Origin of the sequence: Pseudomonas sp. EA_65y_Pfl2_P74 (genome assembly GCF_963970575.1) — a bacterium.
Lineage (GTDB): Bacteria > Pseudomonadota > Gammaproteobacteria > Pseudomonadales > Pseudomonadaceae > Aquipseudomonas > Aquipseudomonas baetica_A.
Genome location: NZ_CAXAOQ010000002.1, coordinates 1 through 55320, shown reverse-complemented (window position 1 = coordinate 55320; position 55320 = coordinate 1). Strand labels below are relative to the sequence as shown.

Genomic DNA, 55320 nt, shown 5'->3' with positions numbered 1-55320 from the left:
CGCAGAGATCCTGTTGCTTGCGCCATTTCGGACTTGTCGCAGAGACGTATTACTTGCCGTAGATATCGAAGGCGAAGTACTTGTCCTGGATTGCTTTGTATTTGCCGTTTTCGCGGATGGCCGCGATGGCCGCGTTGATCTTGTCTTTCAGGGCATCGCCCTTACGCACAGCGATGCCTACGCCGTCGCCGAAGTATTTGACGTCGGTGAAAGCCGGGCCTGCGAAGGCGAAACCTTTACCGGCGTCGGTGTTCAGGAAACCGTCTTGCAGCAGGGTGGCATCAGCCAGGGTGCCGTCGAGGCGACCGGCGGCCACGTCGAGGTAGATCTCGTTCTGCGAACCGTACGGCTTGATCTCGGCGCCCAGTGGAGCCAGGACTTCGCGGGCGAAACGCTCGTGGATCGAACCACGTTGCACGCCGATGTTCTTGCCCTTGAGCTCAGCCAGACCTTCGCTGACCTGAGTACCGGCCTTCATGACCAGACGTGCCGGGGTGTTGTAGTACTTGTTGGTGAAGTCGACGGACTTCTTGCGGTCTTCAGTGATCGACATGGACGACAGGATCGCGTCGATCTTGCGCACTTTCAGTGCCGGGATCAGACCGTCGAACTCTTGCTCGACCCATACACACTTGACCTGCATCTGCTCGCACAGCGCATTGCCGATGTCATAGTCGAAACCGACGATGCTGCCGTCCGGCGCTTTGGAAGCGAACGGAGGGTAGGCCGCTTCGATACCGATCTTCACAGGTTTTTCGTCAGCGAAGGCATTGAGCGACAGCACGGACAGTGCCAGGGCGCCAAGCAGCACAAGTTTCTTCATCTTGAGACTCCATCGGTAAAGGGCAAAAACGGCAGAGTGAGCAACAGCCCAATATGCGAAGGGGTGAATCGGAAAATCCGTTGCTGCATCGGTGGGAAATTTCCTATTGAAACCGCAGGAGGTTTCAACGTTAGCCACGATGAGCCAGTGATCGGCATTCTAACGACAGGCCCGAAGTCGATATTTCTTCAATGCGACAACTAATTACAGATGCACCGAGAAACCGACTTGAGCACATTGACAGTCTTGCAATTTCATGCAAGAGCGAAAGACAGTGAACCGATCTATACTGCAAATTGCGGGCCTATTATTCGCAAACCCTTCTAATCCGGCAAGCGCAGCGTTGTGTCTTATTTTTCTCGCCTGGTTTTGAGGCTCTGAAACGGGGCGATGCGTTTCCCCTCGCCCCGGTTTGGCGCTGGCGGTTACACATTTGGTTACGGGGATGAAGACGGGTAACAGGCGGAAATGTCTTACGCGGGAAATCGATAATTATTGGTTGGGTGGTTTCGGTTTCTGGCTGCGGACTACACCAGCGCCTGACAAATTGCCTTCGCGAGCAAGCCAGCACATAAACAACAGACACAAAAAAGCCCCATCCGGCCTACACCGAACAGGGCTTTCCTACACATCAACCCGCTACTTAAGCAACATTCATGGTCTTGTGCGTATCAATCAAATGCTGCACCACACCCGGGTCCGCCAGCGTCGAGATATCCCCCAACCCGTCGTACTCAGCCGTGGCAATCTTGCGCAGAATGCGGCGCATGATCTTGCCCGAACGAGTCTTCGGCAGCCCCGGCGCCCACTGGATCACGTCCGGCGAAGCAATCGGGCCGATCTCTTTACGCACCCAGTTCTTCAACTCCAGACGCAATTGCTCGGTCGGCTCCTCGCCATTTTTCAGGGTGACGTAGACATAAATGCCCTGCCCCTTGATGTCGTGCGGCACACCAACCACCGCCGCTTCAGCGACTTTCGGGTGGGCAACCATCGCGCTTTCGATCTCGGCCGTACCCATGCGGTGGCCGGAGACGTTGAGCACGTCATCCACCCGCCCGGTGATCCAGTAGTAACCATCGGCATCACGACGCGCACCGTCACCGGTGAAGTACATGCCTCGGAACGTCTTGAAGTAGGTGTCGACGAAGCGGTCATGGTCGCCATACAGCGTGCGCGCCTGACCTGGCCACGAATCGAGAATCACCAGATTGCCTTCAGCCTCGCCCTCGATAATGTTACCGAGGTTGTCGACCAACGCCGGCACCACACCGAAGAACGGCCGCGCCGCCGAACCCGGCTTCAGCGCATGGGCGCCCGGCAACGGGCTCATCATGTTGCCGCCCGTCTCGGTCTGCCACCAGGTATCAACGATCGGGCAACGGGACTTGCCCACATTCTTGTAATACCAGTCCCAGGCTTCCGGGTTGATCGGCTCACCCACCGAACCGAGCAAGCGCAGGCTGCTGCCATCAGCGCCTTCAACAGCGGCCTGACCCGAAGCCATCATTGCGCGGATCGCGGTCGGCGCGGTGTAGAGGATGTTGACCTTGTGCTTGTCGACAATCTTCGCCACCCGAGTGATGTCCGGGTAGTTCGGCACACCTTCGAACAGCAACGTGGTCGCGCCGTTGGCCAGCGGGCCGTAGACGATATAACTGTGGCCAGTGACCCAGCCAACGTCGGCCGTGCACCAATAAACTTCCCCCGGGCGGTAGTCGAACACACGCTCGTGGGTCATCGCCGCATACAGCAGATAACCGCCCGTGGTGTGCTGCACGCCCTTCGGCTTGCCGGTGGAGCCTGAGGTGTAAAGGATGAACAGCGCTTCCTCAGCGCCCATCTCTTTGGGCGCGCACACGCTGCCCGCCACTTTCATCAGGTCTTCGTACCAGATGTCGCGATGCTGGTTCCACTTGATGTCGCCACCGGTGCGCTTGCACACGATGACTTTCTGGATGCTGCTGGTTTCCGGGTTGGTCAGCGCGTCGTCGACGTTGGACTTGAGCGGGATCTTCTTGCCGGCACGAATGCCTTCGTCAGCGGTGATCACCACTTTGGATTTGCAGTCGATGATGCGACCGGCCAGGGCTTCCGGCGAGAAGCCACCGAACACCACCGAGTGAATCGCGCCGATCCGGGTGCAGGCCAGCATGGCGACCACGGCTTCGGGAATCATTGGCATATAGATAGTCACCACGTCGCCGCGGTGTACATCCTGACCACGCAGGGCGTTGGCGAGTTTGCACACTTGTTCGTGCAGTTCGCGGTAAGTGATGTTGCGGCTTTCGGAAGGATCGTCACCCTCCCAGATGATTGCCACTTGATCGCCGCGCTCGGCCAGATGACGGTCGAGGCAGTTATAGGAAACGTTCAGGGTGCCATCGGCGAACCACTTGATGTCGACATGGTGATCGTCGAACGAAGTCTGTTTCACCGTGGTGAAAGGCTTGATCCAGTCAAGACGCTGGGCTTGCTCGCGCCAGAAGCCGTCAGGGTTGACGACCGACTGCTGGTACATGGCTTTGTAGGTCGCCTCGTCAGTCAGCGTGTTAGCCAGAACCTCGGGACGAACGGGATACAGAGAAGCCGCACTCATCTTTCCTACCTCGGTGTAATAGTTGTTTTTGTATGACCCAGTTGTATCCGGGCCGGCCCCATAGAACCATTCGACGATGGTAGTAACAAGCCCCTACAAAACATCCAGTTACCCCGACCGCAAGCCTGACGCCCCTCTCCCAAACACTCCCCCCCCTGTGGGAGCTTGCCTGCAAGCGATTCAGACAACTCGCTCTTTCAGGCAAATTGCTTGGCGAGAACTCGATATCGACCGATTGTTACCAAATCTGCCAAAGGTGTTTATCAAAACCCGCTCTGTTTACCCCCACCTCACCTCCCTAGAATTCACCTCGCCGACAAGGCAAAGCGATTAACAACGATACAGCCCCCACGAAGGCCGTTAATCCAGCTCTCAAGTAATAACTGCAAACGATGAAGTTACACACGCAACCCCATAAAGGTTGCGTGACCCCACTCGACCTCAAAAAGGTAAATCCGAATGAAAGCTTTATGGGTTCTGGCCATCAGCTGTCTGTGCGCAACCGCCATGGCAGACGAGGCCCCGACTGACGTCGCCCAGCAACAACCGGCCGTCGAGGAATACACCTACTCGACTCACCTGGACATCGCCAAAGTTGTCTCCATGAGCGAAGTGCCCAATGTCTGCGAAGTGGTTCCGGCCAAAATGGAATACGACGACTCCAAAGGTCAGCGCCACATCCTGCGTTACAGCATCATGGGCAATGGCTGCACCAATTGACGATTGAGACTGCACCGAATCGGATCTCTCAGCGCTTCATTGAGGGTCGATTCCAGCCCGACTTCGGTCGGGCTCAGTTGTGTCTGGAGTCGTCAAAAATGCTTGCAAAACACTAGATGTAGTGAAAAACACGGTTTTTTGTTCGTTTTTTGAGCAATTCCACATTTACGAAATTTCTTCGAAAAAAAATCTATCCCTGGCAAAGCCCTGTAAACCCACGCTCTCACTGAAAAACCACCCTCCCCGACCGCTCCATGCGCGGATTCGCCTCAGCACGGCCCGTTTTTTTTCCCTATAATGCCGCCCTAATCGGGACAGCAATATTCCCTTACAGGGATGAACAGCCCATCTGAAGCCCCGCAGCAGCGTTCAACGCCAGCTGCGCCCGTCAGAGGCTCTCGGAACCCCGAACAAAATTCTGTTTTATTGCCTGCCTTAGCTGCTGCAAAAAACGATTCCTTAAGATCCAACGCGGTCTGTACGACCGTGTGAAAAACCAAACCATCAGGTTTCACACGGGGCGACAGGCCCTCAAGCAGGAGACGACACGTCATGCTGAGCTGGGACGAATTCGACAAAGAAGACAGTGAGGTAGCAGCAGTGAAAGGCGCCAACGCCGGCCACGCTACTGAAGCCAACATGGACCGCCTCGACAACGCCGGCGGCGCCGCCGCGCTCGAAGCCCGCGCCGTCACCGCCGACGACTCGGCCGCCGTGGCCCGCGCCAAGGCTGCACTGAACTCCCTCGACGTCGCCGAAGGCCTCGCCGAACTCGAAGGCGCCTCCGCCCGTGTCGCCGTTGACGAAAAGCGCATGATCAACTGCCGCGCCGACCTCAACCAACTCGTACCCTTCAAGTACGACTGGGCCTGGCAGAAGTACCTGGACGGTTGCGCAAACCACTGGATGCCGCAAGAAGTCAACATGACCGCCGACATCGCCCTCTGGAAAAACCCGGAAGGCCTGACCGACGACGAGCGCCGCATCGTCATGCGCAACCTCGGCTTCTTCTCCACCGCCGACTCCCTGGTTGCCAACAACCTCGTTCTGGCCGTGTACCGCCTGATCACCAACCCGGAATGCCGCCAGTACATCCTGCGCCAGGCCTTCGAAGAAGCGATCCACACCCACGCCTACCAGTACTGCATCGAATCGCTGGCCATGGATGAAGGCGAGATCTTCAACATGTACCACGAGATCCCATCGGTCGCGAAAAAAGCAGCCTGGGGCCTGAAATACACCCGTTCGATCTCCGATCCGAAGTTCGAAACCGGCACCCCGGACACCGACAAAGAACTGCTGCGCAACCTGATCGCCTACTACTGCGTGCTGGAAGGCATCTTCTTCTACTGCGGCTTCACCCAAATCCTCTCCATGGGCCGCCGCAACAAAATGACCGGTGTCGCCGAGCAGTTCCAATACATCCTGCGCGACGAATCCATGCACCTGAACTTCGGCATCGACGTGATCAACCAGATCAAAATCGAAAACCCACACCTGTGGGATGCCGAAATGAAGGAAGAAGCGACCCAGATGATCCTGCAGGGTACGCAGTTGGAGATCGAATACGCACGCGACACCATGCCTCGCGGCGTACTGGGCATGAACGCGGCGATGATGGAGGACTACCTGAAGTTCATCGCTAACCGTCGTTTGTCGCAGATCGGCCTTAAAGAGGAATATCCAGGGACCACTAACCCGTTCCCTTGGATGAGCGAGATTATGGACTTGAAGAAAGAGAAGAATTTCTTTGAGACGAGAGTTATTGAGTATCAGACTGGTGGGGCGTTGAGCTGGGATTGATATCTCAATCTAGCCGCAAATTTCTGACTGGCATTTGAAAATAAAAAGCCCCGACCTAGTCGGGGCTTTTTTTATTCCTCAAGAGCTATTACTCAACTAGATTAGGAGCAAACGCCTGTAACTCATTTTTCTCTGTTTGCCGCTCATCATATTCCCGCACCTTATCAAAAAGAATGCCATACACCACCTTCGAAATCTTAGACGCCAGCAATGGGGGAACTGCGTTTCCAACTTGGTGAAATTGATCGGTTCTGCTGCCTTGAAAAAAATAATTATCTGGAAAAGTCTGGATCCGAGCGGCCTCTCTGACGGACAAACTGCGACACTGAGTTGGATCATAGTGAATGAAATAGTGCCCATCCTTGGAAATATGACTTGTAATAGTAGTGGCATACCTATTCTCAGTCTGCACTCTAAATCGATCGCTAAACTTTCCTGTCTTCCAATTTTTGTGATCGGGCGCCAACCCATCTAGAAAGAATCCCTCATGCCCCTTGGGAGAAGTACCATGAATTTGAGCATAGACTGCTGCGAATAAATATCTGCGTAAATCTGTAGGCATATGCCCACGACATTCATGATTCAACCAATACCCTAAATCTTCATCAAGATACCAATCGTCTAAAATCGGACTTTCGGTAGCCCCATCAGCCAATATATCTTTGCGAACTCTTTTACCTCCAAAGTTCAATGGAGCATCCGCCATATCAAAAGACTTAGAAAGACCCTGAAGTGCGGCCCACAGCTCTACATTGACAGGATCCGTCTGACCTTGAAGATAACGCAATTCTTCTTTCACAACATCAATCCAACCGCTTTGGCTGTCTTCAGTTCTTGAAAGTCCGCTGCGAAGTCTAGGTAGATTTTTTATCACCTGACCCACTGATATTTTGGAGTATTTTTTATCTTCAGAAGCGAGCTTCACTAAATTACTTGATACCGGAAGACTATCAGTAGCAATACCCAAGAGAATTACACGATGCCTTGCTTGGGGAATGCCGTAATCCTCAGCTTTAATGATGAAAGATCTAGGATCAATTTTTTCCACATCCTCACCAGGACCGAAGGAGCCCCCAGTAACTAGAGAATAAATACGATACTGCTTTCCCGCGCCATTTGAATGTAGAGCCTGGCCCGGATCTGAAAGGTCCTTCAGAATATTTGAGAATATCCTTTCATTGTTGACCTTAGATGAGAGGATGCCTTTCACATTCTCCATGACGAACATTGTGGGCTGCCTCTCTCGAATGATCCGCAGGTACTCCTTATAAAGAAAGTGTCGGTGGTCATTCTCAGCCTTATAATCGATTTTTGACTGATTTCTTGCACGTCCTACGATCGAGTAGGCCTGACATGGGGGCCCTCCGATCAGCACCCAAGGACGTTTCTCGTTCAACCTAACCTTTAGAACTTCATCTAAAGTGGAATTACCCTGATCACTTCCCAAAGTGATGCATTGGGCCTCCTGCCCCGCCATTTCCCAAAGGTACTCTGTATTGACGGACGGCTTAAACGTGCCAGCAGCATTGGGGTCATTACAAAAATCATAATACTCAAAAAGCAGGTCCGGTCTCTTTTTTTGGAGCAGCCGAAAAAACGCTCGTAGCCGTAGCGTCTCCCAGGCTTTTGGGTCTTTTTCAGCAGAAATGACGATTTCAAAGCGATCACTGCAAGAAGTAAATCCCTCACCAAGGCCTCCCGGGCCAGCAAAGAGATCTACGACTTGGATAGGCTCGGTTAGAGAACCTTCGGGCTCAGGGGTCATATCAGCTAGGAGATTCAAATTTATCTGGGAGTCGTTCATGGACATAGTCAGCAAAGAAGTCAGGTCACGCATGATGGCAGGCATCCGAGGTAGCAATACACGCCCGGAGGTAAAAGTCAGACGCATTCTGCATCGGCATGGTTTTAGGTACCGGTTGCACCAACGAAATCTACCTGGAAGACCCGATATAGTGCTATCACGTTATCGGGTCTGCATTTTTGTTCATGGTTGTTTTTGGCATAGACACCTCGGCTGTCATTACGCAACCACTCCTAAAACCAATGAAGATTTCTGGCGAACAAAGCTTGAACAGAACGTTGCTAGGGATGCCAAGAACAAGGAGATCTTACTGGCATCCGGATGGCGCGTTTTCGAGCTATGGGAGTGCGGTATACGCAGACCAGAAGCCGAGATGTTGTGGATTTTGGATGCGATCAGAGATTGTAATCAAAAATCCATCTCTTGGCCTGAGCTTTAAGGGAAATAGCTCAGAGGCGGGTCGTTCAGCCATTAGGAAAACTGAGTACCCCTGTGTTTTCCCGATCTCTATTCCAAAGTCCTCTAGGGCATTGCGCAATTGCTTGAGCAGTTTCCTTCATCCAAAAAAAGCTTCTAAACGCTGAAAAATCCCGAAAAAAACAAAAAAAACTTGACGAAACCACCAACATTTTCTAAATATTTAACAAATGTTGTAGGAAAAGCCGATTTATTTGTAGGATTTGAGAGGCCGCCGTGTCAGAAAAGAGAGAAAAATTTGTGAGGCTTGCAGAGCAGCGCGTGAATCGCGCACTCAATGACATTCGCCTGATAGGAAACCTTTCCAACAGAGGTGCTTACAGCTTTACCGAAGAGGACATTAAGAAGATCTTTAGAACCCTGCAAAAGGAGCTAGATCAAGCCAAGGCGCGGTTCTCTGACTCAGAAAACTCCTCCGGCGGCGACTTTAAACTCTAGCCCACTAACCCCATCAAGCAACGCTGATTCCCGACGTTTCTATTGAGAGAATTCATAATGATCGATCAACCGCATTGGAGCTTTTTGGAAAAGCCTCAGGGGGCTAAGGCCCGTGATCCCATGCAAGAAGAGTTTTTCCAAGATCAGTCGATTGACGGAATCGATCACGCATTGATTCGCGAGACAGTGCAGAACTCCCTTGATGCACGTATTGGTGATCATCCCGTAAAAATAGTCTTTTCATTAGGCCAATTAAGAGCAGATAGGGCGAAATACTGGTTCCCCAAACAAGTTCAGGCTCACTTTTCTGCAAAGGAGATTCGCCTCAATAATCTCCCAAATTGGGGAGCAGAGGAATGTGCATACCTCACTATCGAAGACTTCAACACAAAAGGGCTTGAGGGTAAAATTGACTCTGCCGACCCAAAGACAGGAGGCAATTTTTATCATTTTTTCCGCGCAGAAGGTGTTTCTAATAAAAGGCCAGGTGAGCGCGGTAGCTGGGGGGTCGGCAAAATCGTAATTCCCCGCTCCAGTAGAGTTCGGTCTTTTTTTGCAATCACACGTAGAGCCTCCGAGCCTGGCCTGCATCTTATGGGCCAAGCAATCCTTCGTCATCATGAAGTTGAGGGAAAAATCTACACTCCTGATGGTTGGTTTAGCGAAGAAATTAATGGTCTCCAGACACCATTTTCCGACAACGCCATAACAGATCGTCTCAAGGATGATTTCGGCCTGCGCCGAGAAAAAGAACCAGGTTTAGGCTTAGTCATTCCATGGATTTATGAAGACTACCTGACGTTTAATAGATTGGCAGCGGTAATTGCGCGCGAGTATTTTATCCCGATATTGTCGGGGGATCTGATCATTGAGCTGAACGACTCCAGAACAGATCAGTTCGCTAAATTTGATGCAGATAGTCTTAGCGAGCTAAAAAGCGCTGCTCCAGACGATGATGAATTTCAGGACTCAATCTATTTAGCGGGCAGTCTGCTAGGTATGGAGCAATTTGAGGCAATTACGGCTAATGTTAGTCATACCACTGGTTCTTCAGTGCCGGATTACGATTGGTCCAACTACATCACCGATATCCCGCCACAGGACATTGAGTTAGCCCTTGATCAAGGGAACGTGGTGCACTTCAAGGTTCCGATGATAATACAACCTACGAAAGCCACGCCCGAAACCGGTCATTTCGATGTTCTTCTAAAAAAGAAAACGGGACGCCACTACCCAATATTTGTCAGGGATGGACTACTTATTCCTAACCATCCCACTCGTAAAAAGACGCCAGATCACATAGCGCTTATCTGCGCATCGGCAAATATAGTTGCTGAAACACTTGGAAAGTCTGAGTGCCCTGCGCATACAGATTGGAAGGCAAGCCGAGATAAATTCAGGGAACAACATTACCGAGAGGGAAACAGGCTGATTTCTTTCGTGCGTGATAGCGCTCAGAAGCTAGTAGGTAAACTATCTAACGAACAAGGCAAGCCAGACCATAGCTTGTTAGCAGAACTGCTTCCTCTTCCTGCGAATGATGCACCTTCCAAGCCTACAATGAAAAAGGAGGCGGTTAGTCGGGATAAGGAGGTAATTAAACCGATTACCCCCGAAATACCGCCGATTGCCTCACGTTGCTGGAAATTGCAACAAGTAGGAAAAGAGGTTCATCTGCGTGGAAATCCTAGCGGTTTCGAAAATGCAGGAGGATATAGGCTAACCCTACAAGCCGCATACGATATTCATGGCCGCAACCCCTTCAACTCCCATTCTAAATATGACTTTGATTTAATTCGAGCAGCAAGAGAAGGGGTAGATAAGAAAAGCGAGTTCCACCTAGATTTAAATGAACATGTAGAAATTATAGACGGCGATCACGGCCGGCTGACTGTTATGGTTACCAGCCCAGAATTCGAAATTCTCTTCCGACCAGCAGATTTACATCGAGACCTGATAATGAAGGTCAACTCTCTAGCTGTGGATGAGTATTTGGATGATGAGGAGATTGCAGAATGAGCCGTCGTTTTAATTTTACCGGGCGTACTAAAATTAACAAAGAGGACGTCAGAGCGATAATCGAGCGACGTGACGACGGACTATTCTGCAACATGGACCTGATGCTGGGTAACTATAATTTAAGAGTAGACGCCTTGGTCGTGATCGAGGCCGAACGCGGTAGAGCGCTACGTCTACGGCACGAGTGGGGAACCGCAGGTGTTGCCTTGTCAAGCTGGAAGCGGGGTTCAGAGTTTGATATTAGTTCTATGGGTGACTCTGAAGGCCTTCAGTTTCGTGTACTTGTAGTTGAACCAAAAACCTGCCGCCTCCTTGCTTCCGCTGAAGGAATTAAAGCTTATAACGAAGGCGAACTGCAGTTACCTACCCGCTCACTTCTGCCGATTAGGATGGAGGATCTCTCGGGAGGAGTCTGGGAATTGGAAATGGGAGAAATCCCTACTCTCATTCTAGATAGTGGTCTCGGGACTAAACAAGAACTGAAGTCAAGTCCTATACTCTTCGCGTTCCTCCCTGGCGTAATTAGGGCAATCTTGGTGAATCTCGTTCATGAACAATTGGGGACAAGTAATGACGATGACGATGACGGCTCCAACGATGGGGAAAATGATTGCAGTACTTGGCTAAATTTGGGGGCCACTTGGGCAGGAGTTTCATTCCCTAATACAGAAAATTATTTAGATATTGACGAATGGGCACAGAAAGCAACAATTGGTTTTTGCCAAGAAAAGAAGTTGCGAAACCGTCTCGCTAACTTTATGAGTGATGAGGACTAAATATGGAACTATTACAAATGCGCTCTTTCAATGCCGAAGGCATTGAACAAATGCGGACTTTGCTAGCGTTAGCTCGTAGTACTTCCACCTTTTCGGTCCCAGCTCAACTACTAGAAAGCTCTTCCTTCTCCATAGAAGTCGGAGCACCAATTCGTGCAGACATTTTCAGCGCTTCAGCATTCGAATCGAAACTTAAATTGGCAGAGGCTATTGATAATGCGGTTCGCGCAGCATCACTAGACCCAGCAAATTTGGAGCATGATCAAGGGTTCTGGAGTTGGTTGACTTTACGATTTTCTGAAAAATTCATCACTAATAAAGGGAAAATTGGTGAAGACGCGCTCTGGATTTACATGCCTGGCAATTGGCGAAAACTTTACAGGCAAAAAATGGCTCCAATTTGGTTAGCTTATTTAGCTCACCGAGACAACTTAAACCGCCTTAAAGGCGTTCTGGACATTCCAGTAAATAAGACCGGAGAAGTGTATGAGCAAGCGATGTCTAGAAAATCAGTTGTAAACAGCCCTGGTATAATTGAGCTATTCACAAAGCTTTACTACGACGATTCAGTAGCAAATCTTAAGCGAGGCAGCGGTGGTAAAGACGGTGGCTCACCCAGAAGGCTATCGACTGTCTTGGATCAGCTCAGTCTGACCTACGATATCGAAGCCTTAGGATGGAGTGGCATAGCTAACATGCTCCCGAATGACTTCAAAAAATTTATCCCTGACATTTAATTGCGGACTTTACCTTTTCTTTCGAAAACAAAATGGACACTCTCTGACTGGCGATAATTCTCTCTAGCGAGTCAGAGAAACCATTTAAACAATTAACTATTTATTTACCAAGCCTAAGTTTAACACTCAACAAGCACACGGACATGATGAGCCACGCCTTAATAACCCAGACTATTAGCACTCAACTCAGATCACAGACAAAAAGTTAACGTAACAACCTCATAAATATTTCACAACGAAGTGCTTCCGTCACTCTTAACAATTTATTCGGATCATCTCTTAACTCTTCTTGCGCGAATTTCTTCACCTTACCAAGCAGCTCTTTGCCCGGAGTTAGCTCAACTTTAAATTGCTCATACCACTTATCAACTGTTTTATTTACCAACTCAATATCTTGATTTCCATCCTTATTAAGACTTAACTCTCGCCTATCTCTAAGAATGAAATTTGCAAGCTTCCTTTTAGTTTCACCCTCTAGTGCAGCAACAAACTCCTTATACTTTCTCTCGGCAACCTCAAAATCAATCAAATATACTTCTTTTATATGCGCCGGCGAGCAAAAATAGGATTCTATTTCTTGATACTTTGTCATAAAAAACAACAACCCCTTACTCTCACAACTTTCTTTCAAGCTTAAAGCCTCTCGATCAGAATCTACTCGTTGATCCCTATCAATATGGACAATAACCTTCACTAAAGGAATCTGCTTTCTAACAAAGCCCTGAAGTATTTTTGCAAAATCAACTTTTGAACACCCTTCATAAGAGTGCAACACAAACTCGTCCTCGCCAAGCCCATTGGCGATAGCAAACTTATTCAAAAATTGTTTTTTTTCATCAATATCATCTACTTTATCTTCAGTAACAATAATATACTTAAGACTTTTCTTTGCAAACAAATAATCAGCATCGGCAGCGCCTATATCTAATAAAATCTTACTACCCTTCACTCCTGAACTGGCATTTCCGTTTTGAAAATGCACCACATTCGCCTTATCCTCTAAAGCATCCAAAATATATCTAGAGTGAGTTGAAAAAACCACTCTCAACTCAGGATTTTCTGTTGACCTTCGTGCCAATTCATTAGCAAGCAACTTTTGTTTCGTGGGATGCACATGTGAGTCAGGCTCATCTAAGAGTATGATTTTTGAATTAAAATACTCAATATAAGCGAATATTTGAATAATTTGAAGAAGGCCTGTTCCCACGGAATCGAGAGGCAACTCCAAATCCTCACAAACCACTTCAACTTGAATATATTCAGATTTATTTTCATCAAACCGCGCAACCACATCAACGTTATTGTAAATACTATTTACAGATTTTTTAAAGGCACACCATTTTGCATCATCCTTGCTGATCGAGTAAAGTATATTCCTAAGATAGTTATTACTATCACCACGTGTCGCAGACTTCTTTACAGTTATTGTTACCTCATACTTTTCCTGAGTAGGCACCCCCGCTATTCCTGGCACGTATACACAATAAGGGTTATCAATATCACTAAGCTGATCTCCAAAATCGCGCCCTTCTAAACTTGTAGTAAATCCGCCATTTTTCCCTCTAGATATCTTAAGCGAGGAAGTTTTCTCATTTGACAAAATAAATTCAATCCAGCTTCGATCCTCTCTTCGCCTCGAACCAATCAAACGCTTGCCATGATATAAATACTCGATATTACTTGTTGGCGTGTAAAGATACTCTCCAGAGTCCAAAGACAGAGTTTTGGTACCCTTACCTGTCCATATCCCCCCTTTTAATTTCAAAGTCTGGCAGCCCGACACTGCAAACTGGACCCCTTGAATAAAACTACTCTTCCCAGAATTATTCGCCCCAATAAAAACATTTAAAGGCTGTAAAACCACCGTAACATCGTCTATTTTTTTAAACTTCTTTATTTGAATCTTCATAATTTTCCTTGTTGTTTTACGAAAAAATATAAAAAATAAATTCCGCCGCTACCGTTTTTTTTGTTGAACGGTTGTTTATATCAGGCTCAGACGGGCAAATATAATTTATGGACACCCATTTAGGAAATCCACTTCCCTCGAAAAGCGAAATTCACCGTAACTGCATAGATACGACACGGCTTGACCTTCCTGCTCCGTAATACTAACCTCCCAGTGAGCCTAAGAAACTCTACAAACCAGAGCGGTTCTCCGCACCCGACAGTCATGCGGCTTTTTTTCGTCTGCGGTTTCTCTACGCCTGCGAAAAATCCCGTTATGTCGGGAGTGGGCGAATACAAGACCCGAAAGGGGAATATGTCCGGCCCGTCTCTGGTGGGTTTCTTAGCTCCCGACACCCTAACGAATGCCCTAAGAAAGCAGCCAGAGGTAAATGGAAATGCCTGGATATCAAACCTTCATGATGAAGGTGAATCGCTGTACCCGCCGTTCGAATCCCGTGCCTCTTGATCAGGAGGCATGCCATGTCTGAACCACTTCTTCCTACTCGTTTCACCCGAAACAAAACCCACCTGCACGCCCTTCTGGTTGAGAACCAGGCGTGGTTCTGTGTCCATGAGCTCGGCCGGTTGATGGGCAAACATCTTGATGAGCGCCAATTGCGTAAACTCGACGCTGATCAGCAGCAGATGATGCGCGTGGAGACTTATGGCGAGGCTCAGGACTACATGATGGTGAGTGAATCCGGTGCGTATGCACTGCTGATCTATCACTACTGTCCTGAGCATCGGCAGCTTCGTGAGTGGCTGACGCATCAGGTTGTGCCTGCGTTACGTGATGCTCGTCCGGCGCGAGCTGTAGAGCGGCCGACGTTGAGTGTTTTGAGTTGGCCGCAGATGTCGCTGAGTACGTTGCACTGGCAGGACGAGCCGTGGATTCGGTTGCGGGATATGCCTTGTTTGCTGGCGGAGGACTCGTTCAATCAACAGGAGTCCTGGTGGCGTAAGGCTTCGCGACTATTGCGCGGTTGCTGATGGTTTAAAGATCCGCTGTTTGAGGTTCAAGCAGCGGATTTTATGTACTGCAAAATGCTTGGGGCTGCTTCGCAGCCAAGCGGGAGCAAGCTCCCTCGCCACAGAATAAAAGGTTGCCTCCAATGCTGGGTTGAGCATTGAAATCCAGTTGACGCTGACAATCGCCAGTAGAGTGACGACGCCCACCGCCCCACATACTCTGCACTGACCTCCAAATCAAACAGCGAAAACTCCTAACCTCATCCAAGCCCCGTCCTACAGCCTCAATGCATCACCTTCGTTAACGTCGCCCGGCTTCTTTCCGGTGCGACCGAAAAATGAACGAAAGGATGATCAGTGGCTGGCAAAAAGGATATTCCCCGGGTCAGGAACCCACCTTCAGGCGACGGGCATCACGTCACCTACCGGTTCATGAACACGACCGAACTGGCCGAGCGCGAAGCCAGGCAGAACGCTTACGAGGCCATGCTGGCTCGGCAGGATGCGTTTGAGCGCAGCCGGCAGGTCGCTGTCAAAAAAGACGAGGCGGTTCGGGCCGGATGCGTGTTCGCGAAGTCTTGCAAGCTGCCGGACGCGATCATTGATTACTCGAATCCCTCCGGGATGGTACCGACCGACAGCCTGAGGGATTACGGCGAATTCGCTTTACTCGGTACCCGTGAGGCCGATGATGCCGGGCTGCGGAATCTGCAAACCATCAGCGGCAATACCGTTTCATTCGGCCTTGGGCGCCTTGCCCTTCGCAGCCCGACACTCGTCACGCCAGCAATAGGTCTTGGAGCCGCCATTGGCGCTACTGGTGCCGCACTCATGACCGGCATGGTCGCTTTGCTCTGGACGCCCAGCCTGGGTGACAGCGCTCTCTACACCGAGGAACAATTGCGCGCCCTCAAGCAGGCCCGCACCCGTGTTCGCCTGCGCATCGAGCAACAAACCGATGGCAATCTCAAAGGTTATGCCTTCTACACCGGCAAGAATCGCGATTGGGAAATGGTCGATGTCGTAAAACTGGAACCCCGCGACAGCCAGTACGTCGCCAATCTGGGTGAAGGCGTCGAGCTGATCTGGACACCCGCCGTAGACGGTTCCGACATTCTCGGCATTCCTGCTCTGGAAGCCGCCCCGCAGGCACCGCACATCTGGGTTTACCCGCCAACGAAAGCGGCGAACGACATCCTTGTGAATCCTGTTTACCCACCGGAGTACAGGGATTTCATCCTGGTGTTTCCAGAGAGTTCGGGGGTAAGGCCGGTTTATATTGTGGTGAGTGTTTCTGATCACAAATATCATCCGGCACCGCCCGGACTTGCAGCGTTCCAGGATGCGATCAAGGCAGATCGTAAGACTTCCGTTAAAGGAGGCGGCGGGCTTAGAAAGCGATGGAAAACCAGAAAGGGACTGATTTTTGAGTGGGACTCACAACACGGTACTGTCGAGATGTATGACAAACGAGGTCGCCATCTCGGTGAGTATGACCCAGCAACTGGCGCGCAAACCAAACCAGCGGACGGCACGAGGACAGTAGAACCATGATCTATCTAATCGAGGCATTTGATAAAGAAAGCGGTTTCCTGGCTTTTGAAGAGGAACTCCCAAGTGGATCAGATCAGGCGATAAAAACCATCATGGAATGGACGGTGGAACAGCAAGGATGGGAGGGATACGATCTCTCGCACGAACAGCTTGGAGCCCTGGAAAAACTACTGGGGAAAGAAATCTATAACCCTGCTTATAAATTTCAGCTCAGCTGCAATGTGTAAACGATGGTTCTGACACCGGTGAGCAGAACAAACCGGCCTCTCCAAAGAGAAGGATAGAACCATGACTCACGTAATTTATGCGTTTGATCGATCCACCGAAGCTCTGATTTTCGAAGTGCCTATCTCGGCAGAGGCTATCGAGCAGCTGCGAGTCATCATGAAATGGAACGACGCAGAAGACGAACTCTACGGTTACGATCTTGATTTTCAGCAGCTAGCACAACTGGAAACGCTAACCGGAAAATCTTTCTACGATCCTCAATACGATTACCAACTCGCTAGCTACGGAAACTAAAAATTTAGTCGCCTACACCGTCATGCGAGGTTGCTGTCGGGATCAACGATTGAGTTGATCCCACCAATCGCCAGCAGGCTGGCTCCTACAGGTTTTGCATCATCCTGAAAAGAGTCAGTGCAACCCGCGCCGCCTCCCGCTATTAATACCCTCCCCCACTCAAGGATCCGAGCCCCACCATGAAATTCGATCTCGCCTACTGCCTCAGCCTCGACGACAAGTTGTCGATCTATGACGTTCGCGATCTCAATTTCGACGAGACGGTGGCGTTCGATTCCGCCAAAGAACACTTCCAGTGCCCCAACGATGCCTGTCGTTCGGCGTTCGAGGCTTCCAACGCGTTGGGCACGTTCAACGCCAAGAATGTGAATTACGTGCGCACGCCGCATTTCAAGAATCTGCCCACTACGCAGCATGTGGCGGGTTGTCCATATGTGAGCTTGAAGGCGTCGGCGTCTGGTATTGAGACGGCGGACGGCGAGACTGATGACGGGCGGGAGGAGCATTTTCCATCAGAGTTGTTGCTGACGCGGCGTGAGTATGTGCGCAAGCCTGCCGCGCCGGCGGTGGCGGCGGATGTGTTGCGTGATGATCCGGTGCGGGTGGCGGCGGTGGGTGGTAAAGAGTCAGCGAGTCGTGAGTCGGCGCCGGACAAGACCAGTGTGTTTGCGCATCCGGTGGAGTGTTTTGTGTCGAACTTCGCCGACAAAGATTTGCTCAAGCGCATGCCGTTGAAGATCGGCGAACACACGGCGCCGTACAGTTCATTCTTCAAGCCGATCAAGTTCTTGATGGACAACAAGGGGCTGATTTACTGGGGCCGGATCAAGAAGATCGAGGACTTCCACGACGGCGCCAGCTTTCGTATCGATTTCGAGGACAGGGTCTGGTGGAAGAAGCCTGAGGACAGCAAGAAGAAGCCTTACACAGTCAGCGTTTATCTGAACAAAAAGTTGATCGACAACTACCGCAAGCGCAAGGCGTTTCTGGAAGAGATCAAGCAGGCGGTCGACAGTGACAAGGCATTGTTCTGTTTCTTCTATGGCGTGACGCCGGAGTTGAAGCAGGTGCCGGGCAAGAAGAACCCCGAAAAGCCTTTCGAAGTCTTCAATGCCAATATCGAGAACCTGGATCACTTCATCATTCGTGAAGCGCCGGGTCTGGCGTGACGGCTAGCCTTGGGGCAGTTGCAGTTTGACGGCGCCGGGGTGTTGTTTGATCAGTGAGTACGGCAGCACTGGCCACTCGGGCGCATCACAGGCGCGTGCGACGCGCGCAAAGTAGGCGCCCAGGTACACGCCTTTGGCGGTGAAGTGCCAGGATGGATAACCCCAGATACTTTCGTCCGTATAGTCGCAGCTGTTTTCATCCTCCTCTGCCGGCTTCTTCATTTCATCGGGATACAGCGCAGTGAGTTGTTTGACCAGCCACGGCGCAAGCACTTCACGTTGATAGGTTGAGTGCGCACTGCTTTGCGCGGAGCTCAATGGCTGATCGCCCAAGCTGTCGCGATCGGCGTGCAACAATGGCTTGCCCTCGCCCACCCACAACACATCTTCCAGCGACAGCGAATGCCCGCTGCTCACATCAATATTGAGCGGCGAATCACCGAAGTCAGGATGCGCGCCCCCGCAGTAGTAGCTGGTTGAAATATTCAGGCTGACGAGCGCGGGCGAAATCAGCTTCGGTTCGGCCTGCTGCATGAATTCGACGTTGTCCCCACCCTGCAACTGGCAGTAGTGGTAACTGATGACTTCACTCCAGAGGCGCCCGAGCAACTGCTGATTGACCCGTTGCAGGTCATCTTTGGGCAGGCCCGATTCAACACTGAACAGCGAAATTTTCGACTCAGGCTCCGTCCACCATTGCAGGTCATAGCCCATGAAATTTTCTTTCTTCACGGGTTTGAGCTTGAGGCCCTGTAGGCGCAAATACTCGTAGGGCGAGCTTTTGGGTAGCGAGGCAATGAAGGGCAAAGTGGTTGAGGTCGGCGCAGGCAGTCTGGCCTCGGCCAGTTTCACCGGCAGTTTTTTGCCCTGCGGACTTTGCCATTCGCCCTGCCAGCCATTGGCGGTTTCTTCCAGCTTCAAGGTCGGCAGCGGCTTGTCTTCGCCGTAGCGGTTGTCGCCTTCAACGAGGTTCAACGTGCCGTCTTGCAGCCAACCGCTGAGGGCCAGGTCGCGGTGATACTTCTCGTAGAAATAACGGCCGCTCACTTCGTCCGGCTGTTCCGTGTTCAACTCAACGACGATGGGCGTTTTGCCCAGCGTGCCGGTAAATACATGCCGACCGTCGTCGGCATGGGCGGTGGAAATCAGCGTGAACAGCGCAGCGGCGCAGGTTGCCGGACGCAACAGTCCCTTGAGCATTGATCGATCCTTGAGAGAGGCAGAGACAGCGCCGGAAGATGAGTGCCGGCGCGGGTAAGTTCGGGGCGGATTATGGCGAGTGCACTCTAAGTATTCGAGTGTTGTCGCTCGTATTCTTGCAACCAGGCTTCGCGCTTGATGGCCGCGTTCTCCAGGATTATTTGCTTGCGGCGTGCTTTGGCTGCATGCAGTTGAACGTCATCCAGAAAACAATAATGACGCAGCCAGTGGAGCGTCATTTCCTCATCCGGGAAGTAATACGTCTTCACGCCCTTGCTGTTTCTGGGCGTGTCATTCATCTGCTCGTCAAACACCCTGGCGGTGTCTTCATCAGGCGGTAAACAACCGATTTGAGCGGCCTTGCTCTGGAAGATCCAGGCAATTTCATCAATGTGCTTTTGCGCACTGCGGTGGCTGCGCCGATAGAACGTTTGCTGCTCACAGGTCTGCGTCATCCGCGCCAATATCAAGTCGGGATCGAGCCACTGTTGGAGATCGTGCTTCAACGCATGCATCAACAACCCGCTGGCCCAACGCTCGACAAATCGCGCCACAAACCCTTCGGCGTCAGCCTTCTTCGCGTCGGCAAAGATCATGCAATAACGGGTTTTAACGTGGATGGCGATCAGCACATGCTTACGTTGCACGGTTATCGCGTGTACCAACCATTGCTCGTCGGCACCGGTCAACGGGTCATCTTCGATGATCGAAGACGGCGGCTTCGGATCAATGGGCGATAGCGTTTTACCCTTTTGAATCCGGCTGAAAAACTTACTGGCAGCCTCGGTGCAATTGAAAATCAACATCCTGGTTCTCTGCTAAATACGGGAAATGATGCTCTGTCGTCATGTTTGATTTCTTCTGCCCATTCAGTGTTGCAGGGCTGGCGAGCGGTGCCTGAAATGCGCTCTCACCGCTCTGAGCCGATATCTCACAATTGCTCATCGGTCTGTAAGGCTCACTTTATCGAGATAGCCAGCAGCACGACAATCAGCAATCCAATATAGACCCACGCATGCACCCGATCCGGAATCCGTCGGATCCACGGCGTGGCCAGTCTAATCCCTATCAACGAGCCAACCGTCAGCACCGCAAACGCCAGCAGGTCTACGTAACCGATAAACCATGGTCCCAGATCCGTCTCGCTGACCCCGGCCAGGGCCATGTAGGTCAGCGTCCCAGCCATTGCCACCGGCACACTCAACGGATTGGCCATGGACGTTGCCTGGGACATGCTCAGTCCGCAGCGACGCAAGAGCGGCACGGTCATGACGCTGCCTCCTACACCGAGGAACGTGGCGATGACGCCGATGCCTACACCGCCGCCGGATATTTCTGTAATGCCGAGTCGGCGGGGGATGACGCCTTCGTTGCGGGTGAGAAAGCCGCGTCTGAGCAGGCAGTCGATGATGGTCACGCCGAGGTAGGCGATGAAGGCATAGCGGATGATTTCGCCACTGACCCACACTGCCGCAATCGCCCCCATAACCGCGCCAACCCCGATAAACCCTCCCAGCGGCCACAGATAATGACGGATCAGGTTGCCGGCGCGGCGGTGTTTGTCGGTGGCGATCAGGGCGTTGACGATCATCACGCAGGTCGAGGTGGCGACGGCGATGTGCATGGCCGATTGGCCGACGGGGTCATCGGCGCCGTGGCTGGCGGTGAGCAGGCGATAGAGCAGCGGCACGACCACGAAGCCGCCGCCGAAGCCGAAGAGCACGGCGGTGATGCCGGTCAGGCAGCCGAATAGGGTCAATAAGAGATAGAGCATGGAGGCGTCGTCCGTTGGTGAGGAGCGGTCGACGATAGAGCGGCAGGTCTTGGCCTGCATCAGCAAGCCGGCCAATAATGTTTGCGTTTACGCCAATGGTTGAGAGCCCTCAATGCGCAATGTTTCGATCAATCTGCTGGATGACACGCCGCGCCCGGTGGTGGCGATCGGTACGGATTATTCCCACGGTCATCTGTTGCCGTTTCATACGCATCGGCGCGCGCAATTGTTGTACGGCGCGACCGGGGTGATGCAGGTCAGCACCCATGACGGTAACTGGGTGGTGCCGCCGCAGCGCGCGGTGTGGATTGCGCCGGGGGTGGCGCACGAGGTGTTGATGCTCGGCGTGAGCACGCGCAGTTTGTACATCGAACCGGGCGCGGTGGACTTGGGTGGCCGCTGTCAGGTGGTCAGTGTGTCGCCGCTGATGCGGCATTTGCTGATGGAGGCGGTCGACGTGCCGCTGACCTATGACCTGAGCGGCCGCGACGGCGCGTTGATCGATCTGTTGCTGCATGAACTGACGCGCAGTGCGCCATTGCCCTTACACATTCCCTTGCCGACTGAGGGAAAACTGCTCGCGCTGTGTCAGAACTTTCTGCATCAACCGTACGCCCATCAATCACCAAAGGAATGGGCGGACCAGTTACACATAAGCTTGCGTACCTTCAACAGAATGTTTCGGCAACAGACCGGGTTGAGCTTCAGTCAATGGCGACAACAAGCCTGCGTGATACAGGCATTGGCGCGGCTGGCGTCGGGTGAAGCGGTCACGCGGATTGCCCTGGATTTTGGCTACCAGAGCCCGGCAGCGTTCTCGACGATGTTCCGGCGCATTCTCGGTCAGGCACCGTCCGTCTGGTTGGAGGCGGCTAATTGAGGCAAATCAAAAATTGCGTTTGATCCCGGCCAAAAACAACTGTACAAAAACACAGTGTATTTTCAATCAGCACTCTTGAGCCCGGAGCACACCATGGCCTCTCTTGCGATGAACCATATCCTCGAACGCATTGCCCTTTTCCAGTTCACCCCGACTCACTGCGTCCAGGCCCGAGCGATGCTGGGCTGGAGCGTGGAGCAGTTGTCGCTGGAAGCTGAAGTTTCGGTAGCCGACATTCAACGGTTCGAGGCGCAGCAAGAGCTCGCCGATGCGGCGCGCCTGGCGCTGGCGTATCGGTTTGAGGCGCAGGGGTTGGTGTTCTTCCCCGGGTTTGCGCCGGGGCGCAGTGCGAGTTTGGCGGGGATGGCTGTGGAATCGGCGGGGCGTGGGGGTTATGCGATGGCTGATTAAAAGTACACGTTGATTTTTATCCCCATATAGGTATATTCCGCATGAGTGCAAGGAAGCCGCTCTTGTGGGTCTGCAGTAGTAAAAAAGATCTCAAGCAGATGCCCACTGAGGTACAGGACGTTTTTGGTCATGCACTGGATTTAGCCCAAAGTGGCTTGAAGTACCCAGATGCAAAACCCCTGAAAGGTTTCGGAGGTGCGGGTGTCCTAGAGTTGATCGAAGACTACGACACCAACACTTACCGCGCCATTTACACAGTTCGTTTCGGCAGTGCCATTTACGTTTTGCACTGTTTTCAGAAGAAGTCGACAAGCGGAGTTAAAACCGCCCGGTCCGACATCGACCTGATCAGAAATAGACTTCGAGCCGCTCAGGATCATGCGAAAGGATCAGAAAATGATAGAAATTGAAGAAAGCAGCGGGAACGTCTATCAAGATCTGGAGTTGCCCAATGCCAGTGAAATGCAGGTTAAGTCGCAGCTCGCAGCAAAAATCGGCGAGATCATCAAGGCGCGCCATCTCACCCAAATTCAGGCTTCGGAGATTCTGGGGCTTTCACAACCCAAACTTTCAGAGATGCTGCGAGGAAAATTCCGCGGTATCAGTGAAGCGAAAATGATGGAATGCCTTTCACACTTGGGACGAGACGTACAGATCGTAGTGAAATCGGCCCCCCGTTCACGGAAAGAGGGACGTATTGAAGTGGTGTTCGCTTAACACGAACGCCTATCACGCATTCTGGACCATGGCCTCACGCTCCTCCTCAACCCCCAACCACCACGCATTCCCACGCTGCGGCTGAGCGATGTTAAACGCCTCGCCCATTTGCGGGGTGGTGATCGAAATACTGCGTTCCCAGGCCAGTGACAGGATGCGGTCGAACGGTTCATGCCAGGCATGCATCGCCAAATCGAACGTGCCGTTGTGGATGGGAAACAGCCAGCGACCCTTGAGGTCGATGTGCGCTTGCAGGGTTTGTTCCGGCTGCATGTGTACATGTGGCCATTCGACGTTGTAAGCACCGGTTTCCATCAGGGTCAGGTCGAACGGGCCGTACTGTTCGCCGATGCGCTTGAAGCCGTCGAAGTAACCGCTGTCGCCGCTGAAGAAGATCCGCGTGTCGGCGTCGATCATCACCCATGACGCCCACAGCGTGCTGTTGCCGTCGAACAGGCCACGGCCGGAGAAGTGCTGCGACGGCGTGGCGATGAAGCGGATGCCGGCGATTTCGGTGCCTTGCCACCAGTCGAACTGACGAACTTTGTTGGCATCAATGCCCCACTTGATCAGGGTATCGCCGACGCCCAACGGGGTCAGGAACAGGTTGGTTTTGGCGGCCAGCCTGAGTACCGCCTCGTAATCGAGGTGATCGTAGTGGTTGTGGGACAGAATCACCGCTTCAATCGGCGGTAATTCGCTGATGCTGATCGGTGGCTGGTGAAAACGTTTCGGGCCAGCCCATTGCACCGGCGATGCGCGCTCGGCGAAGACCGGGTCAGTGATCCAGAATTTATCCTGCATCTTGAGCAGCAAGGTCGAGTGACCGAGACGATAAATACTTTGGTTTGGTGCGGCCAGCAGGTCTTCACGGGTCAGCGGCTGTACCGGAATGGCAGCGGCGGGACGGGTGTTGTGCGGTTTGTGGAAGATCATGTTCCATATAATCCGCAGCGTTTTACGAAAACCTTCGCGCTGCACCGGCGCATGATTGCGAAACAGCCCCTGATCCTGTCGAGAGGCGTCAGGCGTGGAATTTTTAGCCGGGAGCGAATCTGGATTGGCCATGACTGAATGACTCCAGAAAACCGCGTCATTCGCGGTTTTCCACGGTGGGACGATAAATGGCCAAGCTGCACGCCTAGGCCGAACTGTCTGGTTTTTAGGCTGCGTGGATTAACGCAACATTACACTGATCGGTGTAGTTTCTAGGTTGCATGAAAGCGCATGGCAAGTAAACTGCCAAGTGTAATTTCATCTCCTCCTTGCCGAAGCGTATCTATGACTGCTCCACAGCGCCTCACCGACCGTAAACGCGAAGCCATTATTCAAGCGGCGATTGCCGAATTCCGCGCCAACGGTTTCGAGATCACCAGCATGGACAAGATCGCCGCCACCGCAGGTGTGTCCAAGCGCACGGTGTACAACCATTTCCCCAGCAAAGAAGCGCTTTTCGCCGAAATTCTCAACCAGTTATGGGCACGAATCAGCGACGAGCCGTCGGTCATTTATCGCCCCGATCAGCCGTTGAGCGATCAGTTGCGGCAAATATTGCAGGCCAAGGTGCAGATGATGGCGGACGAGAACTTCCTCACGTTGGCGCGGGTGGCAATTGCCGCGACCGTTCATTCCCCGGAGCGCGCGCAAAACATGGTCGAGCGCATGGGTGAACACGAGGGAAGTCTGACTGTGTGGATTCGTGCCGCGCAGGCCGATGGCCGACTGAAACCGGTTGACCCGGAGTTCGCCACGCACCAGGTGCAGGGGCTGCTCAAAGCCTTTGGCTTCTGGCCACAAATGTCGATGGGCCGCGCTGCTCTCGATGCCGACATGCAGAACACCGTCGCCGAATCGGCACTGGAAATGTTTCTGGCCCGTTATCAACGCTGACTCATCTCTCGTCACCCATCCTGCGCTGTTGAGTGAGCCTGAGTATCGGTTTGACGCGGCCTAAAAACTTGTACAAGGTCGCCCGCAACTGAAAACGGATCCAAAAAAGCGCTAAATGCCTTTAAATTAAAGCTTCACAGCGCCATCAGCGTCGCCTTCACTTGCTTGAAAGCTTGCCACATTGCCCCTTAAAAACTTATACAAGATTGTATAAAAATTACTTTCTTGTACAAGTTTATGAAGTTTTGTATAAGTAGCGAGCTGTCAGTCATGGAATGCTGGCATTGAGCCGCCAACGCCGAATGCCGCCCGCGCATTCGGCCTGCCAGCGCGGGAATAAGGACTGAATCCTTGACCCAACCTATTTCCAGAGTACTGCGAGCATGTTTTTCAATCGCCAGAAGTCCGTCATCGACGATCTCCAGCAAACCCTCACCGAGCAAGCCGGCCTGCTCGATGCGATCAATCGCTCGATGGCGGTGATCGAATTCGACCTTGAGGGCGTGGTGTTGCGTGCCAACGACAACTTTCTCAAGACCATGGGTTACACGCCCGAGCAGGCTATCGGCCAGCCACATCGACGTTTCTGCACGCCGGAGTTCGGCCGCAGTGCTCAGTACACACAGATGTGGTCACAACTGAAGAACGGCCAGTTTCTGTCAGGCACCTTTGAACGGGTCGACAGCAAGGGCGAGCCCATCTGGCTCGAGGCCAGTTACAACCCGATCAAGGATGCTTCGGGACGTGTGGTGAAAGTGGTCAAGTACGCCATGGACGTGACCACCAAAATGCAGCAGGAAAGCGAGACCAACGCCAAGTTGCAGGCCATCGACCGGGCGATGGCGGTCATCGAGTTCAACCTTGACGGCAGTATTCTTACGGCCAATCAGAATTTTCTGACACGCATGGGTTACACACTCGCCGAACTCAAAGGTAAACATCACCGCTTGTTCTGTCCCCCGGAACGGGTCAACAGCAGTGCATACGAGGATTTCTGGCGTCGGTTGAACCAGGGCGAGTTTTTCCACGGACAGTTCGAACGCATTGATAAACGTGGGCAAACGGTATGGCTTGAGGCCAACTACAACCCGGTCTACGACGCGGCCGGGCGCTTGTGCAAAGTGGTGAAGTTTGCCTCGGACGTTACCGCCCGCGTGGTGCAGCACGAACAGGACGCGCGCAGCGCCAGCGCGGCTTATCACATCTCGGTGGAGACTCGAAAAGTCGCCGAGCAAGGCACACAGGTGATCCAGCAGGCCGCCAGCGAAATGCGCGAAATTGCCGAGGACATTGCCCAGTCTTCAACCTTGATTGCGCAACTGGGCGAACGCTCGGAGCAGATCACTGCCATAGTCAACACCATCCGTGCGATTGCCGATCAGACCAACTTGCTGGCGCTCAACGCGGCGATCGAAGCGGCGCGCGCCGGTGAGCAAGGTCGCGGTTTTGCGGTAGTGGCCGACGAGGTGCGACAACTGGCGGCGCGCACCAGCGGTTCGACGGCGGAGATTTCCGGCATGATCACCTTGATCCAGAACGAGACCCGGCAAGCGATCAAAAGTATGGACGGCACCCGAGGTCGCGCGGCGCAAGGCGTTGAACTGGCGAATCAGGCGGGCACGGTGATTTTGCAGATTCGCGACGGCGCCAGTGAAGCGGTGCAGGCGGTCAGCATGTTTGCCAACGAGCACGCGCCAGGCTGATATCTGTGCATCGCTGGTAGACCGAGTCGCGGCCATCGCGGACAAGCCCGCTCCCACAGAGATTGAGTCAACCACACAATTGGTGTACGACGACTTAACCTGTGCGCGCGGGCTGCCAAAACGCAGCGCTATAGTGACTGAACGTCCCAAGCCCTGCCGAGTGCATCATGACCACTGAAAAAGCTGAAACACCTGCCACCGACCACCTGCGCTTCCACCGCCCTCACGCCCACCTCGCCACAACCTTCGGCAACGACAAATTCGCGCTGCGGGCCGAGGCGTTTGCGCGGTTCTTCGGCACGCCTCTGTTCCTTGGCGCACAAACATTGATTGTCGCGGTGTGGATCGGCCTCAACGTGTGGGGTGTGACGCAATTCGACGTCTACCCGTTCATCCTGCTGAACCTGGCGTTCAGCTTGCAGGCCGCTTATGCCGCGCCGTTGATCCTGCTGGCGCAAACCCGTCAGGCTGCACGCGACAAGGCGCAAGCCGACGCTGACGCGCAGCACCGTGAAGCCCTGGCGCAAGCCAACACCGAGCGCCAGGCCCAGGCCGCGAAGAACACCGCGCAATTGCTTGAACTGCTGGAACAAAACACCCGCCTCACCGAAATGACCAGAGACCTGAGCGAACGCATCGAAGGTCTGACCAAAGAGTTACACGCGCATGTGTGTCAGAACGCACTACGTTGATCAGGACAGACGCAGGGCTCGCCCGAGCTCATCAAACAGTGTGACCACCGAGCGCAACGCCCGGCAATCCGGGCGGGTCAGCAACCACAGGGCGGTGTCGTAGCCCTGCAACGGCTCGCTCAATGCCTGCAAACCGTCACTGATCAAGAAGTCCGGCAACGCCGCGACACCAAGGCCGGCGCGCACCAGTTCGGTGACGGACAGCATGCTGTTGCAGCGATAGCCCGGGGTCACGCCGGGCAAGTGCTGACGACGCCAGGCGACCGTCGGATGATCGGGCAGAAAGTCATCCGGGGCGATCCAGGTCAGCGCTGTCAGATCCGAAGCATCGACGCTGTCCAAGTAGCGCGCGCTGGCGCAGACCCGGTAGGAAATCTTCGCCAGTTGCCGTCCGACCAGATGTTGCGGCGGTGTGCGCGTCAGGCGCAGGGCAATGTCGGCGTCACGACGGCTAAGGTTGGCGAAATCGTTGGAGGTGCTCAATTCGAGGGTCAGCGCCGGGTAGTTGGGCATGAACTGCGCCAGCGCCGGCAGCAGCAAGCCTTGCAACACCGAGTCGGTACACGTCAGGCGCACCGTGCCGCTGATCACTTCGCCCCCCTGCTCCACGCCGATCCGCGCGCCGTCCAGTGCTTGCTCGGCACGTTCGGCCTGCTCGGCCAGCGTCTGTGCAAGCGTCGTCGGTAAATAGCCGGTGCGGCTTTTTTCAAACAATTCGCGGCCAAGGGCAGCCTCCAGACGGCGCACGGCGCGGAACACCGTCGACACGTCAACCTTCAGCAGCTGTGAGGCCCGGGCCAGAGAGCCGCCGCGCACCAAAGCGAGGATCAGGGTTAGATCCGGATAGTCGAGCCGATAGTGCGTCGGTGCATTGATCACTTGGATAAACGCCAATATTGAGTGCGTGAACGCCAATCTATAGTGGGCGCCATCAATCAACAAGCGCAGGGAACCCCCATGGAAAGCCGCGTCATCCGCATTGCCCTGATCGGCGATTACGACCCGCTAGTCACCGCCCATCAAGCCATCCCCGTGGCACTCGGTCTGGTCGCCGAACACCTCGGCCAACCTGTGCAATTGGACTGGTTGGCCACCGAACACATCCACGCCGATACACCACTGGAAGGCTTCGACGGTTTCTGGTGCGTGCCGGCCAGTCCTTACAAAAGTGAAGCTGGCGCACTGCGGGCGATCCGTTTTGCCCGCGAGCAGCAGCGCCCTTTCCTCGGCACTTGCGGCGGTTTTCAGCATGCCGTGCTGGAATTTTCCCGCCATGTGCTGGGCTGGGCCGACGCTGAGCATGGCGAAACCTCACCCGATTCAGAGCGAGCCGTGCTCACGCCTCTGATCTGCTCGCTGATCGACGCCGTGGACAGCATTCATCTGCTGCCCGGTTCGTTGATCGCCCAAGCGTACGAAACGTCGCAGATTCATGAAGGCTATCGCTGCCGCTACGGTGTGAATCCACACTACGCGAGTGACCTTCTCAAACATCAGCTCCAGGCGGTGGGGCATGATTCAGCGGGGGATTTGCGGGCATTCGAACTCAAGGATCATCGTTTTTTTGTCGCAACGTTGTTTCAACCAGAACGTGCGGCGCTCAAGGGCCAGATGCCGCCGTTGGTGCGAGCGTTTGTCGAGGCTTGCAAGGAGCAACGTTGATGAAGCCGACTACAGATTGTTTCGCGGTGATTTTCAATTCAACCCGCACCGAGGGCGACAACGGTTATGCCGAGGCGTCCGAGCGCATGATGGCGTTGGTGGGCGCACAGCCGGGGTTTCTTGGAATTGATTCGATTCGCGGGCCGGATGGTGTCGGGATCACGGTTTCGTACTGGGAGAGTGAGGCGGCGATTTTAGCGTGGCGACAAAATCCTGAGCATCGGGTGATCCAGGAACGAGGACGCTCGATCTGGTATTCGGCGTTCCATACGCGGGTGTGCAGGGTTGAGCGTGAGTATCGGTTTGGGCAGTAGGTGCTGTGCCGTGCTTTAGGCCGCCTTCGCGAGCAAGCCCGCTCCCGCAGGTGATTGGTGAGCGCCACAGAGCCCGTGTGGGAGCGGACTTGCTCGCGAAGAGGCACTCACCGTCACGAAAAACCCTCAGCCCCGCACCAGACTGCGCACCGCCACAATCTCTGGTACTTCGCGCTTGTGCATGTAAACGCGCAACGGCTCGGTGATGTTGAGGCGGTCATCGACATTCTGATCCAGCAACAACTGAATCAACTCGCGTTTAAGCGTCATGGTCTGCGGCGACGCGGGTGCCCAGACGAATTCACTGGCGGGAATAATGCCGTCGTCGGCCACGTCCATGCCGAACGAATCTTCGCTGAAACGCACGATGTACTGACCGGTTTTGCGGTTCAGGCCAACAAAGCCTTTGAGGTCGTCGGCGGCCTGGCAGATGAGTTGGGAGGTGATGTGCATGATAAACCTCACGAAAAATGATCGATGGTTTACACGCAGGGCATTGGACGGCGCGCTCTCTGCCGGAGCGTCTGCCGAGGGCAAGCGTACTGCAAACGGCGCCACAAAAGTGCAGAAAAAATCGCTTTTAATACGTTTATGTCGGTCTGGCGATGGCGGGCAATCGATTCAGTTGTTAAAAGGTACGTCTTTGAAACTGCCCTGCGAAAGGAACTCGAACATGCCCGCCACGTTCACCAAAAGCGCCCTCATGCTGAGCCTGCTGCTCGGCCTTGGTCAGGCGCATGCCGCCAGCCAGACTGATCCTGCTGCAGTCGCCGCCGCTCATGGCATTCCACATCCGGCGGTGATTGCCCACCGTGGCGCGTCCTTCGACGCCCCGGAATCCACCGCCGCTTCCTACAAACTGGCCCGTGATCTGGGTGCCGACTACCTGGAAATGGATTTGCAGCGCAGCAAGGACGGCGTGCTGTTCGCCCTGCACGACAACAACCTGCAACGCACCACCGACGTCGCGACCAAATTCCCGGATCGTAAAGACAGTCCGGCCAATGCCTTCACCATGGCCGAGCTGAAAACCCTCGACGCCGGTAGCTGGTACAACAAGGCGTACCCGGATCGCGCACGCCCGTCTTACGCGGGGCTGAAAATTCTGACCCTCGATGAAATCATCAATATTGCCCAGGCCAACCCAGCGCACAAACCTGGTCTGTATATCGAGACCAAAGAGCCGCAACTGTTCCCCGGGATCGAACACGATCTGAAAGAGAAACTGCAGGATCGCGGCTGGTTGAGCCGGGCAGGTTCGAAACTGGCGAAGAGCGAAACGAGCGTCGGTCAGGGTAAAGGCCGGGTGATCTTGCAAACGTTCGAGAAGAACAGCCTCGAACTGCTGCAAAAGGAAATGCCGCAAGTGCCGAAAATCCTGCTGCTGTGGGTGGGCGAAGGCGGCATGGAGCCGAAATCCAAGGTGACTTTTGCCGAGTCTGGCGAGAAGGACAAAAACGCGTTTTACGGTAAACAGGAACCGAAGTCCGATGCCGAGTTCAAGCAGTGGGTCGACTTCGCCAAGGCGCATGGTGCCATCGGTACCGGCCCTTCGGCGAAGCTGACCCATGGCGGCGACCAGAGCTACTCGGATCTGGTGCAGCCTTGGATGAACCAATACACCCACGATCAAGGCTTGCTGGTGCACGTCTACACCGCCGATGAGCCGGTGGACTTCGAGAAGGTCATGGCCGCAGGCGTCGATGGCATCTTCACCAACCGCGCCAGCGAACTGTTGAAGTTCTACAAACGCCCGGCAGCGGCCAGTGTTGATCAGGTGTTGAAGAACAACGGCTTTTGATCGGCCACCGGGGTGTCCGCATCGCGAGCCGGTTCGCTCCCACAAGAGCATTCTGCGGACGATGCGGTGTTTTAAGGGTGAATTAAGTTGCGGTGGTTAACCTGAGGCCACTTCAACAAACAACCCAAGGAATGACCCGATGAAAACGTTGACTGCCCTGTTTGCCGCCGCCGCTCTGACCCTCAGCGCAGGCCTGGCCCAGGCTGATGTGCGTGTCGATCAGATCCCCGAACTGGTCAAATCCGGCAAGATCAAATCGCTGGAAAGCATGAACCAGGAAGCGCTGAAACTGCACCCGGGGGCGACCATCACCGACACCGATCTGGATAACCACTTCAACGGTTATGAGTACGAAGTCGAACTCAAAACTGCCGACGGCAAAGAGTACGACGTGGACTTTGATGCCACCACCGGCAAGGTGCTGAGCAACAAACTGGATAGCTGATACACCTTGCACACCAAGCCGCTCGATCACTGGATCGCGCGGCTTTTTTGTGCCTGACAGCAAACCCTTTGGGAGTGGGCTTGCTCACGAAGGCGGTGCTGGCCGACGCCGTGGTGGAGGTGTCTTCACTGACTTCGCTGATCGACGTTTTGCGGGTCGCCGTGGCGAGGGTTTGATTGATCGATACAGAACTGAGGCCGACCATGGGAATGCTCCAATGCCGGTTATAGATAACCGGCCATCGATCATGCTCGCCGCCAATTGAGATTGACTGTGTACCGTCTCGGTATCCGATCCGGTACACAGCCAACGAGTCAGGCACTCAGGCGTGCGGTGACTTCGTTCAGTTGCCCGGACAGGCCGTGCAGGTTCTGGCTGGCGCTTTCGGTGCGCTGCACGTTGTCGAGGTTGGTGCTGGCAATCGAAGTGATCTCGGTCAGGTTGCGCGAGATGTCTTCGGCCACCGACGTCTGCTCTTCGGCCGCCGTGGCGATCTGACGGTTCATGTCGCGGATCGCTTCGACGGCGTGGGTGATGCGCTCCAGCATCGCGCCGGCCTGAGTGACTTGCTCAACGCTTTCGTCGCTGCGCGCCTGGCCGCTGTCAATGGCTTGCGCGGCGTCCACAGCACCGGTCTGCACGTTCTGGATGATCTGGTTGATCTCGATGATCGACTCCGCCGTGCGCTGTGCAAGGTTGCGCACTTCGTCAGCCACTACGGCAAAACCGCGCCCTGCCTCACCGGCCCGCGCCGCTTCGATTGCCGCGTTCAGCGCCAGCAGGTTGGTTTGCTCGGCGATGCCGCGAATCACTTCCAGCACTTTGCCGATACGGCCGCTGTCGGCTTCGAGACGACGGATCACCGTGGCGGTGTTGGTGATTTCGCTGCGCATCTGGGTGATGGAGTGGATGGTGCTCTGCATGACCTTTTCACCCTGTTGGGCAGACTGGTCGGCATCGTCGGCAGCACGCGCAGCGTCAGCCGCGTGACGCGCGACTTCCTGGGCGGTGGCGGACATTTCGTTCATTGCCGTGGCCACTTGATCGGTGCGGTTGAACTGCTCGTTGGTGCCGCCGGCCATGGTGGTGGCGATGGCGTTCAATTCGCCGCTGGCGCTGTCCAGATCGCTGGCGCTGCGTTGCAGGCGAGTGAAGGTTTCAGCAAGGAAATCACGCAGGGTGTTGGCGGCGGCCGCGAGGTTGCCCAACTCGTCCTGACGGTCGCTGACCACACGCTCGGCCAGTTTGCCGCGACTCAACTGGGTCACGTAATCAATCAGCTTGCGGATCGGCTCAACCAGGTTGCGGTTGACCAGCCACAGGCTCAACACACCGATCAACAGGCCCGACGCGAGCATCACCAACAGCCCAAGCCAGACGGTGCGATCGGCTTCGGCGCTGATCGATACCGATTGCTCGGTGCCCTGTTTGCGCAACTCGGCCACCAGTTCGCTCATTTGCTCGCTGGCGGCGCGGTCGACACCTTTGACGGCGTTGTCGCCGGCAACCGGATCGCCACCGGCGGCCACATAGGCATCGCGGCCCTTCTGATAAGCGGCACCGAGTTGGCGATGCTCGTCACGCAGACGTTCGATACGGGTTTTCAAACCGGGATCGATACTCTTCTGGCTGGCCAGTTCGCCGAGGATGTTCTGTACATCGCGCTGACGATCTTCGAACTGCCCCCAGTACTTGCTCAGATCCGCCGGTTGCTTGCCGCGCAGCAGGACGTTTTTCCATTCCTGCACCTGCACTTTGAATTGCAGGTTGGCTTCGTCGATCAGTTGCGAGGTGTGCAACGGACCGGCGATCAATCGGCTGTAGCTCTGCACGCCGTTGGACAGGAAATGAAAGCAGGCCAGTGCGATCAACAGCATCGCTAGCAGGCTGCCGCTCAGCAGGGCGAGAATTTGCGCTCTCAGGGATTTTTGCAGCATTGCAGGTACTCATGGCAGGGATGAGGCACGCCTGTTTCAGGCGTGAAAAAGTGGCCGGACTTCCCTGTCGGCGAACCGTGGCGTGGCCAACGGTGCGCAACCTAACGTACCCGTGATCGGCGCGCCAAAGCCGTTCTTGAGAGGTTCCCGACCGCCGGTAGCGCTTTGATTTGACGTCACTTTTTTGTCACGCAAACGTCATGTGACATTGCGATGATGCCCCTCAGGTGAACCTGTAACCCCTGCGCCAACCGCCCTCCTCGCAGCGAGCCTCCATGAACCACAGCCTCGATATCAGTCATCGCGACCCGGACTTGTTTGGCTTGCTCTACGGCTTCCGTTTTCTGCCGGGTGAGCGTGGTCGCGAAATCGATTCGGCCACCGCATTGCGCTGCCTGCAAGGTGACAGCGACAGCAATGAATTCCTCTGGCTGCACCTCAATCTGGCTCACGCCGCGTGCGAGCGCTGGATGAAAAGCCATCTGCAATTGCCTGAAGAATTTTTCGAAGCGTTGCATGAGGGCTCGCGTTCGACGCGCATCGAGCATGTCGACGCGGCGCTGTTGGCGGTGGTCAACGACGTGGTGTTCAACCTCAGCAGCATGGTGTCGTCGGATGTGTCGACGCTGTGGGTCTGCGTGCGCAGCAAACTGATTGTCAGCGCGCGCCTGCAACCGTTGCACTCGGTGGACAAACTGCGCTCGTCGGTGAAGGCCGGCGAACGCTTTCGCTCGCCCTCGGAATTGCTTGTACACCTGCTGCGCGATCAGGGCGAAGTGCTGACCCAGATCGTGCGCAAGACCAGCATGAGCGTCGATCAGGTCGAGGATCAATTGCTCTCCTCGCGGCTGTCGACCAACCGCGCCGAACTCGGTGCCAATCGCCGCGTGCTGGTGCGCTTGCAACGATTACTGGCGCTCGAACCCGGCTCTTTACTGCGCCTGCTCAACCGTCCGCCGCCGTGGTTGCAGAAGGAGGACGTGAAGGAGTTGCGCAAGTCCACCGAGGAGTTTGCGCTGATCATCAACGACCTCACCGCCCTTGGTGAGCGGATCAAGTTGCTGCAGGAAGAGATCGCCGCCAACCTCAACGAACAGAGCAACCGCACGCTGTTCACCTTGACCGTGGTGACGGTACTGGCGTTGCCGATCAACATCATTGCCGGTTTTTTCGGCATGAATGTGGGGGGCGTGCCGCTGTCGCAAGACCCGCAAGGGTTCTGGATTCTGGTGGCGCTGGTGGCGACGTTTACCGTGATTGCCGGGCGCTGGGCGTTTCGTAAACGTGGCGATTACTGATCCACTCTTTTTTGTGCCCATCACAGACAACGATGTGGGTCAGAGGGTTGAACGGATCACCTCACCGAGCCAATCCATGAACACCCGCACGCGTAGCGGTAAATGCCGCTGCCGCGCATACAGCAACGAAATCGCCATGGCTGGCGCGGTGTACTGCGCCAGCACCGTCACCAGTTCGCCGTTATCCAGATGCGGCTGCATGCCGGTGCGCGGCACCTGCACCAGACCAAAACCGCCCAGGCAGGCCGACTCGTAAGCATCGGTGCTGTTGACCGTCACGCTGCCAGCCATCGGCAAACGCCGGACCTGGCCGCCCTCCTCGTAGACAAAGCCTTCCGAACGCGCCCCCAAAACACCGACGTAATGCACCAGCCGATGCCGCGCCAGATCCTCCAGCGTTTGCGGCACGCCGTAGCGCGCCAGATAAGCGGGGCTGGCGCAGTTGATCATGGGAAAGTCGCCCAGATGCCGGGCCACCACCGATTGATCGGGCTGCGCGCCGATCCGCACCACACAGTCGAAACCCTCGCTGAGCAGATCGACCCGGCGGTCGGTGCTGCTGATTTCCAGTTCCAGATTGGGGTGGCGCGCCATGAACGACGGCAGGCGCGGCATGACCAGTCGCCGCGACAGGATGTTCGGCATGTCGACGCGAATCCGCCCCGTCAGCGAGGCCTCGTCCTGACGAAACAGGCCTTCGATCTCGTCCATGTGCGAAAGCAGATCCTTGCTCCGCTCGTACAACACCAAACCGTCCTGTGTTGCCTGCACTTTGCGCGTGGTGCGCTGCAGCAGCCGCGTGCCAAGCAACGTTTCCAGCGCCTGCACATGCTCGGACACGGTAGAACGCGGCAAGCCGAGGCTCTCCCCGGCGAGGGTGAAACTCGACAGTTCGCTGACCCGGACGAAGGTGCGCAGCAGTTCCAGTTTGTTCATCGGGGCACTCGCTGATTGTTCGGTTTATTCGACCAGTGATTCCGGTTTAGCTCTGTTTATCACCTAAGGGCGGATAAATAAACTTTGCTCCATCCACTCACCGCCATTGAGGAAGTCCCATGAATCGCAAAATCGCATTGATCACCGGCGCCAGCCGTGGCCTGGGCAAAAACGCCGCCCTGCACCTCGCCGCGCAGGGCATCGACATCATCGGCACTTACAACAGCCGCGCCGATGAAGCCCAAGCGCTGGTGACTGAACTGGAACAACTCGGCGCCAACGCCGTGATGCTGCAACTGGACGTGGGTCGCAGCGAAGGCTTTGCCGATTTCGCCGCGCAGGTCGAGCACGCGCTCAAACATTTTGAACGTCAGCGCTTTGATTTCCTGATCAACAATGCCGGCATCGGCGTGCACGCCCTTTTCACCGAAACCACACCGGAGCAGTTCGACCTGTTGATGAACATCCAGTTGAAAGGGCCGTTCTTCCTGACCCAGCAATTGCTGCCGCTGATCAACGATGGCGGGCGCATCATCAACATCTCCAGCGGCCTGACCCGCTTCAGCCTGCCGGGTTACGGCGCCTACGCCGCGATGAAAGGTGCGATGGAAGTGTTGACCCGCTATCAGGCCAAGGAGTTGGGTGCACGACAGATCGGCGTGAACATCCTCGCGCCGGGCGCCATCGAAACCGATTTTGGCGGCGGCGCAGTGCGCGACAACTCAGCAGTGAACGCCATGGTCGCCAGCAACACCGCGCTGGGCCGTGCCGGGCAGCCGGATGACATTGGTGGCGCGCTGGCGTTGCTGTTGTCACCGGGTGGGCAGTGGATCAATGGTCAACGGGTTGAGGCTTCGGGCGGCATGTTTCTCTGAGCCTCAAGACTGAGGCACAGATGACGCTTGCTGCTCAGACCGGGCGGGTCTTCAAGACCCGCTCGCGCACCACGTCATAACCCCAGTGATACACATAGGTGTACGGCAGAAAGAACAGCAACACGCCGATGTCGAGCAAAAACGCCTGCCACAAACTGACCGACAGCCACCCGGCAATCAGCGGCACACCCATCACGATCAAGCCTCCCTCGAACAACAAGGCGTGCACCATTCGCACCCAAGCGTTGCGCGCAATGTGCAGGCGCTCCAGCAGGCGGTCGAAGAAGCGGTTGAACACCACGTTCCAACCCAGCGCCAGCAACGCGATCAACACCGTCACCGCGCCCATGTCGAGCAATGGTTTTTGCATGATCCACGCCAGCAACGGTGTGCAGATCACAATGGCCAACAGTTCGAAACCGACAGCCTGCAAGATACGTTCAGTGATGGATTTGTTGGCAGTCATGACCTGACTCCTTGAGTGAAGGTGGTTGCCATGATCCAACACCGAACCGATACTTCATAACCAATAACCATCGATCAAGGCGATAGTTGATGATCTCGCAGGAAGTGTTGTTGGCGTTTGTTCAAGCGGCGACCCAAGGCTCGTTTTCGGCGGCGGCGCGCAAACTGGGGCGCAGTCAGTCGACCATCAGCGCAGCGGTGGCCAGCCTTGAGATCGATCTGGATTTGCAACTGTTCGATCGCAGCAGCCGCAAGCCGACCCTCACCCCGGCCGGCCATGTGATGCTGCAACGGGCCGAGGCGATTCTCACGGCCAGCAGCCGCCTGGAAATCACCGCTCGGCAATTGTCCCAAGGCGTGGAGCCAAAGCTGACCGTGGCGATTTCCGACACCTATCAATCAGCGCGTTTTGAAGCGGCATTGATCGGGTTCGAGCAGCGTTATCCGGATATGGAACTGGAGTGTTTGATTGCCGAGTGCGACGACTTGATCGAACTGGTGCAGCGCGGTCGGGCGCATTTGGCCTTCGCCGAGATGCAAGACAGCTACCCGCCGGATCTGTTGGCCTCCACCGTCGCCGAGCGCACCGATATCGCCCTGTTCGTCAGCCGCGAGCATGCACTGACGACGCTCAAGCACATCGACCAAGCGATCCTGGAACAACATCGCGAACTGCGCCTGGCGACGATCGTCAATCCATACGACAGTCGCGCCAAAGGCCGTGTGTGGTCGGCGCCCAGTTACCTGATGCTGATGGAAATGGCCGAAATGGGCTTCGGCTGGGCACCGCTGCCGCGTTGGCTGGTGGGGCGTTTCGGCAACGGCACGCTGGTGGAACTGAACGTGCGCGGCTGGCCGAAACCGGTGTTTGTCGATGCTTTGTGGTCGCGGCTGCATCCGCCGGGGCCAGCGGGGAGCTGGTTATTGAGCAAGATGCTGGAATAGCGTGGCGGCCATGCCAAAACTCCATGACCACCCCCAATCCCCTGTGGGAGCGGGCTTGCTCGCGAAGAGGCCGGTACGGCCAGCGCCCCGTTCGGATCAGTCCAACGCTAGCAACCGCGCTTCAATGAACCGCCGCTCCGGCGCTTGCCGCGTCAATTCCAGCGCCCGTGAATAAGCCACCCGCGCCTCTTCCACCCTGCCCAACTGCCGACAGAACTCCGCCCGCGCCGAATGTGCCAAGTGGTAATCCTGCAACTCGCCACGATCCAGAATCCCCTCGATCAAGTTCAACCCGGCCAAGGCCCCGTCACGCTGAGCCACCGCCACCGCCCGGTTCAACTCGATCACCGGCGACGGCAGCACCCGCAACAACACGTCATACAGCCCGACGATCTGCTGCCAATCCGTCTCCCCTGCCGATCCCGCCTCGGCATGCACCGCCGCTATTGCTGCTTGCAGACAATACGGCCCGAACCGCCGCGTAGTCAGCGCACGCTCCACCAGCGCACAGCCTTGGGCAATCAACCCGGCATCCCAACGCGAGCGATCCTGATCGCTCAGCAGCACCAACTCCCCGTTCGGCGAAGTGCGCGCCGGTCTGCGTGACTCGTGCAGTAACATCAGCGCCAGCAGTCCCATGACCTCGGGTTCCGGCAGCAACTCCATCAACAAGCGCCCAAGCCGAATGGCCTCACGGGTCAGGTCCTCGCGGATCAGTTCGGCGCCCATCGCCGCCGAATAACCTTCGTTGAATACCAGATAAATCACCCGCAACACGCTGTCGAGGCGCTCAGGCAATTCGCTCAGACCGGGAACTTGATAAGGGATTTTTGCATCACGGATCTTCGCTTTGGCGCGGACGATGCGCTGGGCAATCGTTGCCGGCGCCGACAGGAATGCGCGAGCGATTTCTTCGGTAGTCAGGTCGCAGACCTCACGCAAAGTCAGCGGCACTTGCGCATCCGCCGCCAGCGCCGGGTGACAGCAGGTGAAGATCAGCCGCAAGCGATCGTCTTCCACATCTTCACCACTCCAGTCGGCCTGTTCCAACGCTTCGAGTTGCACCAGCAGCAGCGGCTGAGAAGCCTTGAAACGCGCGCGCCGGCGCAACACGTCAATCGCCTTGAAGCGCCCGGTGGACACCAGCCAGGTGCGCGGATTGTCCGGCACGCCGTCATGCTGCCAGCGCTCGACCGCGACAAAGAACGCCTCGTGCAAGGCTTCTTCGGCGAGGTCGAAATCGCCGAGCAGACGAATCAGCGTCGCCAGAATCCGCCGCGAGTCTTCGCGATAGACCTGTTCGACCCGCGCCCTGACCTCAGACATTCAACTGGCGCACGGGGCGTACTTCAACGCTGCCGACCCGCGCCGCCGGAATGTTACCGGCGACCTGGATCGCTTCGTTGAGATCCTTGGCGTCGATCAGGTAGAAACCGGCCAACTGCTCCTTGGTTTCGGCGAACGGGCCGTCGGTGATCGACAGCTTACCGTTGCGCATACGCACGGTGGTCGCAGTCTGTACCGACTCCAGGGCTTCGGCCGCGAGCATCCGCCCGCTGCCCTGGATCGACTCGGCATAGGCCCAGCACTCGGCGTCTTCCGGGCTGTCGGGCGACGAATGCAGCAAGCGCTCATCGCTGTAGACCAGGCATAAATACTTCATGGCGTTCTCCTGATTCGAACGGATCAACTATGGCTGAAGATCAGGGCTTCTGATGGTTCGATGGCGATTTCCTCGAACATGAAGATAGGCGAGCCGGGGCACCTATCCATCTTTTGTTGTGAAGACACCTTTAGTCGTTCGGCGAATCGGTAGATCGACAGACGAAACAAAAAATTTCCGAGGAGGGCAAAGTCGCTAGAATCCGGGCCTCATCTTTGTAGGAAAAAGGAAATTCCCGTGTCAGCCAAACTCGTGCCCTACGACAGCCTCAACGCCTTGCAGCGTCAGCAGGTCGAGGCCATTGAAATTCGCGCCGAGCAGATCAAGTTCTCCGGTGATATCCACGGTGCCTTGCACACTTTGCTGTCGAAACCGGCGCCCGGCGTGAAGGGTTTTGTGCTGTTGGCGGACGAAGTGCCAGTAGCGTTCCTGTTGCTCAAGCGCCCACCGGTTTTACCGGCCTGGGCCGATGAACACAGCGCCACGTTGCATGCCTTGCAGGTCGATCATCGGGCACAGGGCAAGGGGTACGGCAAGGCATGCCTGCAAGCGTTGCCGGAGGTCGCGCGCCAGGCGTGGCCGGAAATCAAAGGCCTGGAATTGTCAGTGGACGCCGACAACGACGCCGCCATCGCGCTGTACGCCAAACACGGCTTCGTCGACAGCGGCGAAGCGTACAAGGGCCGGATCGGCTACGAGCGACGCATGGGGCTGTTCTTCTAAATCATCGAGGGGATGCACGATGATCGATTCAATCCACGCACTGGAAGCCATTTACGGATTGCCTCACGAGCGTTCAGTGCGCAAGCAGATCACTTTTCTCAACGAAGACTATCAGGCGATGGTGCGGGTCTCGCCGCTGGTGATCGTCAGCTCGGTGGGCACCGAAGGCCTCGACAATTCACCGCGCGGTGATGCGCCGGGGTTTGTGCGGATCATCGATGAGCGCACGCTGGCGCTGCCGGATCGCCCGGGCAACAACCGCATCGATACCTTGCGCAACGTGCTGCACGATCCGCGAGTGTCGCTGTTGTTCATCATTCCGGGGATTGGCGAGATGTTGCGGGTCAATGGCACGGCGCAGATCAGTGCTGAGCCGGAGCTATTGGATAGCTTTGCGGTAAATGGCAAACCGGCGAAAACCGTGTTGCTGGTGACCGTGCAAGCGGCGTACTTCCACTGTTCTAAAGCGCTTGTGCGTTCGGACGCGTGGAATCCTCAAACGCATCTACCGCGCTCTGCCCTACCGAGTGCGGGCGCCTTTCACAAGCGCCTGAGTGATGGCCAGTTCGACGCGGACAGCTACGACCGCGAAGCACCGAAACGAGTGCGTGACACACTTTACTAAGCACTCCAAACCACCCCTTGCCCCTGTGGGAGCGGGCTTGCTCGCGAATGCGGTGTGTCAGCCAAGTAGATATCGACTGAAACGGCACCTTCGCGAGCGAGCGCGCTTGTACACAGGGGGGCGCGTTTTTTAGAGGGTCAGGATCATCTCGTGCCACGCCATGCCGCCGTGATCGGACTCGGACGGTTTGATGTAGGCAAAGCCGAACCCGGCGTAAAGCGGAATGTGCTTTTCCTTGCACATCAGGTGAATCGTCGCCTTGTCCATCCCGCGCATGCGTTCGATGAACTCGGCCATCAGGCGCTTGGCCAGGCCCTGGCCCTGATAATCCGGGTGCACCACCACCGACATGATCACCACGTTCGGCCCCGCCGGATCGTGGCCGATCAGTTCCTTGAACGCCTCATCGGACATCTGCACATCAAACGCCGCACCCGCGTTGACGAAGCCTGCGACGACCCCGCCCACCTCGGCGACGATGAAGCCCTCCGGCCAGGTGGCGATGCGGGTGGCGATCTTCTCGCGGGTGGCGGCTTCGTCGCCTTCGTAGGCAACGGTTTCGATGGCGTAGCAGCAATCCAGGTCGGCGGCAGTGACGTTACGGATAAGGGTGTTCATGGCAGCTCGAAATCAGTGAAAACAAGGCTGCCAAGCATAAAGCACAAACACCGAGGCCGGTCAGTGAACGGCCTCGTGCATTGATATCAGGCCTTGAGCGGCAGCCAGATTTCCAGCGTGCCCGCATTGATCCTGGGGTTGAAATCTTCGCTGTATCGCTCGAATTCCGGCGCATCGGCGGCTTCGCGCCCCGATTGTGGCAGCCAGGTTTTCCAGATGTATTGAAAGGTCGCGGGCAACTGATCCAGTGAGCCTTTGTGCTCGAACACGGCATATTGCTGGGGCTGAATCTCGACCCAGCGATATTGCTCCGGCAGATCGTCAAGCTTGCTGATCTCAACGCCGGCAATGTACTCAAAACCACCCTGGCCATCAGGATTGCAGCAGATGCCGTAGGTCACTTCATTTTTCTGGCCCGGAATTTCGCCCAAGTGCGGGATGAATTTTTCCCAAAGCTGCGGGATGCCCTCGGTGGTGTCCTGAGTAAACCGTCCGCCCAGTCCGGCAATCAGCAGAAAGTGTCCATTTTCGAAGCGCGGTTGCGCCACTTCGACGCGTGTTTGCTCATCCATGATTCGACTCCGGAACAAAATAGGGGTTCGGCTGGTGAGTATAGGAAGCCCAAACCGATTCGCACGGTTACAGCGCGTGCAACTGCTCGACGGCGCCCGAACCGACAAACTCGTTATAGCCCGATACGATCACGTATACCGCGAAATAGCAGAAGATCGCTGCAGATGCCATGTATGAGTAGCGCAGCAATTTGTCGCCGAGCAGCTTGCCTCCGTGGCTTGCAGCGAAGCACAAACCGGCCGACCACAGCAGCCCGGCGCAGAGGAACCCGGCGAGAAACAGCGCCGAACTCAGCGGGCCACCGCCACCGGAACGGGCGATCAGCGTGCCGCCCACCGCCGCAAACCAGAGAATCGCGCTCGGCGACGACATGGCCAGAAAGATCCCGCGGAAGAATTCCTTGCGATGGGAGTTGTGCCCCACTTCAGCGGTTTGCGCGAGCAGCGCTTCGTGGTGAATTGCCGAATAAATCATCTTCGCCGCAAAGTAGATCAACAGCGCCGAACCGCCGATCCACAGGACCCAACGCACGGTTTCGTATTGCAGCAGCACGGTCATTCCGGCCAGTGCCAGCACCGCATAAACCAGGTCGCCGACGCAGGTGCCCAGGCCCAGTGCGAAGCCCTGAAAGTATCCGCGCTGCATCGCCAGGGTGATCATGGCGATGTTGGCCACGCCGATGTCCAGGCACAGCGAAAGACTCAGCAAGAAGCCGCTGGTGAATTCCATCAACCATTTTCCTTGGGCAAAAATTGTTAAAAAACGCGCTGGACAGTATGCCATCACTGACCTTATCTTCCGCCACAGGTCACCGCAGTGACCCGCGTCGCTCGGACGGTTCCGGGCGCTTACGTTATCCGAGGCAACAATGGCTGAACAAGGTTCGCCGCGCCGCTTTGCGCGCATTGATCGACTCCCCCCTTACGTTTTCAACATCACCGCCGAGCTGAAGATGGCCGCGCGGCGTCGTGGTGAAGACATCATCGACTTGAGCATGGGCAACCCCGACGGCGCCACGCCGCCGCACATTGTCGAAAAACTTGTGCAAGTCGCCCAGCGTGACGACACCCACGGTTACTCCACGTCCAAGGGCATTCCGCGCCTGCGCCGGGCGATTTCCAACTGGTACAAGCAACGCTACGAGGTCGATATCGATCCGGAAAGCGAAGCCATCGTCACCATCGGCTCCAAGGAAGGCCTGGCGCATTTGATGCTGGCCACACTGGATCAGGGCGACACAGTGCTGGTGCCGAACCCGAGCTACCCGATTCACATCTACGGCGCGGTGATTGCCGGCGCCCAGGTGCGTTCGGTGCCGCTGGTGCCCGGTGTGGACTTCTTCGCCGAACTGGAACGGGCCATTCGCGGCTCGATTCCGAAGCCGAAGATGATGATCCTCGGCTTTCCGTCCAACCCCACCGCGCAGTGCGTGGAGCTGGACTTCTTCGAGCGAGTCATCGCCCTCGCCAAGCAGTACGACGTGTTGGTGATCCACGATCTGGCTTACGCCGACATCGTCTACGACGGCTGGAAAGCGCCGTCGATCATGCAGGTGCCGGGCGCCAAGGACATCGCGGTGGAGTTTTTCACCCTGTCCAAGAGCTACAACATGGCCGGTTGGCGTATCGGTTTCATGGTCGGTAACCCGGAACTGGTCAACGCCTTGGCGCGGATCAAGAGCTACCACGACTACGGCACCTTCACGCCGCTGCAAGTGGCCGCGATTGCGGCGCTGGAAGGCGATCAACAGTGCGTGCTCGACATTGCCGAGCAATATCGTCAGCGGCGTAATGTGCTGGTCAAGGGCCTGCATGAACTGGGCTGGATGGTCGAGAACCCGAAAGCTTCGATGTATGTCTGGGCGAAGATTCCCCAGGCTTATGCACATCTGGGTTCGCTGGAATTCGCCAAGAAGCTGCTGGCCGAGGCCAAGGTTTGTGTCTCGCCGGGGGTCGGGTTTGGTGAGTACGGCGATGACCATGTGCGCTTTGCGCTGATCGAGAACCAGGACCGGATTCGTCAGGCGGTACGCGGGATTCGCGGGATGTTCAGAGCCGATGGTTTGGTCCCGAAAACCGGCGCCTGACACATTTCCCGCTCCCACACTGGTTTTGGGTGAACCATAAAATCCGCCCACAAAAAAACCGCATCGCTGCGGTTTTTTTGTGCCTGACGATATCGCTTAAACGAACAGCGACAACAGCAGGATAAAGCCCAACGCGACGATGGAGAGGATGGTTTCCATCGCCGTCCAGGTCTTGAATGTCTCGGCCACGGTCATGTTGAAGTATTGCTTCACCAGCCAGAAACCGGCGTCATTGACGTGGGACAGGATCAACGAACCGGCACCGGTGGCAAGCACCAGCAGTTCACGGTTAACGCCAGGGATCATCCCGACCACCGGCACCACGATGCCTGCACCGGTGATGGTCGCCACGGTAGCCGAACCGGTAGCGACGCGAATCACCGCCGCCACCAGCCACGCCAGCAGGATCGGCGAGATCTGTGCGCTGACCGCCATGTGACCGATCACATCACCCACACCGCTGGTGACCAGCATCTGCTTGAAGCCACCGCCGGCACCAATGATCAGGATGATCGCAGCCGTGGGTGCCAGGCTCGAATCCAGCCATTTGAGAATCTGCTGGGAGCCGATGCCTTGCTTGTGACCGAAGGTGTACAGCGACAGCAGCAACGCCAGCAGCAACGCCGAGATCGGGTGGCCGATCATGTCCATCCAGGTACGGAAGAAATGGCCGTCCGGCAGCGCCACGTCTGCGAAGGTTTTGAGCAGCATCAGGAACACCGGCAGCAGCACGGTGATCAGGGTGATGCTGAAGCTCGGCAGCTTGGTCGAATCGGTTTCACGGGCCAGTTGATCGACCAGTTCCTGATTCGGGTGACCCGGAATGTGCTTGGCGATGAACGTACCGAAGATCGGGCCGGCAATGATTGCCGTCGGCAGCGCGACGATCAGACCGTAAAGAATGGTCTTGCCGATGTCAGCGCCGAACACGCCGATGGCCAGCAGCGGGCCGGGGTGCGGTGGCACCAGACCGTGCACGGCGGAAAGGCCGGCGAGCAGAGGGATGCCGATCTTGATGATCGACACGCCGGTACGACGGGCAACGATGAACACCAGCGGAATCAGCAGCACGAAGCCGATTTCGAAGAACAGCGGGATGCCCACCAGGAACGCGGCAAACATCATGGCCCACTGGACCTTGTCCTTGCCGAACGCGCGAATCAGGGTCTGGGCGATCTGATCCGCCCCGCCCGACTCGGCCATCATTTTGCCGAGCATGGTGCCCAGCGCGAGGATGATGCCGACAAAACCGAGCACGCCACCGAAACCGTCCTGGAACGCCTTGATGATGGTGCCGATCGGCATGCCGGAGGTCAGGCCGAGGAAGGCGGCGGCGATGGTCAGGGAAATGAACGGGTGAATTTTGAACTTGGTGATCAGGATAATCAGGCCGATTACCGTGACCACTGCATCGAGCAGCAGGAACGAGTCGTGGGACATGCCAAACATTAGGGGTGTCTCCTGGTTGTTGTTGTTATTAAAGCGGGTTGATCAGAAGTCGTGAGGACAGCGCTATCTGCTTGAACACACTCATACCGCCGGTTTCAGACCGTGGGCCTGCCACCAGACGTGAGCCTGTTCGGCCAGTTCTTCAACGCTGTGGATCGAAGCATTCAACGCCAGGGTCAACGGCTCGCCGACCGGCGATTGGAGGGTGGCGAACTGGCTTTCGATCAACGTGGCCGGCATGAAGTGGCCCGGGCGGTGGGAGACACGCTCGGCGGCGACTTCAGGGGTCAGTTCAAGAAACACGAAACCCAGGCCCGGCAAGGCACTGCGCAGCACTTCGCGGTAACTGTGTTTAAGCGCCGAACAGGTCAGCACCGGGCGCTGGCCTTGTGCATCGACGCGACGCAGTTCATCGCACAGGCTGTCGAGCCAGCCGGCGCGGTCTTCGTCGTTCAGGGGGATCCCCGCGCTCATCTTTTCGATGTTGGCGGCCGGATGAAAAGTATCGCCTTCAATGGCAGTGGCGCCGCTCAATTGGCACAGGGCCTCGCTGACGCACGTCTTGCCGCAACCGGCAACGCCCATGATGACCAGGGCGGTGATGGGATGACTCATATAACACCTCAGCGCGCAGACAGCGCTACCTTTGCTAGCTATGACTCTAGTGCACAGGCAGAAGTTGCCGACGCCTTCTTGTCGTTTTTTTGGGTTGCAGCAGGTTTGTTCCCGATACCAAAAAGCGAGGATCAGGCAGGATCTCGCTCACGCATTTGCAGCTGCATCAGGACAGCGCTACCTTAGTGCCTTGATTTTTGTTTGGCAAGCCGCCCGATGACCACCCCTAAAAACGATAAAAATACCCGCACCACCGGCCGTCCCACCCTCAATGAAGTTGCCCGCCTGGCCGGCGTGAGCCCGATTACCGCCTCCCGCGCGTTGCGTGGGGTCAGCACCGTGGCCACCGAACTGGTCGAAAAAGTCCAGAAAGCCGCGCTCGAACTCAACTACGTCGTCAACCCCGCCGCCCGTGCCCTGGCCTCGGCCCAGAGCCATTCAGTGGTGGTGCTGGTGCCGTCGCTGTCCAACCTGCTGTTCATCGATACGCTGGAAGCCATTCATCGGGTGCTGACGCCCAAGGGCTTCGAAGTGCTGATCGGCAACTTCCACTATTCCCGTGATGAAGAAGAGAACCTGCTGCGCAACTACATGGCTTATCGGCCACGCGGTTTGCTGCTGACCGGGTTTGATCGCACTGAAAGTTCACGGCGGATGATCGAAGCCAGCAACATTCCCTGCGTGTACATGATGGAACTGGACAGCGCCGCCGGGGTGAATTGCGTCGGGTTCTCCCAGCTCAGCGCGGGCGAGACGGCGGCCAAACATTTGTTGTCCCGTGGGCGCAAGCGTCTGGCTTACATCGGCGCGCAACTCGATCAGCGCACCTTGTTGCGCGGTGAAGGTTTTCGCAAAGCCTTGCAGAAGGCCGGGAGGTACGACCCGGATCTGGAAGTGCTGACCCCCCGTGCGTCGTCCGTGGGGTTGGGCGGCGAGTTGTTTGTGCAATTGCTGGCAGCGCACCCGGATGTCGATGCGATCTTCTTCGGTAACGACGACCTGGCGCAGGGCGCTTTGCTTGAGGCACTACGCAATGGCATCAGGATTCCCGAGCAAGTGGCGATTCTGGGCTTCAACGACTTGCCGATGTCCGAGCACATGGTGCCGCGCCTGAGCAGCATCAATACCCCGCGTGAAGCGATTGGCCGGCGGGCGGCGGAACAGATGCTGACGTTGATGGCGGGTAACAGCGTGGCGCGTCCAGTCGAGGACATGGGCTTCGAACTGAAAATCCGCGAAAGCACATAACACCGCTCCCACACTAGATTGGCGCAACACTCTAGTGACCGAGGCGCTCAACCAGTGCCAACGCACCCTTCTGCAGCGGTTGGCTCTTGAGCCACACCGCATGCACCGGCAGCACCAGACCGTTTTCGATGTTGCGAAAGTTCAGCCGTTTCAAGCGCCCCGAGTCCAGCCGCGACTGCACCACCGACAACGGAAAATTGCCCCATCCCAATCCTGCCTCGACCATCTCCATTGCCGTCTCAAGGTTGTCGGTGCGCCAATACGATTGCGCCACCAACGGTCGTGTCTCGCTGATCGGCAAGTCACGACTGGCCACAACGATCTGGCGCACCTGCACCAAATCCTCCAAGAACAGATCCTGCCCCTGCAACAACGGGCTGTTCGCCGCCAGTGTGGCGATCATGCGTTCACTGCCAACAAACTGAAAGCGCTCCAGCACGTTCACACTCAGCCCGGCGAATGCGATACACACATTGACGCGGCCACTGTGGAGCATCGCCAGCACGTCATCCTGGGGCGCGGTCAGCACTTCGATGTCGAGCAGCGGGTGACGCTCGGCAATTACCCCTATCGCCGCCAGCAAACGATGGCGATCGATGTCCGCCGCCACGCCAATCGACAGTTTGCTCTCCAGCCCCAAGGACAACTCCACCGCGTGCACTTGCAGTTGTTTGAGCTGTTCGGCAATAAGCCGTGCATGGGGCACCAGCGACAGGGCCATTGCCGTCGGTTGCGGTTCGCGATGACGGCGGTCAAACAACGAATAGCCGAGTTCGGCCTCAAGGTTGCCAATGCCCATGCTCACCGCCGACGGGACTTTGCCCAAGGCCCGAGCGGCGGCGGAAAACGAACCGCGTTCGATCACGGCAAGGAACAGTTCGATGCTGTCACTGTTGAAATTCAACTTGGCTTACCTATCAATAGAACTGAAAGCTGCTGACTTTTTCTGTCAGCCCTATTGAAGCTATCTTTCGCCGCCTTCGCCAGCCCCGCTGGCTAACAAGTGGCAAGAAAGAGGCAACTCCATGCAAGGCGTCAAACGCAAACTGGTCTATGTGTCGCTTTACGAAGTGATCGGCATGACCTTCTCCGCCCTCGGTCTGGCGCTGTTGTCCGGCACCTCGCCGGGCAGCACCGGGCCGCTGGCCGTGATCATCACCACCATCGCCGTGACCTGGAATTTCATCTACACCTCGATGTTCGAACACTGGGAAAGCCGCCAGCCATCACGCACCCGCACGGTCAAGCGACGCATCGCCCACGCCGTTGGTTTTCAACTGACGTTGATCGTGTTTCTGATTCCGTTGATCGCGTGGTGGATGAGCATCAGCCTGGTGCAGGCGTTTGTGCTGGATCTGGCGCTGATCATCTTCATCCCGTGCTACACGTTTGCGTTCAACTGGTTGTTTGACCGGGTGTTTGGTTTGCCGGCCTCGGCGCTGCCGGAATCTGACGCTGGAGCACATTGCCCGACGCTGACAGATTGCGGTGATCCACTGCCGCCAACCGGCAAGGGATGACCGCTTTTTCAATCGACTGAATCAAACAACCCTATGAAGTAAAAGGCTTTATTGATCGGGCATGGTAATTGCTCCTGCATGGCGGTCAGTCATTACCTACAGGTCAATTCATCATGTTGGTCAGTGCCAAACAAATGGAAATTCTGCCGCTGCCCAAGCGGCTGGCAGAGGACGCGACCGCCACGGCGGCCGCCGGTCTGCAAGGCGGCCTGCACGGCGCGATGCTGCAAGCGCTGCAAAACCAGGTGCAGACGCAAAACAGCGAAGCCACCGCCAAGGTGCAAGCTTCGGCCACGCAGATTGCCACTCAGCAAGTCAGCGCTGCCGCACGCCTGAGCGATAACGTCGACGAAGCCTTCGCCAAGACCCGCGTCGGCCTGCAAACCACTGACACTTCGCACGCAACCAAAACCACCGGTTCCGCCACCGACGAGTTCAAGGACTACATGAGCAAGACGCCTGAACAGCGTCTGCGCGACAGTATTCTCAAGGACATGGGCATCACCGAAGACGACATCAAGAACATGCCGCCGGAGAAACAACTGGCCATCGGCAAAGAGATCGCCCAGCGTTTGCAGGACAAGATGCAACTGGCGCAATCGGAGAAAGAAAACGTCAATGACGTCAAGGACAGCGACAAGATGGCGAATACGTTTCTGGCTGCGCTCTGAGCTCAAGCCAGCATGAAACCTGATGTGGGAGCGAGCAAGCCCGCTCCCACAGGGGTGGGGTGGTATGGTCAGTTCAACTGCAACGTCTCATTGAACTGGCTGATCGCATCCACCACATGCCGTGAGCCCTGCTGAATCTCCAGAATCACCTCCCCCGCCTCATTGGCCAATTCGACGCCAAGGCCCGTTCGGTTCAGGCTCGATTGCATGCTCGACACCGCGCTCAACGACAAGTCGTGGTTTTTGCGCACCACGTCGACAATTTCCAGGGTCGCCTGACTGGTGCGTGCCGCCAGGCTTCGAACTTCATCGGCGACCACGGCAAAACCGCGTCCATGTTCGCCGGCCCTCGCCGCTTCAATGGCGGCATTGAGCGCCAGCAGGTTGGTCTGATCGGCGATGCCGCGAATGGTCTGGACGATGGTGCCGATGATGTCCGATTGTTTGCTCACCGCATCGATGCTCACCGCAGCTTCGTTGAGGTCGTGGGAAATGTCCTGAATGATCTGCACCGTTTGCTGCACGACTTGGGAGCCTTTTTGCGCACAGGCGTCGTTTTGTACGGAAGTGCTGTGGGCTGATTCCGCAGCGTTCTGCAGGGTGGTCATCTGTTGGGTGATGTCGCTGGCGAACTTCACCACTTTGTACAGCCGCCCTTTGGCATCGAACAACGGGTTGTATGAGGCCTCCAGATAAACCATTTGCCCGGATTTGTTCTTGCGCTCGAAACGGTGCGAGTGATACTCGCCGCGATTGAGCGAAGCCCAGAACGCCTTGTATTGCGCAGACTCGGCTTCGGCGCGATGGCAAAACAGGCTGTGGTGATGGCCGACGATTTCGCTGAGCGAGTACTGCATGGTCTTGAGAAAATTTTCGTTGGCGGTAATCACATTGCCCTCAGGGGTGAACTCGATCACTGCCATGGAGCGACCGATCGCCGCCAGCATGCTTTCCTCTTCATGCTCCTTGTTGATCCGCGCGGTAATGTCCGCCGCCACCTTGATCACACTTCTGACTTGCTTGTCCTGGCCATACACCGGCATGTAACTGGCTTCGAGCCAGACTTCCTCGCCGCGCTTGTTCAAGCGTTGGAAAGTGCCGCTGATCGGCTCACCACGGGCCAGGTCGCGCCACAAACTGGCGTACTCTTCGCTGCGATAAAACGCTTCTTCACAAAAGATCCGATGATGTTTGCCACGCACTTCCTCGGCGCCATAGCCCATGGTCTTGCAGAAATTTTCGTTGGCATCCAGAACGATACCTTCAGGGCTGAACTCAATCATCGCCATCGAGCGGCTGATCGCGTCCAACTTGGCGCTGGCTTCGGTCAGGGCACAACTGAAGCGTTCGATTTCCTGCAGATCAGCCTTGTGATGTAGGTTGAACATGTTTGTATCACCTTTCGCGCGGACTTTTGATTTGATGAAAGTTCAGGTCTTTCAAGATCCATCACTACGTTCCACAGAACAGGCACACGCACTCCTCCACGGGAGGAAGTTGTCAGGTGATAAATGATGATCAATCGGAGTGTCCATGCAGCGACGCTCTAATCAAGACATCCTTCTCTTGATAGCCCGCCTGCGGGCCAGCCCTAACGCGTTGAAGAACTTCCATTTAAATGACGCTCCTTGTTGGTTCAGTGTCGGTGCCTTGGAATGCGCACTCTGGCAGCGTGAAATCACGGACTAACCCGTACGATCCACAAGGTTAGTTAAGTGTCAGCATAGACAGCGAAAAGCCTTGCGCAAGGCCACTAGTCGGCCAGTATCTGGCACTTTTTGCACAAGAATCGGTTCAGCGAAGGGATAGGTCGGCGGGTCGAAGGCCATCACGCGGGGTGGGCGGCGTCGAAATGATCGGGACATGGCGTTGACCGGAACGGGAATCCTCCCCTCTGTGCAGCCGCGGTGAATGAATTTTGCAGATCACTTGCGAATTCAGGCAGGAGCCCGAGAACCGGGCTCCGGAGAGGCGTGATCAATGACCGAAGATGTCGACTTTCTTGGCTTTTTTCTCGGCGCGTTTTTCAATCGCGGTCTTGGCCGGCTTCTTCTTCGCGGCTTTCTTTGAATCCATACCTTTGGACATGATGCGTACTCCACTCACAGGGGATGTGAGATCAGGTATACACCTATCCCGCCGCGCGCGTTCTTTTATAATCGCCGCTTTGCCCACCGACAGTCCGAACCCATGCCTGACACCCAATACAGCCTGCTCGACGAGTCTCTTTGGCCGTTGATGAACAAGTTTTACCGCCGCCACCAATCCTCGATGAAAGCCGTGCGCGAGGCGCATTTGTGGGTGGCACGCCGGGGAGAGATTGTCGCTGCGTTGTGTTTACGGCCAGTGTCGGGCGGCCAATGGTTGACCGGGTTGTTCGTCGATCCCGGATGTCGTGAGCAGGGGATTGCGGCCAAGCTTATGGACGCCGCGCTAGAGGACATGACGCAGCCCGTGTGGCTGTTCTGCCATCCGGATTTGCGTGGTTTTTATGAGCGACGCGGGTTCAGTTTCGACCCGCCCCTGCCCCAGGCGATGGCTGAGCGGTTGAGCCGCTATGCGCGCTGCAAGCCAATGATTGCGATGGGGCTGAATCAATAGAGATCCAATAGGGGCGATTGTGCCGGACTCGGATCAATCGTCTGCGGCGGGATCGAGATCCGGGAACATCACCTCGGTGAAGCCGAACTTGCTGAAATCAGTGATGCGCGACGGGTACAGCCGACCGATCAGATGATCGCACTCGTGTTGCACCACTCGCGCGTGGAAACCTGAAGCGATACGCACGATCGGCTCGCCCTTCGGATCAAAGCCCTCATAACGAATCTGCTGATAACGATCCACCGCGCCACGCAAACCCGGCACCGACAGACAGCCTTCAAAGCCCTCTTCGGTGAATGGGCTCAGTGGTGTGATCAGCGGGTTGATCAGGATCGTCTGTGGCACCGCTTCAGCGTCCGGGTACCGTTCGCTGTGCTCGAAACCGAAGATCACCAGTTGCAGGTCGATACCGATCTGCGGTGCAGCCAGGCCGACGCCGCCGACGCTTTCCATGGTCTGGAACATGTCGTCGATCAGTTGCCACAACTCAGCGCTGTCGAACATTTCGGCCGGTACCGGCGGGGCGATGCGCAGCAGGCGCTCGTCGCCCATTTTGAGGATTTCACGGATCATGATCAGGCTTCGTCAGTGTCCGGCTTGAGCGAATGATCGCGGCCCAGGCCCGAGACATGTTGTTTGGGATGTTCGTCGAGTTCGCCGGGGACTTTCTCGCCCGAGTCCTTGCCCTCGTGGGACATGTGTTCGATCACCGCATTCATCTCCGCGCCGAGCAACAGCACCGCCGAGGAAATGTAGAAGTACAGCAACAGCACGATGATCGCCCCGATGCTGCCATACATTGCGTTGTAGTTGGCGAAGGTTTTCACATAAAACGCGAAGCCCAGTGAGGCAATGATCCACACCACGACTGCCAATACCGAACCCGGAGTGATGAAGCGGAACTCCTGTTTGACGTCCGGCATCACGTAGTAGATCAGTGCCACGGCAACCATCATCAGAATCACGATGACCGGCCAGCGCGCGATGGTCCAGACGGTGACGATGACTTCTTCCAGGCCAACCTGCGCGGCGATCCAGCCCATCACTTGCGGCCCGAGCACCATCAGCGCGGCGGCGGCCAGCAACATGCCGGCAATGCCGACGGTGTAGAAAATCGACAGTGGAAAACGCTTCCAGACCGGCCGGCTTTCGACCACATCGTAGGCGGCATTCATCGCGCTCATCATCAGGCGCACGCCGGCAGATGCGGTGTACAGGGCAATCACGATACCGACCGAAAGCAGCCCCCCCTTGGACTGCTGTAACTGATCAATCACCGGGTTGACCTGTTCCAGCGCCTGCGGTGGCAGCACCAGTTCCGATTGCAGACGCAGCCAGGTAAAGAAGTCCGGCAGGTGCAGGAAACCGATCAGCGCAATCAGGAACAGAATGAACGGGAACAGCGAAAACAGCATCTGGTAGGCCAGTGCCGAGGCGTACGTCGACATCTCGTCGTCGATGAATTCAGTTACGGTGCGTACCATCACCCGGTGCAGGGGCAAACCTTTCATGTCCGGAAATATCATTCGCGTCTCCTTTCGCCGCATTACAGGTTGAAGTCGTGGCGACTCAGGGGCCGTTTTTTACATCACGTTAGCCTACTTGGCGAGCCTCGGTGGGTCAGCGCCTGTTGAGGATACAAAAACGGCCATCCTTGGATGGCCGTTCGTGTCTTTCGTTCAAGGCCCGATTACGCCTTGTCGACGCCCTTCTTGATGGCGTCTTTGGCTTTGCCGACCGCTTGCTGGGCTTCGCCCTTTTTCTCTTGCAGGGTGCCTTCGGCTTGCAGTTTGGTGTTGTCAGTGGCTTTACCCACACCTTGCTTGACGTTGCCGACCGCTTCATTGGCCATGCCTTTTACTTTATCGCCTGTGCTACTCATGGTGTTTCTCCTTGATGCATTAACGAGGAAAAGTCATTACGTAAGGATTGACCGACCCCGTTTGCGCCAAGTTTCATTTTTTTCAGGGGTTCATTTCGTCGCAGCATGCAGGTTGGGCTTTATGTTTGCCGGCGTTGCCTTGAGAATGCGCTCCATATGGGCGCCAAGCGCCAGGAACCGACCCCGCAGGAATGTTATGAAACTCGATAAAAAGCAGGCCATTGCCCGTCGAAACCAGGAACTGGGCGGCGCTGTGCTCGGCACCAACAACTGCCACTTCGCCGAACTGAACCGCAACCGCAACATCTGGTGGTTCGACCTGCCGGTAACGCGCCTGGCCGTGGGTCAGTACGAGTGGATTCACCTGCTGATGCACACGCCGGCCACCGACGAACTGCTGCACCTGAAAGTGCCGACGGTGTTCCTGCGCGAGAAGCTGGAAGGGCTGGTGATTCGCAACGAGGGCAAGCGCAAAGCGGCGCTGAGCCTGGAATTGAGTGCGGACAAGGATTCGTATCTGCAGGACATGCGTCCGGCAGGAACCAATGTGAATTTCGCGCCATTTCGCCAGTAACCGCGAAAACGGCCTCACAGGCACAGAATTTCTCCCGACCTGTCTAGTCCTGAAATAGGTTTACACCTATCTCACCCTAACGCCCGATGCACTGCATCGGGCGTTTTGTATTTTAAGGACAGGTGCGGGCGCTCTTGGTTGTAGATCAAGACCGCTTCCCGCACCAT

General features: G+C 55.9%; 58 protein-coding genes and 2 pseudogenes. 34 read left to right on the top strand and 26 right to left on the bottom strand.

All coding sequences use genetic code 11. From position 1 onward, the window contains the following. Positions 1 to 49: 49 nt before the first annotated feature. Together AACY18_RS01690 and acs are read right to left on the bottom strand one after the other, a co-directional pair. The gene (locus AACY18_RS01690) at positions 50 to 823 is read right to left on the bottom strand and encodes an ABC transporter substrate-binding protein (RefSeq protein ID WP_221734279.1); all 774 of its coding nucleotides are present in this window, start codon (positions 821 to 823) and stop codon (positions 50 to 52) included. Between the two features lie 643 nt (positions 824 to 1466). After that, positions 1467 to 3422, bottom strand: coding sequence for an acetate--CoA ligase (acs, locus tag AACY18_RS01685; RefSeq protein ID WP_339430885.1), 1956 nt, complete (start codon positions 3420 to 3422; stop codon positions 1467 to 1469). A gap of 459 nt (positions 3423 to 3881) precedes the next feature. On the opposite strand from acs, the gene AACY18_RS01680 reads away from it, so the two are divergent. Both AACY18_RS01680 and AACY18_RS01675 read left to right on the top strand, forming a co-directional pair. Further along, complete coding sequence (locus AACY18_RS01680) at positions 3882 to 4142, top strand: DUF2790 domain-containing protein (RefSeq protein WP_339430886.1); 261 nt, start codon at positions 3882 to 3884, stop codon at positions 4140 to 4142. 552 nt (positions 4143 to 4694) lie between these two features. Continuing rightward, positions 4695 to 5945: a ribonucleotide-diphosphate reductase subunit beta gene (locus AACY18_RS01675; protein WP_047599662.1), complete on the top strand. Its 1251-nt coding sequence runs from the start codon at positions 4695 to 4697 to the stop codon at positions 5943 to 5945. Positions 5946 to 6033: 88 nt separating this feature from the next. Here AACY18_RS01675 and AACY18_RS01670 read toward each other — a convergent pair whose 3' ends face one another. Then, a complete protein-coding gene (locus AACY18_RS01670; protein ID WP_339464057.1) occupies positions 6034 to 7782 on the bottom strand; it encodes a DNA cytosine methyltransferase in 1749 nt (582 codons plus the stop codon). Between AACY18_RS01670 and AACY18_RS01665 the strand changes: the two genes are divergently transcribed. The 5 genes from AACY18_RS01665 (at position 7748) to AACY18_RS01645 (ending at position 12196) form a co-directional block, all read left to right on the top strand. Continuing rightward, positions 7748 to 8188: a very short patch repair endonuclease gene (locus AACY18_RS01665; protein ID WP_103485856.1), complete on the top strand. Its 441-nt coding sequence runs from the start codon at positions 7748 to 7750 to the stop codon at positions 8186 to 8188. The two genes, AACY18_RS01670 and AACY18_RS01665, sit on opposite strands and share 35 nt — an antisense overlap. A gap of 254 nt (positions 8189 to 8442) precedes the next feature. Then, positions 8443 to 8664, top strand: a complete 222-nt coding sequence (locus tag AACY18_RS01660; RefSeq protein ID WP_103485857.1) for a hypothetical protein — start codon at positions 8443 to 8445, stop codon at positions 8662 to 8664. 57 nt (positions 8665 to 8721) lie between these two features. Beyond that, entirely contained in the window at positions 8722 to 10683 is a 1962-nt protein-coding gene (locus AACY18_RS01655) for a hypothetical protein (protein WP_339464056.1), read from the top strand. Further along, the gene (locus tag AACY18_RS01650) at positions 10680 to 11459 is read left to right on the top strand and encodes a hypothetical protein (protein ID WP_339464055.1); all 780 of its coding nucleotides are present in this window, start codon (positions 10680 to 10682) and stop codon (positions 11457 to 11459) included. The genes AACY18_RS01655 and AACY18_RS01650 overlap by 4 nt, the downstream gene beginning before the upstream one ends. Before the next feature lie 2 nt (positions 11460 to 11461). Next, on the top strand, positions 11462 to 12196 hold the full coding sequence (locus AACY18_RS01645) for a hypothetical protein (RefSeq protein WP_339464054.1): 735 nt from the start codon (positions 11462 to 11464) through the stop codon (positions 12194 to 12196). 205 nt (positions 12197 to 12401) lie between these two features. Here AACY18_RS01645 and AACY18_RS01640 read toward each other — a convergent pair whose 3' ends face one another. Next, on the bottom strand, positions 12402 to 14105 hold the full coding sequence (locus AACY18_RS01640; protein WP_339464053.1) for an ATP-dependent nuclease: 1704 nt from the start codon (positions 14103 to 14105) through the stop codon (positions 12402 to 12404). A 521-nt stretch (positions 14106 to 14626) separates the two neighbouring features. Between AACY18_RS01640 and AACY18_RS01635 the strand changes: the two genes are divergently transcribed. From AACY18_RS01635 to AACY18_RS01615, 5 genes are all read left to right on the top strand, one after another. Beyond that, on the top strand, positions 14627 to 15136 hold the full coding sequence (locus AACY18_RS01635) for a BRO-N domain-containing protein (RefSeq protein WP_339464051.1): 510 nt from the start codon (positions 14627 to 14629) through the stop codon (positions 15134 to 15136). Positions 15137 to 15472: 336 nt separating this feature from the next. After that, positions 15473 to 16669, top strand: a complete 1197-nt coding sequence (locus AACY18_RS01630; protein ID WP_339464049.1) for a colicin E3/pyocin S6 family cytotoxin — start codon at positions 15473 to 15475, stop codon at positions 16667 to 16669. Next, positions 16666 to 16896, top strand: coding sequence for a DUF7683 domain-containing protein (locus AACY18_RS01625; protein WP_100847617.1), 231 nt, complete (start codon positions 16666 to 16668; stop codon positions 16894 to 16896). The genes AACY18_RS01630 and AACY18_RS01625 overlap by 4 nt, the downstream gene beginning before the upstream one ends. Positions 16897 to 16957: 61 nt before the next feature. Next, a complete protein-coding gene (locus AACY18_RS01620; protein ID WP_310868378.1) occupies positions 16958 to 17191 on the top strand; it encodes a DUF7683 domain-containing protein in 234 nt (77 codons plus the stop codon). A gap of 179 nt (positions 17192 to 17370) precedes the next feature. Further along, positions 17371 to 18360: a hypothetical protein gene (locus tag AACY18_RS01615; RefSeq protein ID WP_339464045.1), complete on the top strand. Its 990-nt coding sequence runs from the start codon at positions 17371 to 17373 to the stop codon at positions 18358 to 18360. A gap of 3 nt (positions 18361 to 18363) precedes the next feature. Here the strand turns inward: AACY18_RS01615 and AACY18_RS01610 are convergent, their stop codons facing one another. The 3 genes from AACY18_RS01610 to AACY18_RS01600 all read right to left on the bottom strand — a co-directional run bounded on the left by AACY18_RS01610 (position 18364) and on the right by AACY18_RS01600 (position 21334). Further along, a complete protein-coding gene (locus AACY18_RS01610) occupies positions 18364 to 19560 on the bottom strand; it encodes a hypothetical protein (protein WP_339430897.1) in 1197 nt (398 codons plus the stop codon). A gap of 86 nt (positions 19561 to 19646) precedes the next feature. Then, entirely contained in the window at positions 19647 to 20366 is a 720-nt protein-coding gene (locus tag AACY18_RS01605) for a DUF6933 domain-containing protein (RefSeq protein WP_339430898.1), read from the bottom strand. Positions 20367 to 20518: 152 nt separating this feature from the next. Beyond that, a complete protein-coding gene (locus AACY18_RS01600) occupies positions 20519 to 21334 on the bottom strand; it encodes a sulfite exporter TauE/SafE family protein (protein WP_339464044.1) in 816 nt (271 codons plus the stop codon). Between the two features lie 112 nt (positions 21335 to 21446). On the opposite strand from AACY18_RS01600, the gene AACY18_RS01595 reads away from it, so the two are divergent. The 4 genes from AACY18_RS01595 to AACY18_RS01580 all read left to right on the top strand — a co-directional run bounded on the left by AACY18_RS01595 (position 21447) and on the right by AACY18_RS01580 (position 23342). Further along, positions 21447 to 22214, top strand: coding sequence for an AraC family transcriptional regulator (locus tag AACY18_RS01595; RefSeq protein WP_339430900.1), 768 nt, complete (start codon positions 21447 to 21449; stop codon positions 22212 to 22214). A 93-nt stretch (positions 22215 to 22307) separates the two neighbouring features. Continuing rightward, positions 22308 to 22625, top strand: a complete 318-nt coding sequence (locus AACY18_RS01590) for an XRE family transcriptional regulator (protein WP_339430901.1) — start codon at positions 22308 to 22310, stop codon at positions 22623 to 22625. Between the two features lie 41 nt (positions 22626 to 22666). Then, positions 22667 to 23035, top strand: a complete 369-nt coding sequence (locus tag AACY18_RS01585; protein ID WP_339464043.1) for a type II toxin-antitoxin system RelE/ParE family toxin — start codon at positions 22667 to 22669, stop codon at positions 23033 to 23035. Continuing rightward, entirely contained in the window at positions 23022 to 23342 is a 321-nt protein-coding gene (locus AACY18_RS01580) for a helix-turn-helix domain-containing protein (RefSeq protein WP_339430903.1), read from the top strand. The genes AACY18_RS01585 and AACY18_RS01580 overlap by 14 nt, the downstream gene beginning before the upstream one ends. 12 nt (positions 23343 to 23354) lie before the next feature. Here the strand turns inward: AACY18_RS01580 and AACY18_RS01575 are convergent, their stop codons facing one another. Beyond that, positions 23355 to 24410: an MBL fold metallo-hydrolase gene (locus tag AACY18_RS01575; RefSeq protein WP_339430904.1), complete on the bottom strand. Its 1056-nt coding sequence runs from the start codon at positions 24408 to 24410 to the stop codon at positions 23355 to 23357. A 213-nt stretch (positions 24411 to 24623) separates the two neighbouring features. On the opposite strand from AACY18_RS01575, the gene AACY18_RS01570 reads away from it, so the two are divergent. The 3 genes from AACY18_RS01570 (at position 24624) to AACY18_RS01560 (ending at position 27627) form a co-directional block, all read left to right on the top strand. After that, positions 24624 to 25232, top strand: coding sequence for a TetR/AcrR family transcriptional regulator (locus AACY18_RS01570; RefSeq protein ID WP_339464041.1), 609 nt, complete (start codon positions 24624 to 24626; stop codon positions 25230 to 25232). A gap of 383 nt (positions 25233 to 25615) precedes the next feature. Continuing rightward, a complete protein-coding gene (locus AACY18_RS01565) occupies positions 25616 to 26935 on the top strand; it encodes a methyl-accepting chemotaxis protein (protein ID WP_339430906.1) in 1320 nt (439 codons plus the stop codon). A 167-nt stretch (positions 26936 to 27102) separates the two neighbouring features. Then, positions 27103 to 27627 carry a DUF1003 domain-containing protein gene (locus tag AACY18_RS01560; RefSeq protein WP_339430907.1) on the top strand — a complete coding sequence of 175 codons (525 nt, stop codon included), beginning with the start codon at positions 27103 to 27105 and terminating at the stop codon, positions 27625 to 27627. On the opposite strand, the gene AACY18_RS01555 is transcribed toward AACY18_RS01560, so the two are convergent. Continuing rightward, positions 27628 to 28569 (bottom strand): LysR family transcriptional regulator, encoded by a 942-nt coding sequence (locus AACY18_RS01555; protein ID WP_339464040.1) that lies wholly within the window; start codon positions 28567 to 28569, stop codon positions 27628 to 27630. A 15-nt stretch (positions 28570 to 28584) separates the two neighbouring features. Between AACY18_RS01555 and AACY18_RS01550 the strand changes: the two genes are divergently transcribed. Beyond that, positions 28585 to 29289 carry a CTP synthase C-terminal region-related (seleno)protein gene (locus AACY18_RS01550; protein WP_339430909.1) on the top strand — a complete coding sequence of 235 codons (705 nt, stop codon included), beginning with the start codon at positions 28585 to 28587 and terminating at the stop codon, positions 29287 to 29289. Next, a complete protein-coding gene (locus tag AACY18_RS01545) occupies positions 29289 to 29603 on the top strand; it encodes an antibiotic biosynthesis monooxygenase family protein (RefSeq protein ID WP_339430910.1) in 315 nt (104 codons plus the stop codon). The genes AACY18_RS01550 and AACY18_RS01545 overlap by 1 nt, the downstream gene beginning before the upstream one ends. A gap of 126 nt (positions 29604 to 29729) precedes the next feature. Here the strand turns inward: AACY18_RS01545 and AACY18_RS01540 are convergent, their stop codons facing one another. Beyond that, complete coding sequence (locus AACY18_RS01540; RefSeq protein WP_339430911.1) at positions 29730 to 30056, bottom strand: DUF2025 family protein; 327 nt, start codon at positions 30054 to 30056, stop codon at positions 29730 to 29732. A gap of 220 nt (positions 30057 to 30276) precedes the next feature. On the opposite strand from AACY18_RS01540, the gene AACY18_RS01535 reads away from it, so the two are divergent. Together AACY18_RS01535 and AACY18_RS01530 are read left to right on the top strand one after the other, a co-directional pair. Next, positions 30277 to 31404: a glycerophosphodiester phosphodiesterase gene (locus tag AACY18_RS01535; RefSeq protein WP_339464039.1), complete on the top strand. Its 1128-nt coding sequence runs from the start codon at positions 30277 to 30279 to the stop codon at positions 31402 to 31404. 139 nt (positions 31405 to 31543) lie between these two features. Then, entirely contained in the window at positions 31544 to 31849 is a 306-nt protein-coding gene (locus AACY18_RS01530) for a PepSY domain-containing protein (RefSeq protein WP_339430913.1), read from the top strand. 314 nt (positions 31850 to 32163) lie between these two features. Here the strand turns inward: AACY18_RS01530 and AACY18_RS01525 are convergent, their stop codons facing one another. Continuing rightward, a complete protein-coding gene (locus AACY18_RS01525; RefSeq protein WP_339430914.1) occupies positions 32164 to 33786 on the bottom strand; it encodes a methyl-accepting chemotaxis protein in 1623 nt (540 codons plus the stop codon). A gap of 275 nt (positions 33787 to 34061) precedes the next feature. Between AACY18_RS01525 and AACY18_RS01520 the strand changes: the two genes are divergently transcribed. Beyond that, the gene (locus AACY18_RS01520; protein WP_339430915.1) at positions 34062 to 35084 is read left to right on the top strand and encodes a transporter; all 1023 of its coding nucleotides are present in this window, start codon (positions 34062 to 34064) and stop codon (positions 35082 to 35084) included. A 39-nt stretch (positions 35085 to 35123) separates the two neighbouring features. On the opposite strand, the gene AACY18_RS01515 is transcribed toward AACY18_RS01520, so the two are convergent. Then, entirely contained in the window at positions 35124 to 36020 is an 897-nt protein-coding gene (locus tag AACY18_RS01515; protein WP_339430916.1) for a LysR family transcriptional regulator, read from the bottom strand. 119 nt (positions 36021 to 36139) lie between these two features. On the opposite strand from AACY18_RS01515, the gene AACY18_RS01510 reads away from it, so the two are divergent. Beyond that, positions 36140 to 36895, top strand: coding sequence for an SDR family NAD(P)-dependent oxidoreductase (locus tag AACY18_RS01510; RefSeq protein WP_339464038.1), 756 nt, complete (start codon positions 36140 to 36142; stop codon positions 36893 to 36895). A 34-nt stretch (positions 36896 to 36929) separates the two neighbouring features. On the opposite strand, the gene AACY18_RS01505 is transcribed toward AACY18_RS01510, so the two are convergent. Beyond that, a complete protein-coding gene (locus AACY18_RS01505; protein ID WP_339464037.1) occupies positions 36930 to 37361 on the bottom strand; it encodes a multidrug/biocide efflux PACE transporter in 432 nt (143 codons plus the stop codon). An 89-nt stretch (positions 37362 to 37450) separates the two neighbouring features. Between AACY18_RS01505 and AACY18_RS01500 the strand changes: the two genes are divergently transcribed. Further along, entirely contained in the window at positions 37451 to 38305 is an 855-nt protein-coding gene (locus tag AACY18_RS01500; RefSeq protein WP_339430919.1) for a LysR family transcriptional regulator, read from the top strand. Between the two features lie 96 nt (positions 38306 to 38401). Here the strand turns inward: AACY18_RS01500 and AACY18_RS01495 are convergent, their stop codons facing one another. Continuing rightward, positions 38402 to 39631, bottom strand: a complete 1230-nt coding sequence (locus AACY18_RS01495; RefSeq protein ID WP_339464035.1) for an RNA polymerase sigma factor — start codon at positions 39629 to 39631, stop codon at positions 38402 to 38404. Further along, positions 39624 to 39968 (bottom strand): YciI family protein, encoded by a 345-nt coding sequence (locus AACY18_RS01490; RefSeq protein ID WP_047599621.1) that lies wholly within the window; start codon positions 39966 to 39968, stop codon positions 39624 to 39626. The genes AACY18_RS01495 and AACY18_RS01490 overlap by 8 nt, the downstream gene beginning before the upstream one ends. 237 nt (positions 39969 to 40205) lie before the next feature. Here AACY18_RS01490 and AACY18_RS01485 point away from each other — a divergent pair, with 237 nt between their 5' ends. After that, a complete protein-coding gene (locus AACY18_RS01485; protein ID WP_339464033.1) occupies positions 40206 to 40691 on the top strand; it encodes a GNAT family N-acetyltransferase in 486 nt (161 codons plus the stop codon). Between the two features lie 19 nt (positions 40692 to 40710). Further along, positions 40711 to 41316: a pyridoxamine 5'-phosphate oxidase family protein gene (locus AACY18_RS01480; protein ID WP_339464031.1), complete on the top strand. Its 606-nt coding sequence runs from the start codon at positions 40711 to 40713 to the stop codon at positions 41314 to 41316. Between the two features lie 129 nt (positions 41317 to 41445). On the opposite strand, the gene AACY18_RS01475 is transcribed toward AACY18_RS01480, so the two are convergent. The 3 genes from AACY18_RS01475 to AACY18_RS01465 form a co-directional block, all read right to left on the bottom strand. Next, entirely contained in the window at positions 41446 to 41934 is a 489-nt protein-coding gene (locus AACY18_RS01475; protein WP_339430923.1) for a GNAT family N-acetyltransferase, read from the bottom strand. Between the two features lie 86 nt (positions 41935 to 42020). Then, a complete protein-coding gene (locus tag AACY18_RS01470) occupies positions 42021 to 42506 on the bottom strand; it encodes a GyrI-like domain-containing protein (protein WP_339430924.1) in 486 nt (161 codons plus the stop codon). A 67-nt stretch (positions 42507 to 42573) separates the two neighbouring features. Then, positions 42574 to 43236 carry a LysE family translocator gene (locus AACY18_RS01465; protein ID WP_339430925.1) on the bottom strand — a complete coding sequence of 221 codons (663 nt, stop codon included), beginning with the start codon at positions 43234 to 43236 and terminating at the stop codon, positions 42574 to 42576. Positions 43237 to 43375: 139 nt separating this feature from the next. Here AACY18_RS01465 and alaC point away from each other — a divergent pair, with 139 nt between their 5' ends. Beyond that, a complete protein-coding gene (alaC, locus tag AACY18_RS01460) occupies positions 43376 to 44593 on the top strand; it encodes an alanine transaminase (protein WP_339464029.1) in 1218 nt (405 codons plus the stop codon). Between the two features lie 96 nt (positions 44594 to 44689). On the opposite strand, the gene AACY18_RS01455 is transcribed toward alaC, so the two are convergent. Both AACY18_RS01455 and AACY18_RS01450 read right to left on the bottom strand, forming a co-directional pair. Beyond that, positions 44690 to 46042, bottom strand: a complete 1353-nt coding sequence (locus AACY18_RS01455; protein ID WP_339430927.1) for a GntP family permease — start codon at positions 46040 to 46042, stop codon at positions 44690 to 44692. Between the two features lie 81 nt (positions 46043 to 46123). Beyond that, the gene (locus AACY18_RS01450) at positions 46124 to 46657 is read right to left on the bottom strand and encodes a gluconokinase (RefSeq protein ID WP_221730740.1); all 534 of its coding nucleotides are present in this window, start codon (positions 46655 to 46657) and stop codon (positions 46124 to 46126) included. Between the two features lie 216 nt (positions 46658 to 46873). Between AACY18_RS01450 and AACY18_RS01445 the strand changes: the two genes are divergently transcribed. Beyond that, complete coding sequence (locus tag AACY18_RS01445) at positions 46874 to 47905, top strand: LacI family DNA-binding transcriptional regulator (RefSeq protein WP_339430928.1); 1032 nt, start codon at positions 46874 to 46876, stop codon at positions 47903 to 47905. Between the two features lie 31 nt (positions 47906 to 47936). Here the strand turns inward: AACY18_RS01445 and AACY18_RS01440 are convergent, their stop codons facing one another. Then, the gene (locus tag AACY18_RS01440) at positions 47937 to 48809 is read right to left on the bottom strand and encodes a LysR family transcriptional regulator (protein ID WP_339464028.1); all 873 of its coding nucleotides are present in this window, start codon (positions 48807 to 48809) and stop codon (positions 47937 to 47939) included. Positions 48810 to 48930: 121 nt separating this feature from the next. Between AACY18_RS01440 and AACY18_RS01435 the strand changes: the two genes are divergently transcribed. Together AACY18_RS01435 and AACY18_RS01430 are read left to right on the top strand one after the other, a co-directional pair. Then, the gene (locus AACY18_RS01435) at positions 48931 to 49425 is read left to right on the top strand and encodes a PACE efflux transporter (protein WP_339464027.1); all 495 of its coding nucleotides are present in this window, start codon (positions 48931 to 48933) and stop codon (positions 49423 to 49425) included. Between the two features lie 113 nt (positions 49426 to 49538). Beyond that, entirely contained in the window at positions 49539 to 50096 is a 558-nt protein-coding gene (locus tag AACY18_RS01430) for a hypothetical protein (protein ID WP_339464026.1), read from the top strand. Positions 50097 to 50164: 68 nt separating this feature from the next. Here AACY18_RS01430 and AACY18_RS27965 read toward each other — a convergent pair. Both AACY18_RS27965 and AACY18_RS27960 read right to left on the bottom strand, forming a co-directional pair. Beyond that, positions 50165 to 50596 (bottom strand): annotated as a pseudogene (locus AACY18_RS27965) (methyl-accepting chemotaxis protein); the annotation flags it as partial. Positions 50597 to 50707: 111 nt separating this feature from the next. Further along, positions 50708 to 51385: pseudogene (locus tag AACY18_RS27960) on the bottom strand (PAS domain-containing protein); the annotation flags it as partial. Between the two features lie 901 nt (positions 51386 to 52286). On the opposite strand from AACY18_RS27960, the gene AACY18_RS01420 reads away from it, so the two are divergent. After that, complete coding sequence (locus AACY18_RS01420; RefSeq protein ID WP_339430933.1) at positions 52287 to 52697, top strand: GNAT family N-acetyltransferase; 411 nt, start codon at positions 52287 to 52289, stop codon at positions 52695 to 52697. A 33-nt stretch (positions 52698 to 52730) separates the two neighbouring features. Here the strand turns inward: AACY18_RS01420 and def are convergent, their stop codons facing one another. The 3 genes from def to AACY18_RS01405 form a co-directional block, all read right to left on the bottom strand. Next, positions 52731 to 53270: a peptide deformylase gene (gene def / locus AACY18_RS01415; RefSeq protein WP_339430934.1), complete on the bottom strand. Its 540-nt coding sequence runs from the start codon at positions 53268 to 53270 to the stop codon at positions 52731 to 52733. A gap of 2 nt (positions 53271 to 53272) precedes the next feature. Beyond that, entirely contained in the window at positions 53273 to 54223 is a 951-nt protein-coding gene (locus AACY18_RS01410; protein WP_339464025.1) for a YihY/virulence factor BrkB family protein, read from the bottom strand. A gap of 164 nt (positions 54224 to 54387) precedes the next feature. After that, positions 54388 to 54579, bottom strand: a complete 192-nt coding sequence (locus tag AACY18_RS01405) for a CsbD family protein (protein ID WP_339430936.1) — start codon at positions 54577 to 54579, stop codon at positions 54388 to 54390. 196 nt (positions 54580 to 54775) lie between these two features. On the opposite strand from AACY18_RS01405, the gene AACY18_RS01400 reads away from it, so the two are divergent. Further along, positions 54776 to 55153: a hypothetical protein gene (locus tag AACY18_RS01400; protein ID WP_007969330.1), complete on the top strand. Its 378-nt coding sequence runs from the start codon at positions 54776 to 54778 to the stop codon at positions 55151 to 55153. The last annotated feature ends 167 nt before the right edge of the window (positions 55154 to 55320 follow it).

Coding starts and splice junctions, on each gene's coding strand:
- AACY18_RS01665 (WP_103485856.1), top strand. CDS start 7,748: ATGGACATAGTCAGCAAAGAAGTCAGGTCACGCATGATGGCAGGCATC.
- def (WP_339430934.1), bottom strand. CDS start 53,270: ATGATCCGTGAAATCCTCAAAATGGGCGACGAGCGCCTGCTGCGCATC.
- AACY18_RS01600 (WP_339464044.1), bottom strand. CDS start 21,334: ATGCTCTATCTCTTATTGACCCTATTCGGCTGCCTGACCGGCATCACC.
- AACY18_RS01570 (WP_339464041.1), top strand. CDS start 24,624: ATGACTGCTCCACAGCGCCTCACCGACCGTAAACGCGAAGCCATTATT.
- AACY18_RS01670 (WP_339464057.1), bottom strand. CDS start 7,782: ATGCGTGACCTGACTTCTTTGCTGACTATGTCCATGAACGACTCCCAG.
- AACY18_RS01590 (WP_339430901.1), top strand. CDS start 22,308: ATGGCCTCTCTTGCGATGAACCATATCCTCGAACGCATTGCCCTTTTC.
- AACY18_RS01575 (WP_339430904.1), bottom strand. CDS start 24,410: ATGGCCAATCCAGATTCGCTCCCGGCTAAAAATTCCACGCCTGACGCC.
- AACY18_RS01500 (WP_339430919.1), top strand. CDS start 37,451: ATGATCTCGCAGGAAGTGTTGTTGGCGTTTGTTCAAGCGGCGACCCAA.
- AACY18_RS01635 (WP_339464051.1), top strand. CDS start 14,627: ATGTCTGAACCACTTCTTCCTACTCGTTTCACCCGAAACAAAACCCAC.
- AACY18_RS01545 (WP_339430910.1), top strand. CDS start 29,289: ATGAAGCCGACTACAGATTGTTTCGCGGTGATTTTCAATTCAACCCGC.
- AACY18_RS01650 (WP_339464055.1), top strand. CDS start 10,680: ATGAGCCGTCGTTTTAATTTTACCGGGCGTACTAAAATTAACAAAGAG.
- AACY18_RS01565 (WP_339430906.1), top strand. CDS start 25,616: ATGTTTTTCAATCGCCAGAAGTCCGTCATCGACGATCTCCAGCAAACC.
- AACY18_RS01430 (WP_339464026.1), top strand. CDS start 49,539: ATGTTGGTCAGTGCCAAACAAATGGAAATTCTGCCGCTGCCCAAGCGG.
- AACY18_RS01680 (WP_339430886.1), top strand. CDS start 3,882: ATGAAAGCTTTATGGGTTCTGGCCATCAGCTGTCTGTGCGCAACCGCC.
- AACY18_RS01435 (WP_339464027.1), top strand. CDS start 48,931: ATGCAAGGCGTCAAACGCAAACTGGTCTATGTGTCGCTTTACGAAGTG.
- AACY18_RS01625 (WP_100847617.1), top strand. CDS start 16,666: ATGATCTATCTAATCGAGGCATTTGATAAAGAAAGCGGTTTCCTGGCT.
- AACY18_RS01510 (WP_339464038.1), top strand. CDS start 36,140: ATGAATCGCAAAATCGCATTGATCACCGGCGCCAGCCGTGGCCTGGGC.
- AACY18_RS01465 (WP_339430925.1), bottom strand. CDS start 43,236: ATGGAATTCACCAGCGGCTTCTTGCTGAGTCTTTCGCTGTGCCTGGAC.
- AACY18_RS01455 (WP_339430927.1), bottom strand. CDS start 46,042: ATGTTTGGCATGTCCCACGACTCGTTCCTGCTGCTCGATGCAGTGGTC.
- AACY18_RS01585 (WP_339464043.1), top strand. CDS start 22,667: ATGAGTGCAAGGAAGCCGCTCTTGTGGGTCTGCAGTAGTAAAAAAGAT.
- AACY18_RS01690 (WP_221734279.1), bottom strand. CDS start 823: ATGAAGAAACTTGTGCTGCTTGGCGCCCTGGCACTGTCCGTGCTGTCG.
- AACY18_RS01640 (WP_339464053.1), bottom strand. CDS start 14,105: ATGAAGATTCAAATAAAGAAGTTTAAAAAAATAGACGATGTTACGGTG.
- AACY18_RS01675 (WP_047599662.1), top strand. CDS start 4,695: ATGCTGAGCTGGGACGAATTCGACAAAGAAGACAGTGAGGTAGCAGCA.
- AACY18_RS01525 (WP_339430914.1), bottom strand. CDS start 33,786: ATGCTGCAAAAATCCCTGAGAGCGCAAATTCTCGCCCTGCTGAGCGGC.
- AACY18_RS01470 (WP_339430924.1), bottom strand. CDS start 42,506: ATGGATGAGCAAACACGCGTCGAAGTGGCGCAACCGCGCTTCGAAAAT.
- AACY18_RS01400 (WP_007969330.1), top strand. CDS start 54,776: ATGAAACTCGATAAAAAGCAGGCCATTGCCCGTCGAAACCAGGAACTG.
- AACY18_RS01620 (WP_310868378.1), top strand. CDS start 16,958: ATGACTCACGTAATTTATGCGTTTGATCGATCCACCGAAGCTCTGATT.
- AACY18_RS01595 (WP_339430900.1), top strand. CDS start 21,447: ATGCGCAATGTTTCGATCAATCTGCTGGATGACACGCCGCGCCCGGTG.
- AACY18_RS01515 (WP_339430916.1), bottom strand. CDS start 36,020: ATGAACAAACTGGAACTGCTGCGCACCTTCGTCCGGGTCAGCGAACTG.
- AACY18_RS01505 (WP_339464037.1), bottom strand. CDS start 37,361: ATGACTGCCAACAAATCCATCACTGAACGTATCTTGCAGGCTGTCGGT.
- AACY18_RS01445 (WP_339430928.1), top strand. CDS start 46,874: ATGACCACCCCTAAAAACGATAAAAATACCCGCACCACCGGCCGTCCC.
- AACY18_RS01605 (WP_339430898.1), bottom strand. CDS start 20,366: ATGTTGATTTTCAATTGCACCGAGGCTGCCAGTAAGTTTTTCAGCCGG.
- AACY18_RS01420 (WP_339430933.1), top strand. CDS start 52,287: ATGCCTGACACCCAATACAGCCTGCTCGACGAGTCTCTTTGGCCGTTG.
- AACY18_RS01520 (WP_339430915.1), top strand. CDS start 34,062: ATGAACCACAGCCTCGATATCAGTCATCGCGACCCGGACTTGTTTGGC.
- AACY18_RS01475 (WP_339430923.1), bottom strand. CDS start 41,934: ATGAACACCCTTATCCGTAACGTCACTGCCGCCGACCTGGATTGCTGC.
- AACY18_RS01450 (WP_221730740.1), bottom strand. CDS start 46,657: ATGAGTCATCCCATCACCGCCCTGGTCATCATGGGCGTTGCCGGTTGC.
- acs (WP_339430885.1), bottom strand. CDS start 3,422: ATGAGTGCGGCTTCTCTGTATCCCGTTCGTCCCGAGGTTCTGGCTAAC.
- AACY18_RS01490 (WP_047599621.1), bottom strand. CDS start 39,968: ATGAAGTATTTATGCCTGGTCTACAGCGATGAGCGCTTGCTGCATTCG.
- AACY18_RS01560 (WP_339430907.1), top strand. CDS start 27,103: ATGACCACTGAAAAAGCTGAAACACCTGCCACCGACCACCTGCGCTTC.
- AACY18_RS01655 (WP_339464056.1), top strand. CDS start 8,722: ATGATCGATCAACCGCATTGGAGCTTTTTGGAAAAGCCTCAGGGGGCT.
- AACY18_RS01410 (WP_339464025.1), bottom strand. CDS start 54,223: ATGATATTTCCGGACATGAAAGGTTTGCCCCTGCACCGGGTGATGGTA.
- AACY18_RS01615 (WP_339464045.1), top strand. CDS start 17,371: ATGAAATTCGATCTCGCCTACTGCCTCAGCCTCGACGACAAGTTGTCG.
- AACY18_RS01495 (WP_339464035.1), bottom strand. CDS start 39,631: ATGTCTGAGGTCAGGGCGCGGGTCGAACAGGTCTATCGCGAAGACTCG.
- AACY18_RS01535 (WP_339464039.1), top strand. CDS start 30,277: ATGCCCGCCACGTTCACCAAAAGCGCCCTCATGCTGAGCCTGCTGCTC.
- AACY18_RS01530 (WP_339430913.1), top strand. CDS start 31,544: ATGAAAACGTTGACTGCCCTGTTTGCCGCCGCCGCTCTGACCCTCAGC.
- AACY18_RS01550 (WP_339430909.1), top strand. CDS start 28,585: ATGGAAAGCCGCGTCATCCGCATTGCCCTGATCGGCGATTACGACCCG.
- AACY18_RS01580 (WP_339430903.1), top strand. CDS start 23,022: ATGATAGAAATTGAAGAAAGCAGCGGGAACGTCTATCAAGATCTGGAG.
- AACY18_RS01540 (WP_339430911.1), bottom strand. CDS start 30,056: ATGCACATCACCTCCCAACTCATCTGCCAGGCCGCCGACGACCTCAAA.
- AACY18_RS01480 (WP_339464031.1), top strand. CDS start 40,711: ATGATCGATTCAATCCACGCACTGGAAGCCATTTACGGATTGCCTCAC.
- alaC (WP_339464029.1), top strand. CDS start 43,376: ATGGCTGAACAAGGTTCGCCGCGCCGCTTTGCGCGCATTGATCGACTC.
- AACY18_RS01610 (WP_339430897.1), bottom strand. CDS start 19,560: ATGCTCAAGGGACTGTTGCGTCCGGCAACCTGCGCCGCTGCGCTGTTC.
- AACY18_RS01405 (WP_339430936.1), bottom strand. CDS start 54,579: ATGAGTAGCACAGGCGATAAAGTAAAAGGCATGGCCAATGAAGCGGTC.
- AACY18_RS01645 (WP_339464054.1), top strand. CDS start 11,462: ATGGAACTATTACAAATGCGCTCTTTCAATGCCGAAGGCATTGAACAA.